This is a genomic window from Streptomyces sp. MJM8645 (genome assembly GCF_001625365.1).
In the GTDB taxonomy this organism is placed as follows: domain Bacteria; phylum Actinomycetota; class Actinomycetes; order Streptomycetales; family Streptomycetaceae; genus Kitasatospora.
In genome coordinates this window covers 1-54,539 of sequence record NZ_LJJF01000005.1, presented here as the reverse complement: position 1 = coordinate 54,539, position 54,539 = coordinate 1, and the positions used below count along the sequence as shown (strand labels likewise).

Annotated in this window: 62 protein-coding genes (1 of these 62 running past the window's edge); 40 read left to right on the top strand and 22 right to left on the bottom strand. The window is 72.0% G+C overall.

Features of this window, described 5'->3' with window-relative positions; translation table 11 throughout:
- From A6F73_RS38900 to A6F73_RS38760, 30 genes are all read left to right on the top strand, one after another.
- A protein-coding gene (locus tag A6F73_RS38900) for a DUF2637 domain-containing protein (RefSeq protein WP_063353197.1) crosses the window boundary here: on the top strand, positions 1–1,105 show its 3' portion. It extends 308 nt beyond the left edge of the window; the window shows 1,105 of its 1,413 coding nt (coding positions 309–1,413); its start codon lies off the left edge, out of view; its stop codon occupies positions 1,103–1,105.
- The gene (locus A6F73_RS38895) at positions 1,102–1,485 is read left to right on the top strand and encodes an RRQRL motif-containing zinc-binding protein (RefSeq protein WP_063353196.1); all 384 of its coding nucleotides are present in this window, start codon (positions 1,102–1,104) and stop codon (positions 1,483–1,485) included. Before A6F73_RS38900 ends, A6F73_RS38895 begins: the two co-directional genes overlap by 4 nt.
- Before the next feature lie 102 nt (positions 1,486–1,587).
- Complete coding sequence (locus A6F73_RS42720; protein ID WP_063353195.1) at positions 1,588–4,200, top strand: DNA translocase FtsK; 2,613 nt, start codon at positions 1,588–1,590, stop codon at positions 4,198–4,200.
- Positions 4,201–4,405: 205 nt separating this feature from the next.
- Positions 4,406–4,690 carry a hypothetical protein gene (locus A6F73_RS38885; RefSeq protein WP_063353194.1) on the top strand — a complete coding sequence of 95 codons (285 nt, stop codon included), beginning with the start codon at positions 4,406–4,408 and terminating at the stop codon, positions 4,688–4,690.
- A gap of 2 nt (positions 4,691–4,692) precedes the next feature.
- A complete protein-coding gene (locus tag A6F73_RS38880; RefSeq protein WP_063353193.1) occupies positions 4,693–4,911 on the top strand; it encodes a hypothetical protein in 219 nt (72 codons plus the stop codon).
- A gap of 38 nt (positions 4,912–4,949) precedes the next feature.
- Positions 4,950–5,252: a hypothetical protein gene (locus A6F73_RS38875; RefSeq protein ID WP_063353192.1), complete on the top strand. Its 303-nt coding sequence runs from the start codon at positions 4,950–4,952 to the stop codon at positions 5,250–5,252.
- A 324-nt stretch (positions 5,253–5,576) separates the two neighbouring features.
- Positions 5,577–6,506, top strand: coding sequence for a DUF4097 family beta strand repeat-containing protein (locus tag A6F73_RS38870; protein ID WP_063353191.1), 930 nt, complete (start codon positions 5,577–5,579; stop codon positions 6,504–6,506).
- Between the two features lie 120 nt (positions 6,507–6,626).
- Complete coding sequence (locus tag A6F73_RS38865; RefSeq protein ID WP_063353190.1) at positions 6,627–6,866, top strand: hypothetical protein; 240 nt, start codon at positions 6,627–6,629, stop codon at positions 6,864–6,866.
- Positions 6,867–6,878: 12 nt separating this feature from the next.
- Positions 6,879–7,100, top strand: a complete 222-nt coding sequence (locus tag A6F73_RS38860; protein ID WP_063353189.1) for a hypothetical protein — start codon at positions 6,879–6,881, stop codon at positions 7,098–7,100.
- Between the two features lie 94 nt (positions 7,101–7,194).
- On the top strand, positions 7,195–7,785 hold the full coding sequence (locus A6F73_RS42715) for a hypothetical protein (protein WP_063353188.1): 591 nt from the start codon (positions 7,195–7,197) through the stop codon (positions 7,783–7,785).
- Positions 7,786–7,885: 100 nt separating this feature from the next.
- The gene (locus tag A6F73_RS38850; protein ID WP_063353187.1) at positions 7,886–8,326 is read left to right on the top strand and encodes a DUF6251 family protein; all 441 of its coding nucleotides are present in this window, start codon (positions 7,886–7,888) and stop codon (positions 8,324–8,326) included.
- Positions 8,327–8,467: 141 nt separating this feature from the next.
- Positions 8,468–8,911, top strand: coding sequence for a hypothetical protein (locus A6F73_RS38845; protein WP_063353186.1), 444 nt, complete (start codon positions 8,468–8,470; stop codon positions 8,909–8,911).
- A 103-nt stretch (positions 8,912–9,014) separates the two neighbouring features.
- Positions 9,015–9,701: a hypothetical protein gene (locus tag A6F73_RS42095; RefSeq protein ID WP_159398782.1), complete on the top strand. Its 687-nt coding sequence runs from the start codon at positions 9,015–9,017 to the stop codon at positions 9,699–9,701.
- A gap of 88 nt (positions 9,702–9,789) precedes the next feature.
- Complete coding sequence (locus A6F73_RS38835) at positions 9,790–10,329, top strand: hypothetical protein (RefSeq protein ID WP_063353184.1); 540 nt, start codon at positions 9,790–9,792, stop codon at positions 10,327–10,329.
- Between the two features lie 175 nt (positions 10,330–10,504).
- A complete protein-coding gene (locus A6F73_RS38830; protein ID WP_063353183.1) occupies positions 10,505–11,089 on the top strand; it encodes a hypothetical protein in 585 nt (194 codons plus the stop codon).
- A gap of 110 nt (positions 11,090–11,199) precedes the next feature.
- Positions 11,200–11,328 (top strand): hypothetical protein, encoded by a 129-nt coding sequence (locus tag A6F73_RS44320; RefSeq protein ID WP_279634991.1) that lies wholly within the window; start codon positions 11,200–11,202, stop codon positions 11,326–11,328.
- A 56-nt stretch (positions 11,329–11,384) separates the two neighbouring features.
- Positions 11,385–12,356 (top strand): hypothetical protein, encoded by a 972-nt coding sequence (locus tag A6F73_RS38825; RefSeq protein ID WP_063353182.1) that lies wholly within the window; start codon positions 11,385–11,387, stop codon positions 12,354–12,356.
- A 102-nt stretch (positions 12,357–12,458) separates the two neighbouring features.
- Positions 12,459–13,163 (top strand): GGDEF domain-containing protein, encoded by a 705-nt coding sequence (locus tag A6F73_RS38820; protein WP_079136690.1) that lies wholly within the window; start codon positions 12,459–12,461, stop codon positions 13,161–13,163.
- Complete coding sequence (locus A6F73_RS38815) at positions 13,163–14,026, top strand: histone-like nucleoid-structuring protein Lsr2 (RefSeq protein WP_063353181.1); 864 nt, start codon at positions 13,163–13,165, stop codon at positions 14,024–14,026. The genes A6F73_RS38820 and A6F73_RS38815 overlap by 1 nt, the downstream gene beginning before the upstream one ends.
- A gap of 17 nt (positions 14,027–14,043) precedes the next feature.
- On the top strand, positions 14,044–14,400 hold the full coding sequence (locus tag A6F73_RS38810) for a hypothetical protein (RefSeq protein ID WP_063353180.1): 357 nt from the start codon (positions 14,044–14,046) through the stop codon (positions 14,398–14,400).
- A gap of 97 nt (positions 14,401–14,497) precedes the next feature.
- Complete coding sequence (locus A6F73_RS38805) at positions 14,498–15,067, top strand: hypothetical protein (RefSeq protein WP_063353179.1); 570 nt, start codon at positions 14,498–14,500, stop codon at positions 15,065–15,067.
- The gene (locus tag A6F73_RS38800) at positions 15,064–15,618 is read left to right on the top strand and encodes a hypothetical protein (RefSeq protein ID WP_063353178.1); all 555 of its coding nucleotides are present in this window, start codon (positions 15,064–15,066) and stop codon (positions 15,616–15,618) included. Before A6F73_RS38805 ends, A6F73_RS38800 begins: the two co-directional genes overlap by 4 nt.
- A gap of 72 nt (positions 15,619–15,690) precedes the next feature.
- Entirely contained in the window at positions 15,691–16,335 is a 645-nt protein-coding gene (locus A6F73_RS42710) for a hypothetical protein (RefSeq protein ID WP_063353177.1), read from the top strand.
- Between the two features lie 125 nt (positions 16,336–16,460).
- Entirely contained in the window at positions 16,461–17,138 is a 678-nt protein-coding gene (locus tag A6F73_RS38790; protein ID WP_063353176.1) for a hypothetical protein, read from the top strand.
- A gap of 12 nt (positions 17,139–17,150) precedes the next feature.
- Positions 17,151–17,633: a hypothetical protein gene (locus A6F73_RS38785; protein WP_079136689.1), complete on the top strand. Its 483-nt coding sequence runs from the start codon at positions 17,151–17,153 to the stop codon at positions 17,631–17,633.
- Entirely contained in the window at positions 17,633–18,295 is a 663-nt protein-coding gene (locus tag A6F73_RS38780; RefSeq protein WP_063353175.1) for a hypothetical protein, read from the top strand. The genes A6F73_RS38785 and A6F73_RS38780 overlap by 1 nt, the downstream gene beginning before the upstream one ends.
- A 44-nt stretch (positions 18,296–18,339) precedes the next feature.
- Positions 18,340–18,639, top strand: a complete 300-nt coding sequence (locus A6F73_RS38775; protein ID WP_079136696.1) for a hypothetical protein — start codon at positions 18,340–18,342, stop codon at positions 18,637–18,639.
- Complete coding sequence (locus tag A6F73_RS38770; RefSeq protein WP_063353173.1) at positions 18,632–18,901, top strand: hypothetical protein; 270 nt, start codon at positions 18,632–18,634, stop codon at positions 18,899–18,901. The genes A6F73_RS38775 and A6F73_RS38770 overlap by 8 nt, the downstream gene beginning before the upstream one ends.
- Positions 18,902–20,169: 1,268 nt before the next feature.
- On the top strand, positions 20,170–21,105 hold the full coding sequence (locus tag A6F73_RS38765) for an AAA family ATPase (protein WP_107453233.1): 936 nt from the start codon (positions 20,170–20,172) through the stop codon (positions 21,103–21,105).
- Positions 21,102–21,422 carry a hypothetical protein gene (locus A6F73_RS38760; protein ID WP_063353172.1) on the top strand — a complete coding sequence of 107 codons (321 nt, stop codon included), beginning with the start codon at positions 21,102–21,104 and terminating at the stop codon, positions 21,420–21,422. Before A6F73_RS38765 ends, A6F73_RS38760 begins: the two co-directional genes overlap by 4 nt.
- A 62-nt stretch (positions 21,423–21,484) precedes the next feature.
- Here A6F73_RS38760 and A6F73_RS38755 read toward each other — a convergent pair whose 3' ends face one another.
- Positions 21,485–22,219 carry a hypothetical protein gene (locus tag A6F73_RS38755; RefSeq protein ID WP_063353171.1) on the bottom strand — a complete coding sequence of 245 codons (735 nt, stop codon included), beginning with the start codon at positions 22,217–22,219 and terminating at the stop codon, positions 21,485–21,487.
- 169 nt (positions 22,220–22,388) lie between these two features.
- On the opposite strand from A6F73_RS38755, the gene A6F73_RS42090 reads away from it, so the two are divergent.
- The 3 genes from A6F73_RS42090 to A6F73_RS38745 all read left to right on the top strand — a co-directional run bounded on the left by A6F73_RS42090 (position 22,389) and on the right by A6F73_RS38745 (position 24,268).
- Positions 22,389–22,562 (top strand): hypothetical protein, encoded by a 174-nt coding sequence (locus A6F73_RS42090; protein WP_159398781.1) that lies wholly within the window; start codon positions 22,389–22,391, stop codon positions 22,560–22,562.
- A gap of 364 nt (positions 22,563–22,926) precedes the next feature.
- On the top strand, positions 22,927–23,664 hold the full coding sequence (locus A6F73_RS38750) for a hypothetical protein (protein ID WP_159398780.1): 738 nt from the start codon (positions 22,927–22,929) through the stop codon (positions 23,662–23,664).
- A gap of 265 nt (positions 23,665–23,929) precedes the next feature.
- A complete protein-coding gene (locus tag A6F73_RS38745; protein WP_063353169.1) occupies positions 23,930–24,268 on the top strand; it encodes a hypothetical protein in 339 nt (112 codons plus the stop codon).
- A gap of 234 nt (positions 24,269–24,502) precedes the next feature.
- On the opposite strand, the gene A6F73_RS38740 is transcribed toward A6F73_RS38745, so the two are convergent.
- Both A6F73_RS38740 and A6F73_RS38735 read right to left on the bottom strand, forming a co-directional pair.
- Positions 24,503–25,186, bottom strand: a complete 684-nt coding sequence (locus A6F73_RS38740; RefSeq protein WP_079136688.1) for a SpoIIE family protein phosphatase — start codon at positions 25,184–25,186, stop codon at positions 24,503–24,505.
- A 125-nt stretch (positions 25,187–25,311) separates the two neighbouring features.
- A complete protein-coding gene (locus A6F73_RS38735) occupies positions 25,312–25,764 on the bottom strand; it encodes a hypothetical protein (protein ID WP_063353168.1) in 453 nt (150 codons plus the stop codon).
- 221 nt (positions 25,765–25,985) lie between these two features.
- Here A6F73_RS38735 and A6F73_RS38730 point away from each other — a divergent pair, with 221 nt between their 5' ends.
- Positions 25,986–27,080 (top strand): tyrosine-type recombinase/integrase, encoded by a 1,095-nt coding sequence (locus A6F73_RS38730; RefSeq protein ID WP_063353167.1) that lies wholly within the window; start codon positions 25,986–25,988, stop codon positions 27,078–27,080.
- Positions 27,081–27,188: 108 nt separating this feature from the next.
- Here A6F73_RS38730 and A6F73_RS38725 read toward each other — a convergent pair whose 3' ends face one another.
- The 4 genes from A6F73_RS38725 to A6F73_RS38710 form a co-directional block, all read right to left on the bottom strand.
- The gene (locus A6F73_RS38725; protein ID WP_159398779.1) at positions 27,189–28,046 is read right to left on the bottom strand and encodes a hypothetical protein; all 858 of its coding nucleotides are present in this window, start codon (positions 28,044–28,046) and stop codon (positions 27,189–27,191) included.
- Positions 28,047–28,146: 100 nt separating this feature from the next.
- On the bottom strand, positions 28,147–28,725 hold the full coding sequence (locus A6F73_RS42085; protein ID WP_063353165.1) for a hypothetical protein: 579 nt from the start codon (positions 28,723–28,725) through the stop codon (positions 28,147–28,149).
- A gap of 290 nt (positions 28,726–29,015) precedes the next feature.
- On the bottom strand, positions 29,016–29,789 hold the full coding sequence (locus tag A6F73_RS38715) for a hypothetical protein (RefSeq protein WP_063353164.1): 774 nt from the start codon (positions 29,787–29,789) through the stop codon (positions 29,016–29,018).
- Entirely contained in the window at positions 29,786–30,226 is a 441-nt protein-coding gene (locus tag A6F73_RS38710; RefSeq protein WP_063353163.1) for a hypothetical protein, read from the bottom strand. Before A6F73_RS38710 ends, A6F73_RS38715 begins: the two co-directional genes overlap by 4 nt.
- Positions 30,227–30,752: 526 nt before the next feature.
- On the opposite strand from A6F73_RS38710, the gene A6F73_RS38705 reads away from it, so the two are divergent.
- On the top strand, positions 30,753–31,229 hold the full coding sequence (locus A6F73_RS38705) for a hypothetical protein (protein ID WP_063353162.1): 477 nt from the start codon (positions 30,753–30,755) through the stop codon (positions 31,227–31,229).
- Positions 31,230–31,297: 68 nt separating this feature from the next.
- Here A6F73_RS38705 and A6F73_RS38700 read toward each other — a convergent pair whose 3' ends face one another.
- From A6F73_RS38700 to A6F73_RS38690, 3 genes are all read right to left on the bottom strand, one after another.
- A complete protein-coding gene (locus A6F73_RS38700) occupies positions 31,298–31,975 on the bottom strand; it encodes a Crp/Fnr family transcriptional regulator (protein ID WP_063353161.1) in 678 nt (225 codons plus the stop codon).
- Positions 31,976–32,233: 258 nt separating this feature from the next.
- The gene (locus A6F73_RS38695) at positions 32,234–32,710 is read right to left on the bottom strand and encodes a hypothetical protein (protein ID WP_063353160.1); all 477 of its coding nucleotides are present in this window, start codon (positions 32,708–32,710) and stop codon (positions 32,234–32,236) included.
- 226 nt (positions 32,711–32,936) lie between these two features.
- Entirely contained in the window at positions 32,937–33,353 is a 417-nt protein-coding gene (locus A6F73_RS38690; protein WP_063353159.1) for an RNase adapter RapZ, read from the bottom strand.
- 227 nt (positions 33,354–33,580) lie between these two features.
- On the opposite strand from A6F73_RS38690, the gene A6F73_RS38685 reads away from it, so the two are divergent.
- Positions 33,581–34,084 (top strand): nucleoside 2-deoxyribosyltransferase domain-containing protein, encoded by a 504-nt coding sequence (locus A6F73_RS38685; protein ID WP_063353158.1) that lies wholly within the window; start codon positions 33,581–33,583, stop codon positions 34,082–34,084.
- Positions 34,085–34,226: 142 nt separating this feature from the next.
- Here the strand turns inward: A6F73_RS38685 and mobF are convergent, their stop codons facing one another.
- Positions 34,227–39,050 (bottom strand): MobF family relaxase, encoded by a 4,824-nt coding sequence (gene mobF, locus A6F73_RS38680; protein ID WP_063353157.1) that lies wholly within the window; start codon positions 39,048–39,050, stop codon positions 34,227–34,229.
- A 458-nt stretch (positions 39,051–39,508) separates the two neighbouring features.
- Between mobF and A6F73_RS38675 the strand changes: the two genes are divergently transcribed.
- Positions 39,509–41,524 (top strand): UvrD-helicase domain-containing protein, encoded by a 2,016-nt coding sequence (locus A6F73_RS38675; protein ID WP_208869277.1) that lies wholly within the window; start codon positions 39,509–39,511, stop codon positions 41,522–41,524.
- Between the two features lie 122 nt (positions 41,525–41,646).
- A complete protein-coding gene (locus A6F73_RS38670; RefSeq protein WP_063353156.1) occupies positions 41,647–42,039 on the top strand; it encodes a hypothetical protein in 393 nt (130 codons plus the stop codon).
- A 236-nt stretch (positions 42,040–42,275) separates the two neighbouring features.
- Here the strand turns inward: A6F73_RS38670 and A6F73_RS38665 are convergent, their stop codons facing one another.
- From A6F73_RS38665 to A6F73_RS38655, 3 genes are all read right to left on the bottom strand, one after another.
- Positions 42,276–42,665 carry a hypothetical protein gene (locus tag A6F73_RS38665; RefSeq protein WP_063353155.1) on the bottom strand — a complete coding sequence of 130 codons (390 nt, stop codon included), beginning with the start codon at positions 42,663–42,665 and terminating at the stop codon, positions 42,276–42,278.
- Between the two features lie 383 nt (positions 42,666–43,048).
- On the bottom strand, positions 43,049–43,822 hold the full coding sequence (locus A6F73_RS38660) for a hypothetical protein (protein WP_063353154.1): 774 nt from the start codon (positions 43,820–43,822) through the stop codon (positions 43,049–43,051).
- A complete protein-coding gene (locus tag A6F73_RS38655; RefSeq protein WP_063353153.1) occupies positions 43,819–44,415 on the bottom strand; it encodes a sigma-70 family RNA polymerase sigma factor in 597 nt (198 codons plus the stop codon). Before A6F73_RS38655 ends, A6F73_RS38660 begins: the two co-directional genes overlap by 4 nt.
- A gap of 705 nt (positions 44,416–45,120) precedes the next feature.
- On the opposite strand from A6F73_RS38655, the gene A6F73_RS42080 reads away from it, so the two are divergent.
- A complete protein-coding gene (locus A6F73_RS42080; protein ID WP_159398778.1) occupies positions 45,121–45,324 on the top strand; it encodes a hypothetical protein in 204 nt (67 codons plus the stop codon).
- 196 nt (positions 45,325–45,520) lie between these two features.
- On the opposite strand, the gene A6F73_RS38650 is transcribed toward A6F73_RS42080, so the two are convergent.
- From A6F73_RS38650 to A6F73_RS38615, 8 genes are all read right to left on the bottom strand, one after another.
- Positions 45,521–45,703, bottom strand: a complete 183-nt coding sequence (locus A6F73_RS38650; protein ID WP_063353152.1) for a hypothetical protein — start codon at positions 45,701–45,703, stop codon at positions 45,521–45,523.
- 135 nt (positions 45,704–45,838) lie between these two features.
- Positions 45,839–46,141, bottom strand: coding sequence for a hypothetical protein (locus A6F73_RS38645; protein ID WP_063353151.1), 303 nt, complete (start codon positions 46,139–46,141; stop codon positions 45,839–45,841).
- 198 nt (positions 46,142–46,339) lie between these two features.
- Complete coding sequence (locus tag A6F73_RS41190; protein ID WP_159398777.1) at positions 46,340–46,963, bottom strand: hypothetical protein; 624 nt, start codon at positions 46,961–46,963, stop codon at positions 46,340–46,342.
- A gap of 1,355 nt (positions 46,964–48,318) precedes the next feature.
- Positions 48,319–49,749: a replicative DNA helicase gene (gene dnaB, locus A6F73_RS38635; RefSeq protein WP_063353149.1), complete on the bottom strand. Its 1,431-nt coding sequence runs from the start codon at positions 49,747–49,749 to the stop codon at positions 48,319–48,321.
- 91 nt (positions 49,750–49,840) lie between these two features.
- On the bottom strand, positions 49,841–51,184 hold the full coding sequence (locus A6F73_RS38630) for a hypothetical protein (protein WP_063353148.1): 1,344 nt from the start codon (positions 51,182–51,184) through the stop codon (positions 49,841–49,843).
- Between the two features lie 400 nt (positions 51,185–51,584).
- On the bottom strand, positions 51,585–51,773 hold the full coding sequence (locus tag A6F73_RS42075; protein ID WP_063353147.1) for a helix-turn-helix domain-containing protein: 189 nt from the start codon (positions 51,771–51,773) through the stop codon (positions 51,585–51,587).
- A 98-nt stretch (positions 51,774–51,871) separates the two neighbouring features.
- On the bottom strand, positions 51,872–52,735 hold the full coding sequence (locus A6F73_RS41185; RefSeq protein WP_063353146.1) for a GNAT family N-acetyltransferase: 864 nt from the start codon (positions 52,733–52,735) through the stop codon (positions 51,872–51,874).
- The gene (locus A6F73_RS38615; protein WP_063353145.1) at positions 52,736–53,497 is read right to left on the bottom strand and encodes a GntR family transcriptional regulator; all 762 of its coding nucleotides are present in this window, start codon (positions 53,495–53,497) and stop codon (positions 52,736–52,738) included. It abuts the gene before it with no gap.
- Positions 53,498–53,898: 401 nt separating this feature from the next.
- Between A6F73_RS38615 and A6F73_RS38610 the strand changes: the two genes are divergently transcribed.
- Positions 53,899–54,381, top strand: a complete 483-nt coding sequence (locus A6F73_RS38610) for a hypothetical protein (protein WP_063353144.1) — start codon at positions 53,899–53,901, stop codon at positions 54,379–54,381.
- Positions 54,382–54,539 lie beyond the last annotated feature (158 nt).

Below are 54,539 nucleotides of genomic sequence, written 5' to 3'. Positions count from 1 at the left end.
GGCCGGTCAGTCCCCGCTGATCGTCGCCTCGGTCCTGGTCGCCGCCCTGGTGGTCATCTCGGTGTACTTCGCGTGGGACGGCCAGGCGGCCGGCTTCCGCGAGAAGATGGGCGGCGCGGCGAACCTGGTGCCGATGGTCACCGAGGGCGTCACCTGGACCATGGCCGCGCTCGCCTTCTACGCCCACGTCAAGGGGCGGGCCACCGGCAAGTACCGCCTCGTCACCGCGGTGGCCGCGATCGTCGCGGCGGCGCTGAACTACCGGCACCACGCGGCGGAGGGCAGCGGCGAGGTCTACGCCATCGCCTCGCTGTCCGGCGTGTTCGTCTGGGAGCTGTTCCTCAGCCTGCTGATGAAGGCGAAGGAAGGCCGGCCGATGGCGGAGGTCCGCGCGGACCTCGCCCGCACCCTCGCCCACCCCGTCATCGCGCTCGCCGCCTGGCGGATCCGGGCGATCGCCCACGGCGCCATGTCGGCCGACGCCGCGTGGGCCGAGGCCTGGGACCAGTACCACGCCCCGGACCTCGGCGTGACGGCACGACGGGAACGGCGCCGGCGCAAGAACCGGGCCCGGCTCCAGGACGCGATGCTCGCCGACGTCGGCCTGGCCGAGCCTGCCGACACGACCCCCGAAAACGTCACCGACGACGAGGACGTGACGGAACCCGGCGTCTACACCGACGAGAGCGCCGCCGCCGCCCGTCCGTCGGCGCTGTGGCTGCCCGGTCTGGACGGCTGGGTGGAGCCGATGGCGAAGCCGACGGGCAACCCCGACGTGCACGCACCGAAACTGCAGGTCAGCAAGCCGATCCCCCCTGCTGGAAACAGCCCCGAGAAGGGCCCTGAGAAGGCCCCTGTCCGTCGGCAGTCGGCCATCGCCCGCGCGGCGGCCCGACACACCGCGAAGAAGGCCCAGAAGGACGCCGACGCCCTCGCCGCCAAGCGGGACAAGGCGCGGGCCCAGATCGCGGAGCTGCTGAACAAGGGTGAGAAGCCCTCGCCCGCCGCCTTCGGCAAGGCCTACGGCCTGAGCTCCGACTGGGGCAGCAAGCAGATCAAGGCCGTCGAATCGAACCCGACGGCGTACGGGGTGAAGGCGGCATGAGCGCCCAACACCTCGACCCGACGGGCGAGCGGTACGGCCTGCCGACCTGGCCGTACCGCATGGCCCCCGCCGGCTACGCCACCCGCCGCCAGCTCCGCAAGGACGGGCTGCGGCCGGGCGGCCAGCCGGTGGCCGGCCAGCTCCTGTGGAAGTCGCGTAAGGCCCGCCGCTCCGGCGGCACTCGCGCGGCCTGGCTCTACCGCGTCGACCTCGCCCTGCCGGTGCGCCCGATGACGCCGGGCAAGGCCGCCGGCCTGGAGGCCGCGATGCGCAAGCGTCGCACCTGTCCGGACTGCGGCCAGGTCAAGGACTACTGCATCCCGCGCTCGCTCGGCGCCTGCGTCGACTGCGCAGACGGACCCGCCGCCTACGCGGCCTGACGTTCAGCGCCACCCCGTTCTCTCCCCTCGCACCGGCGGGGCCGGTCCCGCCTGCCAGCAAAACCCGGCCCCGCCGCACTCCCCAGAAGGAGCACACCAAGCATGACCGAGATCCTGGAAGGCCGTGTCCTCCCCTCCACCGACCCCGACCTCCTCCGGCACGCCGTCGAGCTCGTCGTCTCCACCCAGTTCGGCTCCGTGTCGATGGTCCAGCGCAAGCTGCGCGTCGGCTGGGTCCAGGCCAACCACCTGTTCGAGCAGATGGAGGAGGCCGGCATCGTCGGCCCCGCCGAGGGCAGCCGCGCCCGCGACATCCTGTTCACCACCGACCAGATCGACCAGGCCGTCGAGGCGGCCGCGGCGCTCGGCGCCCCGGCCGGTCCCGACGCCGACGTGCTGCCCTTCCCCGGCCCGCGCATCGACATGACCAAGCCCGTCGCCGCCCCGGCCGGAGACGACGAGGACCAGGACGACGACGCCGAAGACGGCGACGAGGAGTTCGACGAGGACGACGAGGTCCTGGAGGGCGAGGTCTACCTCGCCGACGAGCTGGTCCTGGAGGACGACCCCGAGGGCGACGCCCCGTGGATCAACCCCATGCTCCTCACCAAGGAGGGCCGTCGCGCCCGCGCCCGCTACCTGCAGCGCCGCAGCCGCCGCAAGCTGCGCCGCTGGGTGAAGCGCCAGACCACGGTGCGCGGCGTCGTCCCCTCGTCGTGGCGCGGTGGCCGACGTCTCCACGGCTGGGTGATCGGCACCGAGGGCGCCACCACCCGCGCTGCTCAGCAGCACGCCAAGATGCTCGCCGGCGCCGCGTCGACGGCGACCCGGCAGGCGCAGTACGGGCTCCTGAAGCGGGACGAGAAGCGCAAGGCGGCAGCCACGGCCGGCCAGGACGCGCGGCTCGCCCTCGTCCAGGCCACCGCGATGAGGACGGCCGCCCACAAGAAGATCGGCATGCGGGCCGTGCTCGCGGTCGGCCCGTTCGCCGTCGCCGACCTGGCCGCCTACGGCTACGAGGGCGGGCTCGGTCTGGCCGCCGCACTGCTGGTCAACATGGGCGTACTCGCCTACAGCGGCCGCACCCCGAACCTGGACGCCGAGGGCCTGGAGGCACTGGAGCGCGAGGAACTCGGCATGCCCGAGAAGTTCGAGCTCGGCATGACCGTGCGCCACTTCGAGCAGATGCTCCACCAGGCGCTGACCGAGGACCTCGGCATCGCCATCCAGAGTCTGAGGATCAAGCCGCAGGCCTGGGGCTTCGAGGTCGACGTCACCTTCCACCGCCAGACCCCGGCCAAGCTCTCCGAGGGCCTGGACAAGCTGGAGGCCTGCCTGCCCGGCGTGCGCACCAACTCGATCCTGCTGCAGCAGTCGGCGCGGGCCCGCAACGAGGCGGTGCTGCGGATCCCCGGCGAGAACCCGTGGCAGGCCGTGCCGGAACTGCCGTACCGGGCGCCGAAGTCGGTGAGCACGAAGACCCTGCACACCGCGCAGATCGGCGCCGACATGTCCGGCCGGCCGCTGGCCCTGCCCGGCAAGCGCACCTCGGTGGGCATCGTCGGCAAGCCGCGCTCGGGCAAGTCCACGTTGCTGCGCGCCTCGGTCGACGCGCTGACCGCGTGCGACGACCGGATCGTCGTCGGGATCGACCTCGGAAGTTATGGCGCCGGCTTCGGGCCCTACACCAAGAACCTGCACGCCCTCGCGCGTACCCCGGCCGAAGCCCGCCGGGTCCTGGAATGGGCGTTGGCCATTGGCCAGAACCGTCCGAGGCTGTTCAACAAGCTCGGAATGGGGCTGAACTGGGAATCCAGCCGTGAATTCCCCGGAATCACCGTGGTCATCGACGAGTTTCCCGCGCTGGTGCAGGCGGCCTCCGTCGAGGCGCAGCAGGTCCAGGCCGCGCGCAAAGGCATGCCGTCGGCGGAGCTGGAGCTGCTGCCGCCGTTCATCCGCCTGGATGACCTGGCCCAGCTCATTCACCTCACCAGCGCCAAGTCGGATGTGGTGGAAATGGTGGGCTCGCAGGGCTACACGAAGGACCGGATCAAGAACAACACCTGGCTCAGCGAGCTGCCCGCGCAGTTGATGTGCGCGTGCGACCGGGACGACATCCTGCTGATCGCGGGCGGCGGGGCGATGGCGGAGGGCTGGCGGCCGGACCGGCTGCTGCCGGCCATGGGCGACCACGTCAACGACGCGGGCGTGGCCTACGCGATGGCCGGCGCCGCCTACTGCGAGCCGATCCCCTACCGGGCCTGCGTCCTGTCAGACGAAGAGGCCGACCGGCGCGCGACCGAGCGCCTGGAGGCCGGGCTGCCGCGGCTGGACGAGCTGTCCGCGGCGTTCGTCGACGACGACCTGGCCGACCTGCGCGGCTACCTGGCCGACCAGTACGACGACGACGAGGACGACGACTCGCTGCCGGGGCTGGTCGTCCTCGCCCGCGAGGCCTTCGAGATGGCGGGCGACCCGACCGGCCTGCGCGCCGAGGACCTGGCCGAGTACCTGGGCAAGCTCGACGCGGACTGGGAGCTGGAGACCTTCGCGGACGCCGACGCCCGGGTGGCCGCGCTGCGCGCCGCGATCAAGGCCGTGCTCGACCCCCGCGGGGAGGAGTGGAAGACGGACTCCTTCCGGCCGGGGCGGGGCGCCACGTCGGTCAAGGGTTACAAGCTCGGCGACCTCAAGAAGATCACCGGCGAGGCCTGAGCGGCCCGGATCCGGGCCGGAACAGGGGAGGAACACGCAGGTCAGCGGGGTGCGGGCCGCCCGGAACAGGGCGGAACGCCCCCGCTGGGCCCGGAACGCGTTCCGCCTCCGAGGGGGCTGTTCCGCCCTGTTCCGTCGCTCTGACCTGCGTGTTTGCGGCTGTTCCCGCCCTGTTCCCGCCCGAAAGATCACGAAAGGTTCGATTGTGGACCGCGAGTGGTCCCACGCCCCCGACCCGCTCAACGCGCTTCACCGGGTGATCACCGAGCGCCGCTTCCGCTACCTGGAGCAGGACCCGGAGTACGTCCCCTGGGCCTTCACTGGCGCCGCCCGCGCCGCCGGGCAGAAAGTCCGCGACCGGATCGCCGGGCCGGGCGACGTCCTCGAGGACGAGCTCCCGGATGCCGGGCCCGCCGGGCCCGGCGACGACCAGGAGCACGTCGACATCCCGTCCACCGGAAACGTTCAGATCACCGCCACCGAGGAGTGAGCGTGCATCAGCTCGCCGCCGCCGACACCCAGCTCCACCTGTCCGTGCCGCTCGTCCTGGGCGGCGCCGTCGTCGCCATGGTCTGGAAGGGCGGCCTGCGCTGGTGGCAGGCCGCCGTCTGCGTCGTCGCCGGCCTGGCCATGGCCGACTCCTCGATGGGCGGACCCGGCCGCCACCTGATGTCCGCCGTCTTCGGCTGGGTCAACGGCCTGCCCTTCTGACCCGACGTGCCCTTACTCCCCAGGAAGGACCCCCCGCCATGATCCGCGCGACCCGCGCCGTCCACTGCCCCGAGCGCCGCCGCTACGTCGACACCGCCCGCGCGACCAGTGTCGACGGGCTGATCGACAACATTGCCGTCGAACGCGTCCTGAACGGGGAGCCGGTCGACGGCCTGACCGAGGCGGAGCAGCGGCTCGCCGCCCGCCTCCTGCACGCCAATCACATCGCGGTCGCGGTCATCGCCCGCCGGATCGGCGCCGGTGAGACCCGGGTGAAGACCTGGCTGGGCCTCAGGAAGCCCGCCGGAACCCAGCGCGCGTCCGACCGCTCCCGCGCCTGACCTCGAAGGGAGCCGCCGCCCTTGGGCGTGCGCTACCTGATATCCGAGCCCGACGAGCCGACCTGGTGGCAGAAGCGCGAGCCCACCGTCTACGCCGTCGTCGGCCTCGCCGCCGGCGCCTGGCTGGCCTCCTGTCGGCACCCCGGCAGGCCCCGGACACCTCGCCCACGCCGAGCGTCACCGCCTCGCCGTCCGGCCGGTGACCAGCCAGAACGCAAAAAGGTCAATGAAATGTTGGCCAAGACTAGACAGGCCAACGAAAAGTTGGCATTCTAAATGTGTGAGGCCGGACCGGCCCCGCCGCCCAGACCGGGAGACCAGAACATGACCACTCGCAAGCTCACCGCCGAGCAGCCCGGCCCGATCACCATCGACGTCGACCTGCCGGTGGGCAGCATCACCGTCCGCACCGAGGCCGGCCGCGAGCGCGCCGAGCTGACCATCCGCACCGCCGACGAGACCGGCCCCTCCGCCGACGCGGTCAAGGACGCCACCCTCCGCTTCGACGAGCGCGGCGCTCTGGTCGCCCGGGTGAAGAACGCCGGCGGCACCAGCGTCACCTCGATCGTCCAGGGCAACCGCAGCACCACCGTCGTCCAGTCCTTCGGCAGCATCCCGGCCGGCGCCCACGTCGTCGGCCTCCAGATCGACGGCGACCTCAACTTCGTCGGCGGCCGGACGATCGTGAACGGCCAGGTCGTCGACGCGGGCTCGGGCAGCACGGTCCGCATCGGCGGCTCGCCGATCGAGATCATCGCGACCGTCCCCGAGGGCAGCTCCGTCACCGCCCGCACCCGCTTGGCCGGCGTCACCGCGGAGGGCTTCTTCGCCGCCGTCACCGGTACCACCCAGTCCGGCGACATCCGCGTCGAGACCTGTGGCCGGCTCTCTGCGGCGACCCAGTCCGGCGACGTCACCGCCGACCGGGCCGACGACATCCGTATCACGACCCAGTCCGGCGACATCCGCCTCGGCCGTACCGACGTCGCCCAGCTCAAGACCATGTCCGGCGACATCCGCATCACCGACTTCGGTGGTGCCGCCCAGCTGAACACCATGTCGGGCGACATCACCGTCCATGCCACCGCCGGAGGCGACCTGACCGCCCGCACGATGTCCGGTGACGTCAACGTCACCGCCACCGATGCCGCGCTCGGCGACGACCTCGACGTCCAGGCGAACAGCATGTCCGGCCGCGTCCGCACCCCCCAGCGCCGGGCCGCCGGCAGCACCCCGCGCCGCCGCCGCGACTGACTCCGCCCCGGGACGGCCGCCCAGCCGGCAAGCATCGTCGGCCGTCCCGGGCCACCCGACCCGCTCCAAGAGGAGCAGGGGGGAGAACCCATCGTCCCTGATCCGAACAGGAGCCTGCACATGAGCACCGACAACACCGACAAGGCCGCGAAGGAAGCGGCCCGCGCCGCCGCCAAGAAGCGTCTGGCCGACGCCCTCGCCGAGCGCGAGGAGGGCCACGCCGCGGTCGACACCGCGTTCTGGAGCAAGGTCCGCGACGAGATCGACTCCGGCGCCCTGCGCCAGGTCGACGCGGTCGACGCGCTCGGCTACTCCCGCGAGTACATCCGCAAGCAGATCAAGAACCTGCCCGCCGCATAGAGAGGACAGCAGGTGGACCTCACCCCGTACGAAGGCGAGTCCTGGCTCCACAAGCCCGGCAAGGACATGACCGAGGACGAGCTGATCCGGGCCGCCGTAGCCCACGACGAGGCCGGCGAATACCGGCACGCCGAGATCTACATGAACATCCGGATCCGCCGCTTCCTGGACCCGACCTGGGACCCGGACGGCATCTACGGCATCTACGGCACCGAGGAACCGCTCGCCTGCTGACGGCCCGCCGTGCCGCACCGACCCCGCCACCAGCGGGAGCCGGTGCGGCGCGGGGGACCGGACAGCCCGGCCCCGCCTGCCACCAGGGGGTTCCGTGAGCACCACCACCCCGCCGGCCCCGGCGGCCGCCAAGAAGACGGCGGCCAAGAAGGCCATCGCGAAGAAGGCCCCGGCGAAGAAGACCACTGCCCCGGCCAAGCACCCCGCCAAGAAGGCCGCCGCACCCGCGCGGCCCGCGAAGAAGACCGCGGCCCCGGCACAACGCACCGCCGCCGCACCCGCGACCAAGAAGAAGGCGGCGGCCCCCGCGCAGACCAGCGCCGGACCCGCCACCACGAAGAAGACCCCGGCGAAGAAGAAGGCCCCGGCCAAGTCCATCGGTGCCCAAGCGATGCGCGCGGCCAAGTTCACCTGGGAGCATCCGGTCCTCGCACTGGTCGGCACCACGGCCGTCGCCGGAACCGTGCTCTACCGGGGCGCCCTGCGCCCCGTCGGCCGGGCCGCCCGCGCCGTCGGCTCCTGGGCCTGGGACACCGGCCGGGCGTACGTCATCCGACGCCGCCGCTCGGCCCGCCCGCTCACCACCGGCACGCACGCCAACTGCCACCGGTGCAAGGGCACCGGAACCTTGGCCCGGCACGACGCCCACGGCCGCTTCCTCGGCTCCATCAGCTGCACGGGCTGACGTGCCGCCGTGCCGCACCGCCCCCGGAGTCCCCGGGGCCGGTGCGGTGCGGGGGACCGGACAGACCGGATCACCCGCCCACCAGATCGGAGGCCACCGCATGGTCGACCACTACGTCCCGGTGCCGATGACCGGCCACCAGGTCCAGCCGGCCGCCTACTACCCCGCACCCAGCCCGTACGGCACCCAGCTGCAGGGCGTCGTCCAGCAGCCCGGCCAGATGCCGTACTACGCGGCCCCGCCGCAGGTCATCGTCATGCAGCAGCCGCAGCAGGCCAGCGAGCTCGGCCCGATCACCCTGCGCCTGATCCTCGCGGGCGGCGCCGGCGCCGGGGCGGTCGCCGCCCTGGTCCTCCTCGGCCCGATGCTCATCAGCATGCTGCAGACCCTGGCCATCACCGGCCTCGTCATCGCGGTCGTCGCCGTGATGGTGCTGCGCAGCTTCAACGAGTACCGCAGCGGCCGTGAGGCCGGGCAGGCGACCAAGGCTCAGGCCGGGGCCGCGCTCGCCCAAGGCAGGGCCCGCACCCCGCGAGCCTGAGTCTGACGGATCGCCGTGCCGCACCGAAGACCTCCGCAGCCAGCGGGGCCGCCGGTGCGGTGCGGGGGACCGGACAGGCGTCCGCCACCCCAACACCCCCAACAGGTCCAACAGGTCCAAAGGGACCGGAGCGGAGTTCGCATGCCCACGCTCACCTGGAACGCGGCCACCACCGGGAGCACCTCCAACGCCCTGCGGGCCCTGGAGCTCACCCTGAACGCGCACGCCGGCGATGCCCACTCCCAGGGCTCCTACTTCGACCCCAGGCTCAACGGCCTGGCCCTGCAGCTGGTCGTGGAGCTGGTGTTGCCCGCCGGCGCGGTCGGCCAAGGCGAGGAGGTACGCCACCACTGGGCCCTCGCCACCCTCGGAGAGGCCCGCCGCATCGCCGGGGCCGCGCGCGGCATCGCCCAGGGCTACCGGGGCATGGCGGCGGCCGCCGGAGCCGAGCACCCCGACCGCACCCGGCTGGCGACCCGCATCGTCCTGTCGCTGCCGGAGGCCGTCGAGCCGGCGTTCACCGTCCGGCAGCTGCCCGCCGGTGAACGCCGCACCCGCCGCGCCCTGCTGGGCCGCCGAGCCTGACGGACCGCCGTGCCGCACCAGCTCCCCGCAGCCAGCCGGGGGACTGGGTGCGGTGCGGCGGACCGGACAGTCCGGCCCGCTCCTCCCGAGAGCCGAGGACATCGTGACCGAGCACCTCAACCGCGCCTACCGCGCCCGCGCCGCCGCTGCGTTCCTGCTCGACTCCTTCGGTGACGGCGTCTACATCGCCACCGCCCTGGCCGCCGCCGCCCTGACCACCGCGCACTTCGCCCCGATCGGCGGCCACAGCGCCGTCGCCGACCTGACCCTCCCCGCCCTGACGGTCCTCGTGACGGCCCTGGCCGGCTGCGGCTACATCCTGCGGGACGTCCTGGCCACGCTGGCCGACCTGGTCGGCCCGGCCGCCGAGGACCTCTATGAGATCCCCGCCGCGGCCTTCACCGACGACGACGCCCCCGGCGTCTACGAGACCGGGCGCGACGTCGCCTGGCCGGAGGCCATCGACTGGGCGCTCGAAGCCGCCGTCGCCGTCGGCCAAGCGCGCCTCGACTTCACCCAGCCCGACGCCGACCTGGACGACCTGCTCATCAGCCTCCAGGCCTCGCACCTGGTCCGCGACCTCCACGACCTGCTCGCCCGTGCCGCCGAGCAGTACAGCGCCCGCGGTGAGCGGTGCGACCAGGAGGAGGCCGCCGCGCTGCGCGAAGCCGCCGCCTACGTCGACATGGCGGCCCTGGCCCTCGGCGACAAGCCCGAGCCGCCCGTCCGGCCGACGGTCGCCCCGCCGGCGTACCTCGGCGCGAACACCGACGACGAGCTGACGTTCTGAATTCGCCCCGGGGCGGCCGCCACGCTGGCCGGCACACCGGCCGCCCCGGGCCCTCCATCCCGCACGAAGCGACAGGAAGGCCACCATCATGACCGACACCGCCACCGACCAGAAGGCCACCCCGGTCTGGTACGCGGCCGCCGAGGCCGAGTACCGCCACACCGGAGGCGTCACCTGGGCCGACCAGGTCCGGCGCGGCGCCGACGAGATCAACCAGGTGCTCGCCGACCTCGGCATCACCCCCCTCACCCCGGCCCGCGCCACCAGCAGCATGCTGCTGGACGCCGAACTCCTGAAAGCCGACGCCAATCAGGAACTGTGGGCCGTCGACGCCACCCACGACGGCAAGCGGGTCGTACTGCTCGTCCAGGACTGGCGGTACCAGGACAGCCCGATTCTGCGCGGCCCCGCCCTCACCAGCCGCGCCCAGGTCGTCCACGCCCACAACTACGGTGCTCCCGTCCAGCCCCCGGTGCGCGACCTGCGGGCCGAGGCGCTGCGCATCGCGGACAGCCTCAGCGGCAATCTCGACGCCACGACGTACGCCCTCGCCGACCAGATCCGCGCCCTGACCCTCGCACTGCTCCACACCGCCGGCACGGGCGCCGACCGGGCCGACCGGACCTGACTGCCCGCTGACCAGGTACATCGGACCAGCTCAGGCCATGTAAGACCCAACACCCCCGACAGGCCCAACGCCACTAATGACAACTTGATGTTGGCCAATACTAGACAAGCCAACTTTGAGTTGGCATATTGGGGGTGTGGGCGACAGCCCACACCGACCCGGAGGGGGACGCACCGTGCCGCACGCCGAGACCGCGTCGAACGAGATCGCCATCACCACCGCCGCGACCCCCTCCTGGCGCACCGACTTGGCCGCTGACCCGGTCCGCCGCCTGGCCGGCCCCATCGCCGAGGCCGTCGAGCGGCTCGCCGGGGCGCTGCCGCCGGTGCGGATCGTCATCACCGGCCGCGCGGCCGGCGCCTGGATCGCCACCCAGGCCGAGGCCTCCGCCGTGGGCGGCGCCTCGCTGCGCACCCGCCTGGGCAAGGCGCTGGCCACCTGGCGCAGCGCCCGTGCCCACGACGCCCAGGCGATGACCCTCCTCGGCGACCGCAGTGAGGTCCTGGTTGTGCTCTGCGCCCCGGACCTGCTCGCCGCCGGCGAGACCAACCTGATCGAGACGCTGGGCCACGAGCTCGTCCACGCCGCCCAGCTCAACCGGCCCGGCCGCCGCCAGAGTCGGCTGGCCGACCTGCAGGGCAACTACGGCCTGGTCGAGCGGCCGATCGCCGAGTCCTACCGCGCCGAGGCGCAGATCTGCCTCGAGGAGGCCGAGGCCCACGAGCTGGAGCCCGCGATCCTCGCCGCCGTCCGCGCCTGACCAGCCCTCATCGACCGGCCGGAGACCAGCGTCCCGGCCCGGTCGAGAACACCCCGCCACCCCATCAGACCTGTTGCCCCCAACGGGCCCAACCCTTTCTGGAGCACACCATGACGTTCAACGCCGACGACGAGGTCCTGATCGTCAGCTGCGAAGACGACCCGCGAGCGGCCGGCCGGACCGGCCGGATCGCCCCGGTCCTGTGCCACGCCCACGAGCTCACCCGAACCGGCCGCTGACCAGCCCTCCCGCACCCCGCTGCCACCCCGCACCACGAGACTGCCTGGAGGCACCCGTGCTCCGCTCCCTCCGCGACCGCTGGCGCTGGCGCGCCGCCCGCACCGCCGCCGACCTCGGCGAACTCACCGCCCAGTGGCTGGAAGGCCGCATCAAGTCCCACCCGGCCCTCATCCCCGCGGCCGGCCCCGACGAGGAGACCACCGGCACCCCGGAACTCTTCGCCACCCTGCTGCTGGCCAACCGCTGCGGCTACGTCACCGACTTCTCCCAGCCCGGCTGCCGCGACGTCGGGGCCGACGGCCAGTGGTGGTCCCAGATCGCCGCCGTCTCCGGCTTCGTCACCGACCCGGACGTCCTGAACCGGCTGCGCGTCACGGCCCAGACGTGGGGCCTGAATATCCGCGAGTACCGCTGCACCTACCTCGGCCCGCTGCCGGAGCCGATCGTCGTCACCGAACGCGCCTACCAGGCGCACACCTGGGCTGGCCGGGCCCGCGCCGCCCGCGAGGTCCGATGGCTCTGGCGCGGCGTCGGGCGCCCTGCCGTCCGCGCGATGGAGCTGGCCTGGCAGGTCACCCTCGCCGAAGCCAGCCCCAGCTCCGGCGGCATCCTGTGGCGGGCCCTCGGCGAGGCCTTCGGCGATCCGGCCGCATGCCAGCGGTGTGCCTGCACGCCCTACAAGCCCTGCCGCGAACGCGGCTGCTGGCTGACCACCCAAGGCGGCGAGACCCTGTGCTGGTCCTGCGCCTGGGGCCACCCCGGAGACACCGCCCCGGACGACTTCGGCGACGGCGACCAGGACGACGACTTCGAGGACTTCTGGGGCGAACCCGAAGAGTCCGAGTGCGACCTGTGCGGCGCCCCGTTCTGCGACTTCGGCCGGTACTGCACCCAGACCTGCGAGGAGGCCGACGCTCCCGATCCCGAGCACTCCGCCGTGGCCGAGACCGTGGCCGAGACCGTGGCCGATCCCGAGCACTTCACGGTCCTCGGTGAGGACCCCTGGAGCACCGCGCCCCGCACCTGACCACCGCCATCGACCGGCACCGGGGCGGCCGCATACCCGACCAAAGGCCGGCCGCCCCGGCATCCCTCGTCCCGCAATCCAGCACGGAGAGGAACCACCACCATGGCACCCGCACCCGCCGACCTGATAGACCGCGCCCGCCGACACCTGGAGGCCCACGCCCGCACCTGGGCCTCCGAGCTGGACGAGGACGCCGGCCCCCGTGCCGCCTGGTACGTCCACCACGACCTGGCCGCGTTGCTGCCGCTCCTGCAGGAGGCCCTCGCCGACCGCGACCGCCTCGCCGCCCGACTGCAGATCGCCCGCCGCGACCCGCTCACCGGCCTCGTCACCCGCGAGGCCTGGACCGAGCGTGCCGAGCAGCTCGCCGCCGCCGGACCCACCGCGGTGCTCCTGGTCGACCTCGACCACTTCAAGCCGGTCAACGACCGGCACGGCCACGCCGCCGGAGACGCCGTGCTCGCCGCCACCGCCCACCGCCTCGCCGACTGGTGCGGCCCGGCCGGGTGCGCTGGCCGCCTCGGCGGAGACGAGTTCGTCGCCGCCGTTCCCGACCACGGCGACCTCGCCGAGCGCGTGACGAAACTGCGTGACGCACTCGCCCGACCGGTCGACCACCGGGGCCGCCTCCTGCAGGTCGGCGCCTCCATCGGCGCGGCCCAGCTCGCCGACCTCGCGGTGCCGACCGTCTCCGCCGCCCTGGAGGCCGCCGACGCCGCGATGTACCGCAGCAAGAAGCGCGGCCGCCGGGGACGGCGCTGGCCCACCCCGCTGACCCTCGCCCACACCCTGCGCCGGGCCGCCTGATGCCCGCCCCCGTCGAACGCGGCTCCTCGATCCCGACCCGCACCGTCACTGACGCCGACCAGCGCGCCGCCGCCCTCGTCTGCGCCGCGAACGCCGACGGGCCGCAAGACCTGAGCCTGCTCCTGGACGCCCTCGGCCTTGCCGCGACAGTGGCTCGCCCCACCACCAGCCCCATTGTCCCCAACAGGACCGACACCCCCAACACCGTCGCCGCCCGGCGGCCGAACCCCGAGGGAACGCCCATGGCCACCAGCCCGAACGCCTACACCGCCGTCGCGCTGTCGATGCGCAACGACGGCCGCACCGCCGAGGAGATCGCCGCCGGGATCCGCATCCCGCTGGACGAGGTCCACCAGATGCTCACGGCGAACCCGCCCGCCGGCGACCTCGTCGCCACTGTCACCCCGCCCACCCCGGCGGTCGACCTCACCGACCTGGACCACGTCACCGTCCCGGTCGAGCTCATCGAGGACGTCACCGCGGACCGGGTCCTCAACGAGCTCATCGCCTGGGGCCAGGCCCACGCCGACACGGCGGTGCGCCAGCACGCGGGCGCCATCCGCGTCGGCATCACCGCCCTGCGCGAGCGGCGCGCCACCGACGACGAGCTCCACGCCGCGCAGAGCCAGATCCAGCACCTGGAGGAACAGCTGCAGGCGCTGCGCGGCCGCGTGGCCGAGCTCCAGCCCGAGCAGAGCGCCCCGCAGCGCAAGCCCAAGCCCAAGCGCGAACGCGACTACGACCCCAAGACCGTCCGCGCCTGGGCCACCGCCAACGGCCACGACGTCGCCCCGGCCGGCATCGTGCCCGGCCACGTCGTCGACGCCTGGCGCAAGGCCACCGGCCACGGCCTGGCGGCCTAACCTCTCGGGCACCCGCTATGCCGATCCGCCCGGAGAACCGCCACCGCTACCCGACGAACTGGCCGGACATCTCCCTCACGATCAAGCAGCGCGGCGGCTGGCAGTGCGAATGCCTGGGCGAATGCGGCCGGGGAACCCACCCCGGCCGCTGCCCCAACCGCCACGGAGCACCCGCCTACGGCACCGGCTCCACCGTCGTGCTCACCACCGCGCACCTCGACCACCAGCCCGAGCACTGCGACCCGGCCAACCTGCGCGCGATGTGCCAGGGCTGCCACCTGCACTACGACCGCGACCACCACCGCGAGACCGCCGCCGCCACCCGCCGGGCCGCCCGAGAAGAGGCCGGCCAACTGACCTTCTTCGACACCTGACCACCAACCAGGGCCCGTCAGGCCCAACACCCCCATTGGGCCTGACGGACCCGACACCACCCCGCTCCGCCTCCCACACGTGGAAGGGCACCCACCCATGGACCTGTACGTCATCGCCTGGCCGTTCGAGGCCGGCGTCAACTCGCTCGGCGAACCCGTCGAAGAGCTCTGGCTCCCCGACCCCGCCAACCCGCAGGACCTCCTCGACCACGCCTTCGACATCCCCTACGGCCTGCCCATCGCCGCCCTCCTCAACGACCAGAACGAGGAGTACGCGTTCCTCGCGCTCGGCCACGGACTCCACTGGCGCCGCCTGGTCGCCACCGCCAACCGGCACATGCGCCGCGAGCACGACTGGGCCAACCTCCTCGACGACACCATCCCCGGCGCGATGCGCAGCCTGCGCCGCCCGACCGAGACCTGGGCCGCCTTCGCCGTCCCGCTCGAGCACAGCCAGAACACCGGCTGGGTGGACGAGGCCGCCTGGAACATCACCTGGACCCAGCCCGGCGACCCCAGCGCCGTACCGGTCACCCTGCTCGACCTCAACGGCCCTCTCGACGACCCGAACCGCCTGCGCAACCAGATCACCGACCTCCGCGCCCAGGTCGACGACCTCCACTCCCAGCTGCGCGCCCTGACCGAACCGACGGAGAGCACTCGGTGAACCCGGCGAAGGCCGACCCGGCCCGCGACCTCCTCACCGCCGGGCTGAGCGACAGCGCGATCGCCCGCCAGCTCCACGTCGACAAGCACGACGTCGCCAAGCTGCGCGCCGAGATGGGCCTGGCCAACGTCCCCGCCCAGCCCCTGACCGTCGAACAGAAATGGCGCCAGCGCGTCCGCGAGCTGCCCGGCGGCCACCTGGAATGGACCGGCGAGCGGGCCACCGGCAGCGGCACCCCGGTGATGCGCCACTCCGGCAACGCCTACACCGCCGCCCGGATCGCCTTCCGCATCAAGCACGGCACCGACCCGCAGGGCTACGCCGCCCCCGGCTGCGGCACCCGGCACTGCGTCGCCCCCGACCACATCGACGACCTCCCCCGCCGCCAACGCGACCGCGCCGCCCTACGGCTCGTCCTCGGTGCCCCGCAACGGCCCACCCACTGCCGCCGCGGACACGACCAGGCCGGGCACGGCCAGCTCCTGCCCGACGGCACCGCGTACTGCGCCCGCTGCTCCGCCGACCGCAAGCAGAGCGCCACCGCCTCCTGACCAGCCCGTCTCTCCACTTCTGGACCCATAAGACCTGTTGGACCCAACAGGCCAAGCCGAGGAAGGCCAGCGATGCCCTACACCCCCGACACCGACTACCTCCTGCCGGCGATCATCACCATCTGCGGCAGCACCGGCTTCTGGCAGCACATGGTCGAGGCGGCGCTCCAGGAGACCGCTGCCGGCCGCATGGTCCTCGCCCCCGGCGTCGACGTGCGCCGACAGCACCCGCTCTGGGACACCCCGGCCGTCGCCGAGGAGCTCAAGACCAGGCTCGACGCCCTGCACCTCGCCAAGATCTACGCCGCTGACGAGGTCCTGGTCGTCACCGACGAGAACTTCTACCTCGGCGAGTCGACCCGCCGGGAGATCGCGTTCGCCGAGGCGCTGGAGACCCCGGTCAGCTACTGGGCGGCCGGCCGCGGCCGGATCGGCGAGAGCTGCATCCGCCCCAGCCGGGCCGGCGCGCAGTGGAAGGCCGCCTTCGACCAGCTCGCCCAGGCCACCCCGACCGGCCCGGCGCGCGAGGACCTGCTCGCCCTCGCCGCCGCCGACCTGGCCGTCGCGGAGTACGGCTCCGGCGCCTCGCTGGTCGATGTGCGCCGCATCGCCAGGGCGAGGTTCGGCGTCGAGGTCTCGTACGACCGGGCGGAGGCCGCGCTCGCCACCCGCACCGAAGGCGCCAGTGCCACCGTCTTCCTGCTCGGCGACGCGTAGCACCGCCTCAGCCTCCCAGCGGAATTTCCGCAGACCAGACCCACCTGTCCGACCGACCCGCAAAGATGAGAGTCGGGGGCCGCCTGCAGGCGGCCCCCGGCGACGTTCACGGAAGGCCCGTACTCATGAGCGACCGCACGGCCACCATCCTGCTCCCCGAGATCGAGAGTTGGCTCGACCCGTTCGCCGCCCTGGAGGAGCCGCTGCTCCTGCAGCTGCGCCCGCTGCCCGACGCCGCCCCGGACGAGCAGTGGGCGCTCCCGCCGACGCTGGACGGCGACGCGGTCTACGAGGCGTGGTCGCGGATCGTGGACGCGCTGCCGGCGGCGCTGCGCGAGCGGGCCTGGGCCAAGACGTACGACCCGCTGCCTGGCGAGCTCAAGCTCATTGCCCCCGACGGCAAGTACGAGCACGCCTCGCTCTACGCGGCCACGATCGCCCGGGCCGACGTCGACCAGCTCGCCGGGCTCCTCGGCCACCTGCGCCGCGCGGTGAAGGGCGACGCCGGCACCGGCGACCTGTACTCGATCCTGGAGGACACCGCCGGCTTCCGTTCCGAGCACCTGCGCAGCGTGAGCGTCGAGGACGTCGTCCAGTCCGTCTCCGCGGTCGTCGCCGTGCTGCAGCTGGAGGCAGACGCGGATACCGCCCTCCTGCTCAGCGTCGTGGAGCCCGCAGAGCCGGGCGCGCGGATCGTTCTCAACGACGCCCAGGAAGCCGCCTACCAGCGCGTCGTCGACCGCATGATCTCCGTCACCACCACATCCAGGCACGACGCCGCCCTGAACCGCTTCACCGTCTGAGAGGCACCACTAGTGACCGCCGCACCCGACCCCCGCTCGCTCACCGCGGACACCCTGCGCGAGGCCGTCATGGCCGGCACCCGGTTCTCCGGCGGCGACACCCGCCGCGCCGCGATGCACCTGCTCACGTTCACCGACCTGCTCGGCCGGGGCGACATCGCCCGGCACGTCCACCTGCGCTACGAGACCGGCTCCGACGGCCTGGAGGTGCTCACCGCCCACGTCGACCTCGACGCGCTCGCCGAGGACAAGGGCATCTGCCTGACCGGCGGCGACCAGCGTTTCCTCGCCCTCGCCCGCTCCTACGCCTCCGGCCAGCCCGTCGTCCTCGGCGAATTCCTCAACAGCCTGGGCCACGCCCACGCTCGACGCGCGATCGAGGCGTACATCATCAGCCTCGGCATGGAGGGCTGGTACACACTGCAGGACGGCCCCGAGCTCACTGTGCACCGCGCGTTCCAGGCGCAGTTCCTCGGCACCGGCGCGGACACCTGATGGACCTCGCGGCGCTCAAGGCGCACCTCGGGTTCACCGCCCCGCAGCACGCGGCCGGCTGCACCGCCACCGGCTGGGACGTCGACTACCGCATCCAGCCGGACGTCCTGCGCGGCGACGGCGACGAGGGACACAGCTGCCCCTCCTACGACTGCTGGCACGGCGACCGAGCCGAGCAGCTGGAGGTCCGCATCCTGTGCCGGACCTGCGGCGCCGTCCGGCTTCTGCAGGCCGAACAGCCTCTCGTGCGCGGCCACCGCACCACCAGCCAGCTCGGCTACGGCACCGCGCCGCGCAAGGTCGGCTCCCTGTGGGTCTACACCGGACCGCCGCCGCAGCTCGGCATGCTCTCGGACACCCCGGGAGACCCGCTCTGGTACCTGGTCGCCCGCCGCCGGGCCGACCGGCTCACCCCGGACGACGTCGTCGGCGCCATCTGGCCGGCCGACGGCAAGCGGCTCGCGCCCGGCTTCACGGCCTCCACCGACCTGGTGCCGTTCGGCGAGTTCGACTGGGACGGCACGCAGTCCTTCGCCTTCAAGCACCAGGCCCGCTCCGACGACCTGCACTTCCGGACGATCGCGGCCGCGGTGAAGTGGATCGAGCAGCAGCTGGCCGACACCGCCTCGGCGAAGGTCGGGGCCGAAGGGAGCACCGGATGAGGGCCGCGACTACCGTGGCGGTGACGACCAGGAGGGAGCCGGCCATGAGTATCCAGCCCGTACACCATGATCCCGATCCGCGAGTGCCGCGCACCATCGACGGCATCGCCGCCGCGCTGAGCGGCGCTCGCCGGATGGCGTTCTACCGGGAGGTCGGCCAGGCCCAGGCCGGCGAGGAACTGCAGCACGTGGTGGCGACCTGGTGGGGCGAGGCGATGCTCGGCACCGACCCGGACGGCGAGCGCGTCATCGCGGCCGCGAACGCCGGGACGCTGCCGACGGTCTCCTGGGACCAGATTCACCGGCGCCGCCGCGAGCGAGGCGGCGAGATGCCTGGTGAGTGACGAAGACGAGCTCTGGCCGGTCATCCCGTCCGAGGCGGTCGAGGAGGCGCTCGCCGATCCGGCCCTGCCGGTGGCACTGTTCTCCAGGATCGTCGCCCTGACCGTGGCCATCGCCGAGAACCCGTGGCTGGAGAACAGCCGGCCCGCCGTACAAAGCGAACCGTGGCGGACCCTGCCGATCCCGGGCGGCGGCGGCATCGTTGAGTACCGCATCGACGTCGAACGCCACCAGGTCCTCCTGACCCGGATCTTCCCGTTCTGACCGCACACACGAGACCCCCTGGCAGAGCAAGTGCCAGGGGGTCTCGTCACGTCAGCGTACGGCTGGCGAGCGGCACCGCCCACCAGTACGGCTCCGCAAAATGCCTGCCGGTTCCGGGATGATGATCCGATGACAGAACATCAGCAGCACAGGCGACCGCTGGGGAGCGGACAGCGGACGGGCCCGGAGCCGGAGAGCAGCAGACGACGAGAGGCCTGGGCCACTTCCCTCCTGGGCGCGCCGTCGGATGCTACCGCGGACCGCACACAGCCGGCCCCGGCACAGCCGGCCGCCGTGCCCGGCCGAAGGCCGCTGGGACCGGGCATCAGCCTCCGGGCGTCCGAGTAGCCATCCGGCCGAGCGGCGCAGCGAGCTATCGCGCCGGACCGTCCGATCGGACGGTCCGGCGCTTCCCCGGCCAGGGGGCACGGGGACGGTCCCGGGGCGAGGGCTCCCCGAGCCCACCGCAAGGACCCGCGCGTCCTGCCCGCGAATGTTGTCCCGGCAGGGACAAGCGGTCCTCGCTGACGTTGTCCCGCCGCCGTACCTCGGTTGTCCCGCCCGCACCGACCGGTTGCCCCCCGTGATCTACGACACGGGCAAACCCTGCCAGTCCAGGGGCTGAGCAGGGCAAACCGGACACCGGTCCGGCTCCGGACAAGGAGTCGGGTCAGACGCCGGACAAAGGGGCGTGCTGATCGTGGTGTGTCGCCAGGCCCGCATCCGGGTCAGGTCGGACCGCACCGGCTCCCGCCGGCGGTCCGCCGAACGGCCCGCTGCTCCTGGCGGGCCTCGGGGCCGAGGAGGCCGCCACGATGACGACGACCAACAGCAGTCCGGAGCCGAGCGCCGAACCCGGACAAGGGGTCGCCGGGCCCCATTCCGGTTGTGACACCGCCAGGGCCGCCACCAGGGACAGCACCGTTGACACGCCGAGGTGCTGCGCGTCTGGGCCGCCCCACTGGCCTGGCTCCAGCAGCACGGCCCGGCCTCACGGATCTGGCACAGCCCGCACGAGCGCAGCAGGCGAACCCTCGCCGATCTGACCCCGGGCGTGCGGCCCGCACCTCGCCGCGGCGGGCCGCACACCGGTCAGCGCGGGGTGAACTCGCATTCCTCGTGGGCGGTCGGCGGCTGGGCCGCCTTGCGTGACATACCACGCGGTGGTGACGAAACGCCGGGAAACGGGTGCCTGCCCCTGTTGGCCCCGTTAGGTCCAATACCGTCATGGGCGTCCGCAACACCCGCCGAGACGAGGAGACCCGCCCGTGCCACCTGACCTGAGCGTTCTGACAGCACTCCCCGCGCAGCGCCGAGAGCCGCTGGAGGTCGTGAGCGCCTGGGACCTGACGATCCCCTACCAGCAGTTCCGAGCACAGCACCTGGTACCGCCCACCCTGGTCACGCTGCTGCCCGAGCGGCCTGCCACCCGCCGGATCTACGTCGTCGTCAACCAGAAAGGAGGCGCTGGCAAAACCACGACCGCGATGGAGCTCGCCGCAGTCTGGGTGGCGATGGGCTACACCGTCCGCGTCATCGACTCCGACCACCAGGCCTCGCTCTCCGGCTGGCTGCAGCCGCTCTACCCCAAGGACGTCGCCCCGAAGGACCGGCGCGAACTCACCGACGTCTTCTACGGCCGGTGCTCCCTGGACGAGGCGACCTACTACACCCGGTACAGGAACCTCTACGTGGTGCCGTCCACGGAAGAGCTCGCCCTGGTCGACCTCGACCCCCGCGTAGGCAAGGACACCGCGCTGCGCCGGGCCATCGCCGCGAGCCAGGCACCGATCGACATCGACATCATCGACGCGCCGCCGGCGCTCGGAAAGCTGTCGATCAACGGACTGACAGCGGCGAACCAGGCGCTGGTGCCCCTCAAGGTCGGCGCCCTCGACGTGCGGGGCCTGGCCAAGCTGCACACGACGATCCGGGCGGTGCAGGAGGAGACGAACCCGGACCTCACCGTTGCGGCGACCTTCCTGACCGCCTGGAAGCGCAGCGAGTACGCGCGCGCCGTGGCCGAGCAGGTGCGCACCGACTACCCCGAGGCCGCGGTGTTCACGATCCGGGAGTCCATCAAGGCCTCCGAGGCCCCCAAGCACTTCGAGCCGGTGCGGCTGTTCGACCCGACCGGGACCACCGCCGCCGACTACGACCAGGCCGGCCGCATCCTGCTGCAGCCCAAGGAGATCGCCGCATGAGTGGAATGCCGTTCGGAAACAACGGCGGAGGCGTCCTGGGCAAGCTGATCGGAGGCCCAGGCGTCCCCGAGCAGAGCGGGAAGAAGGAGAAGATCCCGGCCTACATCTCCTCCGAGGACCTGGACCGGCTGCGCAACACCGTGGTTGCCCTGCAGCGCAACTCCGAGGTCGCCGAGCCGCCGGTGTCGCTGAGCGCGTTCGTCGCCGCCGCCGTGATGCTCGCCGTCGAGGAGGCCGAGGAGACCTACAACAACGGCCGACCGTTCCCGGCCCGGCCCAACGCGAAGCTCAAGACCGGCCCGCCGATCCAGAGCTGAGCACGTCGGCGCCTGTTGCCCCCGTTGGTCCTAACCGGGGGCAACAGGCTTGTTGGACCCGCTCAGAACAACGGCGTCGGGCCTGGATCCGGCACGGCCTTCGGTGCCTCGACGTCCGCGCCGTGGCCGGCCCGGTCCACGGCAGCGCGCACCAGGTCGCCGGTCGTCAGGATCAGTGCCCGCAGCCGCTCCCGCTCCTCCAAGGCCTCGGCCGGCGCCGCACGACGCCCCGCCGCGGAGAGCAGTGCCAGCGGCCCCGGCACCCCGTTGCGCTCGGCCTCGCGCAGAGCGACCTCCGGACCGTCGCCCCACCGCAGCTCCCACGCGCGCAGCTGCTCGTACACCTCGGCGCTTGTCCAGTACGCCGCCCGGCGCACCGTCGTCGCCAGCTCCAGATCGACGGTGACGGCCAGGCGCTGGGGGAAGCCGCCTTCGCCGATCTGGCGGCCGTGCCGGCGCGGGCTGACGCCGAGCCGCCGCCCGGGCGCGTCGACCTCGCCCCTGGGCGGCTCCGGCCACTCCTGGTCCAGCCCGCGCGCCTCCAGCTCCGCCCGCAGCGCCCGGGCCATCACCAGGTCGCGGGTGCCGGCCAGCTTCCCGGCCGCCCGAAGCGTTGCGTGCCGCCGACGGATCTCGCGCCGCTCCGAAGCGGCCTGCCGCTTGCTCAGCCCGGCCAGGACCTCGCGGGCCTTGGCCAGCCAGGCCTCGTCCTTGGCCCGCTCCGCCTCGACCCGCGCGTTAAGCAAGGCGAGCGGATCGGTGTCCACGCCCACGACGAACTGCGCCCCATCAGCCATGGGCCTGATCTAACTAGATATCCCGTCCGATGGGGTGGACCGGGTGACACTGGGCCGTTGGTCCGGGTGAGTCGCCCGCCAAATACCGCGCGGACCGGCGGTCGGCGGCAGACTGGACGTAGGCCCGGCACGACCAGGTCGGGCCGCTCCCGAGAGACGGAGTCCAGGCATGACGACGACGGCGCACACCAGCGGGCCCGAGCTCGCCGACCGCCTGCTGCAGGACGTCGGCAACGAGTCGGTCATTGCCGCGGTGAAGCTGCTCGGCGGGCACCGGAACGGTTTCTGGCTCCGTGAGTTCCTGGATCCGGCCTGTCAGCGCACGCCGCCGTCAACGCCGTAGACATCCTCGAGGGCGGCCAGCCGTGGATCGACTGGTACATCGTCGACGAGCTCCTGGAGAACAGGAAGCTGAAGCAGTCCTCCAGCGAGCTGGCGGTGCTCGCCGTCGCGGCCTCCATCGCCGGACCGCACCGCGTGAACCTGGCGCGAGCCCTTCGGGCTGTCGACGAAGACGAGCTCAACCTGGTGGTCACCGCCCTCACCGAGGCGTAGCCAAACCGGTCCGGACCCGTTAGACCCAACAGGGGCAACAGGTCCAGAACCAGTTCCGTGATAGCCGCAGAGGCAGTGACGGAACCTCGGCGGGGGGAGCGGATCGACGATCTTCGCCCGCCGGTCAGCCGCAGGCTGGGATGCTGTGCGGCATGGCGAAGTCCCAGACGAGGTGCCCGGAGTGCAAGGGCACCCTAGTTCGGCTCTACACCACCGGCGACGTCAAGACGAGCCTGCTCGTGGACGTCGCGGACCCTGACGCCGGCGTCCTGGCCGTGGTCGTCGACGAGGACGCGGACAACACCCGCAAGATCAGCATGATGATCTGCGCCTCCTGCGAGCATTGGCCCGGCGAGCACCCGCGCATGCACGGTTACCCCCTGTTCAAAGCCGCCACCGCGATCTGGGGGGCCGGCCGGTGGCCAGCGGCGGCGCTGTGGGAGTGCACCGACTACAACACCCGGTACTTCTCCACTCGCCTCGAGCACCTGGTGTGCGCCAGGGACATCGAACGCGGCTACGCCAGCGAACTGGACTGCTGGTGCCGGCCGCGCTGGCCGCACTACACGAAGAACGGCGACGAGCCGGGCCGAGGCCCCGACCCGATTCCGCCCGGTCAAGAGCTTGACCACGTCGCACCACGCCCGGCGGCCACCGCTGGGGTGGTCAACGGGCTGACCACCCCAGCACCGCCTACCGTCGACGAAGCGGCCCAGGCCGTCCGTGACGCCCTGGCAGCCGTCGACACCGCCCGGGCCGTGCTGGCCAAGGCCCTGCGCCGGGAGCAGACCGCCACCGGGGCCTCCGCCAATGAGCTCGCCAAGCGCGTGGAGGGCACGATGTCCCGCCCCCTGGTCCTTAAGGCGCTCAACCCAGTACCGACACCGTGACCTCGCCTCGGCCCCGTGCGGCGCCCCCCCCAGGGAGAAATATCTACCTAGATAAACAGGGCCTTCTCTTTCGAGAGTTGCGTCATCGATGGCGAGGCCGTGACGCAAGCGCCAGCCCGCGTCCTTCCGCATGTCGAGCCACCAGGGCAGGGGTGCGGGGGCGAGCAGCGGCGGTACAGCCGTTGGCGTTCGGTTCAGGGGTTGACCTTGTTCGGCGATCCGGAACGCCTGCAGACGATGTAGGTCGGGCGTCAGAATCGGCGTCATGCCGAGTGACGACAACGAAGAGCCGGTCATGGTGAAGCGCGTGGTGCCGGGCATCGACGAGCCGGTGATCTTCCATCACGGTCCGGTCGAACGAAAGAGCGGAACGCAGCCCTTCGAGGTTGTGTCGTTCACCGGCGTCGAGGAGAGCGACATCCTGCACGCCGCCGGCTGGTGGATGGCGGACCAGCCGTATGCGCAGATCGTGGCGCTGAACTGGCGCGTCGAGGACACCGAGGCCGACACTCGACGGTGGATTCTTGACCTGGTGGTCGACCACGATTCGGGGGCCGGTATCAGCGATGGGTGGCGGCGGGCGACTCGCACCGGGTCTGACTGACGGGGTCCGCGGCCAGGCCGTGGCCGCTACGGAGGCGACGACCGGCCCTTGCCGGGCCAGCCCGGCCGCCGGGGATGACCCCCCGCAGGACCGGGCCGGCGGGAGCGAACTCGCCGAGGTCAAGGGCGGGCCATGGGTCCACGGTGCGCCGTGGCGGCCGGTGGCCGGGCCGGACCGTAACTGCCCCAAACCGGCGATTGGGACAGTTACCTATGGGGACAGTTATCGATTGGTTCAGCGGTGCTGCATCACCACGGCCGTGGCGTCGTCGCGCTCGCCGTCCCGGCCTGCACGGGCGGCGGCGACCAGGGCCTCGGCGAGGTCCTGCGGGGAGTCCTGGTGCGCGTGGACCAGGACCTCCAGTTCCTCCTGGCCGACGCTGTCGTGGATGCCGTCGGTGGTCAGGATCAGTGTGACGCCGGCGGGCACGGAGACGAAGGGGACCGTGGCCGGGACCGCCAGACCGAGTGTGACGCCGACGAAGTCGGCCAGGGCGGCCACGGGCACGTCGCCCGCATCCTTCGCCACCCTGGTCAGGTAGGCCGCGAGGTTGTGGTCGGTGGTCAACGGCTGGAGCCCGGAGCCGTCCCAGCGGTAGCCACGACAGTCACCTGCCCACACCAGTTCCGCACTGCCGTCCGCTCGCGTCACCGCGAGGACGCCGACCGCGTCCGGGCCCGGATCGTTCACCAGCAGTCCCGCCGACAGCAGCCCGGCGAGAGCACCGCGCACCGCTCCGACGCGGGCGGCCGTCTCCGCGAGCATCGGCGCCAGGCGCACGATGTCCGCACCATGCCCCATGCCGTCGACCAGGGCGACGGCGGTTCGGTCAGTGCTGGTGGACGTGTAGGTGGCGGCGGCGTCGGCGATGGGTCCGCTGGTGCCCTCGCGCTGGGCGATACCGATGGTGATGGTCATGGGCAGCAGCCTACGGAGGGTCCGGATGGGGCGGTTAACGTTCGATTAACGCCCGCGGCTTGACAGTTCGGCTTGTCCGAGCACTGGGGTCGGGGTGGTCAAGGCGTTGACCACCCCGGCTGGCGTCAGCAGCGGGCACAGGGGGCGAACAGGCCGCAGGTCCGGGCGAGGCTGTGCAGGCCATTGGGGGCTTGGCAGGCGGTGCCGAGGTCGCACTCCTGGGTCCCGTCGTTGTGGTCGGTCTGCAGACCGGGGCAGATGACGAGCTGTTCGTGCAGCGGGTTGGTGAGGTGGTCGCACCAGCTGCAGGACTGCTCGGGCAGTGAGTCGTGGAAGCGGTCGGCGAAGGTGCAGAACTGGAGCGCCTCGGGGACGTGCAGGACGGCCAGTTCGCCGGGGCAGCCGGCCCGGCACTCGGTGGAGCCGTTCTCGTGGATCAGCAGCGGGCCGCCGCAGGCCGGGCCGGTGGGGTCGGTACGGTTGAGCCCGATGTAGTGCGTCATCAGGTCGCCGATGGTGGCGCGGACCGGCTCGGGGAGTTCGGCGAACAGCGCGGGCTGCTTCACGACGTCGCCCACACTGCTGAACCGGTCGCGTTCGGCGAGCCGCGGTGTGGTCCGTGGCTTCTCTCCACGCAGCCTTCTGAGCCTGGCCTGTCCCATGGCGCTGTCCTCGCGGTCTCGACGTCGTCGGTCGGCCAGTGAACGAGCTGGTGGGGCGGAAGTGGCTGGGGCTCGCTCATGTGGGTGAACGCCCCTCTACCAGCGCATAACGTGAATTATGCGTTAGCGTTGCTGGCATGATCCGGCCTCAGCAGCTGCCTGCCCTCCGCCCCTCCCAGACCCTCTCGCGACCGACCGCGACGGTCGGCGAGGAGATCCTGAACTTCCTGCGCGCCGAGCTCGGCACCGTGCGGCTCGGCCGCAAGCGCACGGACCCGGTCCGCTGGCGGATCGAGCTCATGGCGGAGCTGTGCGACCGCGAGACCTTCCAGGCCGTCATGTCCTGGCTCTCCTCCGGCAAGCGCCAGTCCCAGAACACCCGCCAGGCGTACTGCGACGACATCCGGTTCTGGGCCGCCTTCGCCGCCGAGCTCGGCATCGTCCCCTTCTCCCTGGGCTGCCTGGCTTACGAGGACGTCACCGCCTGGCGGCTGCTGCAGGAGGCCCGCGGCGGCTCCGACCGCTCGGTGGCCCGCCGGCTCTCCTCCCTGTCCTCACTGCACGCCTACGCCGCCCGGCGCGGCATCGCCTGCGTCAACCCGGTCGACTCCGAGGACCATCGGCCCACCATCGACCGGCACGACACCTCCACCGCCACGCCCGTGCTGGAGGTCGACGAGCTCCAGGCCGTGGTGGAGGCCTCCGATGACGAGCGCGACGCCCTGGTCGTCACTCAGCTCTACACCCTGGCCGGCCGGGTCACCGAGATGTGTGCTCTGGACATCGACAAGCGCCTCGTGCGCGGCCGCCGCGCCTTCCTCGACCTCAACCGCAAAGGCTCCAAGGACCGGCTGCTGCCGCTGTCCCCGACCGTCGACGAGCTCCTGGAGCTCCACATCGGCGAGCGCACCAGCGGCCCGCTGCTGCTCGACGCATCCGGTCAACGCCTTGACCGGCACGACGTCGACCGGATGCTCACCCGGCTCGGCAAGCGCGCCGGCGTCCTGCCCGGCCGCGACGTCACCCCGCACGTCCTGCGGGCAAGCCGGATCACGCACATGATCGACGCGAAGGAGCCGCTCGCCGAGATCCAGGCCTTCGCCGACCACTCCGACCCGGCCACCACGATCGGCTACTTCACCCGCCGCAAGGCCGGCGAGCGCAACGCCCGCCTCGTCGACGACACCGAGGCCCTGTTCACACAGATCACCGCCCGCTGGGTCCAGCACTGATGCCCGAGGTCCCCAACAGCGCGGAGGAATGACCGCGAGCGCGATGTGTGGGACGGCGTTCAGGCAGAGCTCCGCCGCCGTGCTCGGATCGGACGCGGTGCGCGTGTCCTAGCGGACGGGGATTCGCCCGCCGCGCAGCCTGTCCTGCTCGCACGCACGCCGGTAGCCCCGCTGCGCGGTCAGCGGCAACCTCGTCTCGTCCTGCTTGGACTCGTGCGCCGAGGAGTTGTAGACGTCGGCGAAGAGCGCCGCGGTGGGGTCGAGGACGGAATCGATGCGCCGGGGCGCCCAGAACGTGCCGGGCCTGGACACCAGCAGGGTCACGTAGCCGGCCTGGGCGTCGATCAGGTCCAACGCCCGCTTCCCGAGCGGAACCCCCGAGGAGCCGCCGGCCTTGAAGAACACGCCGGACTCGTCAGCGACCGCGAGGAAGTGGTGCTGTTCGGTCAGCTGCAGCTCCCAGCCTTCGATGTTCGGCAGAGCGTCCAGCCGTATCCCGCCAGGGTTCACGAAGCCTGCGGCGTTGAGCGCCTCGAAGGCCAGGACCTGCACCCGCACCCCATCGGCCTCGGAGCACCACAGCGCCAGGCCGTCGTTGGCGAGTTCGCCCAGCACGACCAGGTGCTCACCGTCCAGCTCGGGCGTCGTGTGCGTCATCAGGTAGCCGGGACTGGCCTCCAGGTCGGACCGCGACCGGCGGATCTCACGGTCGGCGAGCTGGCGCTCCCACTCGTCCGCCTCGACGTACCGGGCGGGCGCGCACCGTTGGTGGCACAGACGCAGGTCGCTGCCGATCACGGGGTCGGTGTGGCCGTGCGGCAGCCAGAGCTGGAGGGTGCCGTGCTCGATCCGCAGGTCCACGTGTCCGAAGCACTCCTGGCACTCGTGGATGACGGTGTCCGCCAGCACGTCCTTGACGAGCGACACCATGCGCGGGCTGAGCCGCATTCCCAGGCCGTCCGGCATGACCACCATGCTGGTCCTGTTGTCCCGCTCCAAGGCCGTCCCCTGCTGTCGATGCCCGCTCAGGGCACCACGATGGTATGGCTGTCCCCGCCTGCCCGCGCTAGACCTCGGCGACCGACCGCCAGGCACCCGGGTCCTCGCCATCCCGCAGGTACCGGCCGATCGCCGGGATGTAGACGACCGGCTGCCCCGGCCGCGCCTTCACCGAGTAGGTGACCGGCCTCACCGTGTCGAACCAGGCGGGTCGACCGCCGAGCAGCAGCATCCCGGCCTCGACAAGTCGCTCGTCATCCGGGTGGAACACAGTCACCAGGCGGTGGTGCACGGTGAAGCCTGGAAATTCCTCCTTCGTCAGTCCGGCGGCGTGTTCACCCACCCTTAGCGCGGCCCGTGCCAGCTCCGCATATGCCGCGTACAGCTCCCAGCCGCCCGGGGTCCAGTCGACCGCCCGGACGTCGGCGGACGCGTAGTCCGTCAAGCATGCCCACGGGCACAGCTGGAAGTTGCCGACGTAGTCGCGGACGAAGCCGAGCCGAGCCAGCACCGCGTCCCGCTGGACATCGGTCAGTGGGATCTCGGGGTGTTCACGGATGCCGAAGCCCCGGGCGGCCAGTTCCCCGCCCGGGGCCCGGATCTCGATGGTCTCGGATCGCTCGTAGTCCCCATCGGTGGGAAACACCCACGCTTCGCTCGGCTGTACACGGGATGCATGAGTGTTCAATTCTCTTTCCTTTCCAGGTAGTTGATGGAGTCTACTGAGGCATTCGTCTTGAGATCCGGCCCTGCGCTCCGCCGCCTCCCTCGGCAGGCCATAGTCCAGTCCCTTACCCCGGCTGGAGAACCTCAGCCAGCGCCTTGAGCAAGGAAGATACGTCACGCCCGCCATCGCGTTACGGAACTGCGAGATCAGAGAACTCCGGTTTATCTAGGTAGATGTGACCGACGCCAGCCGGCCCGGAGGGGATGCCGCTACCAGGCCACGTCGCCGGTACCACCCGCGACCAGGACCTGACGCAGGCCGCCGAGCGCGAGTTCAGCATCGTGCAGGGCAGGAGGGTTGTACGGGTCGGAGCCGGGCTCCAGGTTGTCCGGGCTGAGCCGGGCCGCCGGGGTCAGGGCGGTGTCGCAGGCGACGAGCAGCTCCCCGAGGCGGCCGGTGGTCAGACGGCTGTACTCGTGCAACGCGACCAGGCCGTCGTCCAGCCAGCCGAGTCGGGCCGCGTCGGTCGCCTCGTCCTGCCCGGTGAGGGTGTCCGGCCAGCGCGAGCGGCGGACCAGGTCGAGGGCGACCCGGGTCTCGTAGTCGTCGAAGGTCCACTCGCCCTGGTTGAGTGCGCGCGCTGCCTCGGTCAGCACGGTGCGGACGGCGTCCCGGAGCGGGGTCGGCGGCGTGGTTTCGGGGTCGGTGCGCGCCTCGCGGTAGTGCAGTCCGCCGCCGCCCAGTGCCTGGCGGACGACCTCACGCAGCAGCCGCTGCGGGGGGAGGTCGGGCAGGTACGGGGTCCACGTGTGGCCGTCCGGGCAGGACGCCCGCGCCGGATCGCCCCAGGTGCCGGCGACGGTGAGCCCGCGGTCGGCCGCGCAGACCGGGCAGTACACCGCATGCTCAGTGCTGGTGCCGGGCAGCGCGAGGCCGGTGAGGTAGAAGACGCCACGGCCGCGGGGTCGGTGGTGGCAGATCGTCACGGACAGGTGGCCGGCGCCGTCGTGGGTGATCCGGCTGGCCAGGATGCGCCAACTCACTGCGGTCCTTCCTCCTCGCCGACGCTGCTCGCCCGCAGTTGTTCGAGCAGCGTCGGCAGGTCGTCCTCGGCCAGGCCTGGGTCGCTGCCGAGCAGGCAGGCCATCACGATGCGTGCCAGGTCCTCGGCGCCCTGGCCGTCGGCCGTGCGCGCCCACACGGCGAGTGCCTCGGTCAGCACCGCCGAGTATCGGGCGCCGGGGTCGGCCTTCATCCGGTCCGAGGCGGCCAGTAGTTGCTCGGGGCCCAGGCCGTCGTGGATGCCGAAGGAGGTGGTGACCACGGTCTGGACGATGGCCTCGGCGAACTCGGCGAGCAGCTCTGGAAGCGGGCGCTCGCCGGGCGCGGTCCGTGTCAGCACCATCTTGAAGTGGGCGTTGTCGAACCAGACCGCCTCCATGTAGGCGATGCAGCGCAGCCGTTCGTCCCGGGTCATCATGTGCGCAGGCTAGCGCCAGGACCCGGCCTGCCCACGCGCGGGCCCGCCAGACCTGTTGGGTCTAACGGGCCTACCTTGTTCGGGCGTCGGGTCTGGGCTCAGGTCCATTCGCGGGGCCGGCCGTGGTCGGCTCGGCTCAACTCCAGGGTGCAGACGATGCCGTGGTGGTCGCTGTGGGTCTCGGCCACCGTGTAGTCCTCGATGGCGGGTGCCAGGGCGGGGGTGACGTGTCCGGGTCGCCCAGCGGCATGTGGTTGATGTCGCCGCCCACCACGGCGATGCCGCCGCACCGGTAGACCCGGGCGCACAGCAGCTGCACCTCCTGGGCGGCGACCTGGGCGGAGCAGGCGCTCAGGTGGCTGCTGATCGCCACCAACGGGGGCGGGCAGGCCAGCGACCTGGGCGTCCGTGAGGCCCTTCTCCCGGCACTGCCGCACCATGTCCAGGCCGATCCCGTACGCGACCATGCGGGCCTTCTCGGGAGGCCTGACGCATCCAGCTGGCCTGTCCGGACGTTGGGCAGGCCATGAGCCCCACCACCCGCCGAGGCCTCGCGCCCGGTACCTCCAGGGTCCTGTCCGCCAGTGTCCGGCCGCCGCGCACGCCGCCGGCCTGGACCGGCGGGGGCGATCTGCGAGCCCTGGTCGCCAGGTACGAAGCAGCGGCCGCCGAGTGGACGGAGCGGTTCGAGGACTTGGACGAGGATGCTCTCACCGAAGCGGCGGTGGAGGCGCGGGCGGAGGGGGCGGACCCGGTGGCCGCTGTCGACCGCCTGGTGCGCGCCGAGCTCCGTGCACTGGAAGCCTGGAACCAGGCGCTCACGAAGTTCGGCGAGGACTTGGTCGCCGCGGCTGCCGGGCGGCCGTTGCCGCTGTGGGCGTTGGACGCCGGGCGGACCGGGGACGCGCGGCTGTGCCAGGCCCGGCAGATTCTGCTCGTGGCAGCGACCTGCTACCACCACGGCGCGGCCGGTCCTGCACCGGATCCGGGCCGCCCCTGGTGACCGCTTCGGTCGTCCGCTCTGGCCTGGCCCGAGCGTTCTCGCTGGTTGCCGATGGCACGAGCACGCTGTCAGCTGGCCGCCGCGACGCGCAGGGCGTCCAGGTCGTGAACGATGATCGTCTTGCGCTCGGTGGTCACGACGCCTTCGTCTCGCAGCCGCCGCAGGGTTCTCACGACCGCCTCGCGGGATGCGCCCGCCCATCCGGCCAGGTCCTGCTGGGTAAGAGGCAGTCGCACGGCGCCCGTCGCCTCGTCGGCCGCGCCGATCCGGGGTGCGAGGGCCACGAGCCGCGCGGCGACCCGGCAGGCGACGGTGCGGGTGGCCAGCTCCAGCCGCCCTTGGTCGGCCTCACGGATCCGCTCGCCGAGGATCCCGAGCACGGCGGAAGCGGCCGCGGGGTGTGTCCCGATCAGGGCGCGGAAGGCGTCGCCCGAGACAGCGACGGCCGTCACGTCGGTCAGCGCGACCACCGAAGCGGACCTCGGCAGGCCGTCGAGAGCGGCCTGCTCGCCGATGACCTGGGACGGTTCGAACAGGCCGAGGACGATCTCAGCGTCGTCCGCGCACCGGATCACCCTCTTGGCGAATCCGGTGCGCAGCATCATGACGTGGTCTGAGAGATCGCCCTGGTGCATGATCGTCTGTCCTGCGCGGAACCGGACGGCGGAACCCGCGCCCTGCTCGGAGAACAGGTCGTTCAGGACGTTGGCCTTGTCGGGCACGGGGCCGAGTGCGGTGTCGCTCACGGAGGGGTCTCCCTGGGAAGCCGGCCGGGGCGGCGCGGCGGCGGGCCCCGGTTCATCGTGTCGTACGTGCTGAACAACGTGGCCGCCGACCGGTTGCCGAAGCGGCGGAGCAGCGGAGGATCAGGTTCGCAACGGGCCTCTTCCGGCACGGTGTCAGGACACGTAGAGCCGGACTCTCCGACTTATCTAGCTAGATATAACAGCAGCAGGACGGCCCGGCTCCCGGGGAGGGGCGCCGGGCCGTGTCGCCCTCGCGGGTCAGACCGCCGCGATGATGAGCGAGGCCACGAAGAGCCAGGCCACGTGCCAGCTCTGGTCGAGGCTGTAGGCGCCCGTGCCCAGGGTCGGGGCGTAGCCGCCTTCGGCGTCGACGGGGTGGTGCGGGTGCGCCGGGGTGCCGAGGGCGTAGAAGTCGCCCTTGCCGGTGGCCCGGGCGAGGGCGGCGAGGGTGGACCTGCGGTCCGCCCACCAGTGGCTGGCTGCGTCGGCGCCGAGGCCGAGGGCCAGGCCGAGCGCGCTGACCTTGAGGTCGAGGACCAGGACGGCGGCGAGGAGCGCCAGGCCCTTGGTGGCGGTCAGGCCGATCAGGTGCTTGGTGCAGGCCCACCGGCCGGTCCAGCCCGGCAGGCCCTTGTGGGCGGCCTGGCAGCTGCTCTGGACCCAGTGGTCACCGACGGCGTGGGCGGCGTAGAGGGCGATGAAGACGGCGGCGAAGATGGCGGCGGTCGCGGGCATGGCGGTGCCTTCCTTGTGGAGGGTGCGGGCTGGGAGGCCCGGGGCGGCCGGTGTGCCGGCCAGCGTGGCGGCCGTCCCGGGTGGTGCTGGTTTGAGAGTGCCGACGGCTTGTCAGGGCTGCTGCCCAGTGGTGAGCGCAGCGGCCGTGACGTCCGTCTCCTCAGAGGCTGCCGTCCGGTGGCTGGGCGGTGTGCACGCTGGGTGCGGACGGCGGGTGATGTCGGTCTCAGCGGTCGACGACCGCGTGGTCGATGTCGCGGTGGACGACGTTGACGGTGAGGCCGAGGGCGGTGAGTGCGGCGGCGAGTTCCAGTGCCACCGAGCCGGCCCGGTGGCGGCCGCCGGCGCAGCCCGAGGCGACCTTCACCTGGTGCCGGTCGGCGCTGGGGCCGCTGCGGAAGGCCTGGACGGCGGCGACGGTCGCGGTGACCAGCTCGGGGATGCCGGCCGTGTTGCGGACGGCCTCGCGGACCTCCTCGTCGCGGGCGGTCATGTAGCGCAGGGCCGGGTTGACATGCGGGTCGCGGAAGTGGCGGCGAAGGTCGAGGACCAGGTCCTGGTCGGCGGGCGGGGCGTCGTGCAGGTAGCCGAACGAGGTGATCACGATGTCCGGGGTGACCGTGGTCTCGGGGGTCTTCGGCATGGCGGTTCCTTCCGTTGCTTCGTCCGGTCCGGTTGGCCCGACACATTCAGAATGCCAACTTTTAGTTGGCATGTCTAGTGGTTGCCAACTTTTTGTTTGCGCCGCGCGTCCGGAGCCCGATCTGTTGCCCCTGTTGGGCCTGACGCCTCCAACACCCTGCGGAGGGATGAAACGTGAAACCTCGTGATGGCCTGACAGCGGAGCTGGCCGGCAGCGACGGTGAGGACATGACGAACCACTACTTCGAAGCGCCCGACGACTACGAGCCCGCGCCCGGTGACCCGCTCAGCGTCTTCCTGGGCGGCGGGATCACCGGCTGCCCCGACTGGCAGGCCCCGGCCGCCGAGGAGCTCCTGGACATGGGCCTGATCGTTTTCAACCCGCGCCGCAGCTCGTTCCCGATCGGTGACCCGGACGAGGCTCCGCGCCAGATCGCCTGGGAGCACCGGCACCTGCACCTGGCGAACATGACCTTGTTCTGGTTCCCGGCCGACCAGGTGCAGCCCATCGCGCTCTTCGAGCTGGGGGCCGCGCTCGGCGAGGGCCGGCACATCGTGGTCGGCGCGGCGCCCGGCTACCCGAGGCGCCTGGACGTCGAGCACCAGGTCGCCCTCGCCGGGAGCACGAGGACGGTGCACTTCTCGCTCTCGGATGTGTTGGACGAGGTGATCGCGCACGCCGCCCGGGCCGCCATGGTCCCGCTGGCGCCTCCGCCGGCCGAGCGGGACTGAATGCCCGGTGTTGTCCGGCGCGTACGGCGGCCGGCAGGGGGGCGTCCTGTCCGCGCCGGATGACGCCGGGCCGGGCCTGGGTCCGGGCGCGGCAAGCGGCCCGGCACCACAGGGATCAGCCGACTGTCTTTCCGCCGGGCCGTCAGCGACCGAGGCTCGGCCCGCGGTGGCTCGGCGGCTCCGGCCCCCGGTAGTACCGCTCCTGGCGGTACTGCTCCTGCAGGCGCTGCTGCTCCTGGCGGCGCTGCTCCTGGATCCGGGCGCGGTGCTCCTGACGGCGGGTGTCCTCGGCCGCTGTGCGCTCCGGCGACATCTGCTTGCGCAGCCGGGCCTCCTCGATCAGGCCCTCGGCGCGCTGCCGGTGGCCTGCGGCGCTCGTGCGGTGCCGCTCGGCCTCGGAGACGGCGCGCTGGTAGGTGTTGGTGTCCGTGCGGTTCGCGTGGCGGGTGATCCGGGCGCGGTGGTCCTCGGGGGTCTCGTCGCGCTGGACCTGGGAGCGGCCGCGTAGCTTCCAGGCTTCGCGCTCGGCTTCCCGGGCGGCGTTCTGCAGTTCGTTGCGCTGCCGGTCGAGCTGGTCGATCAGCGTGCGGCGTTCGGTGAGCCGGTCGCCGATGGCGTCGGCCGCCTCGCGCATGCCGGGCGCGCGGAGGGTGAGCTTGGTGAACCGCTTGGCGGCCTTCTCCTCAACCAGTTCCTTGATCCGGTACTCGCGGCGCTGTTCCTCCCACAGGGCGAGGATCTTCTTGTTGGTCTCGTCGGCCTGCCGGGTGAGCTCGTCGACGCGCCGCAGCTGCCGCTCGGACTGGTCCAGGCAGCCGACCAGTTCGGCGACGATCGCGGCGGCCGGGGCCCGGTCGGTGCCGAGCACCGGGCCGAGTGCGTCCACGGCGCGCTGGGCGGCGGAGGCGAGCTTCTCCGCCTCCCCTGCCTTCTCCAGGGCGGATTCGTGGGCGCGCTTGACGGCGATGACGTGCCCGAACTCGCGTTGGCGCCACGAGGGGATCGCGGCGTCGGCGGCCAGTCGGGCCACGCGCTGCTCGGCCTCGGCCTTGCGGGCGGCGTCCTGCTCCGCGGCCAGGACGCGGGCCTGCTCGGCGACGGCCGCCAGGTAGGCCGGGTCGACGGTCGGCGCGGCCGGTACCGGGGCCGCCTGCTGCCGGTCCTGCACCACGGTGGCGGCCTGGAGCGGTTCGGCCGCCGGAGCCGGCCGCTCGGCGTGCTGCTCCTGGGCGTGGTTCCGGGAGCGGTGGCGCTCGGCGGCGCGGGCGAGCTGCGCGGCCCGGCCGCTGCGCTGCGTCTGGTCCTGGTCGCGGTGCTCGACCGGGGCCGGGCGCTCGGCGAGGGCCGCCGTCGTCGCCTGCCGCCGGGCGGTGCGGATCCGGTCGGCGACCGGGTCGGCCTGGTGGTGGGCGGCTCGCTGCTCGGCGGCGCGGGCGAGCCGGCCAAGGCGCCCGCTGCGGTGCGGCTGCCGGTCGTCGCGCTCGGCCTGGTCGACGGCGGTCCGGGTGGTGGCGCGGTGGGTGCCGGTGGTCGCGGTGGTCCGCCGGGTCCGGGCCTGGCGGCCTCGCTGGGCGGCGAGGTCCTCGGTGCGGGGCCGGTCGGCACTGGTCCGGTCGCGGGCCGCCTCGACCAGGGCGTCGATGTCCTGGCGCCCGGCCGGTTCCCCGGTCTGGGGCCCGGCGGTGCGGGTACGCCAGAGGTCCAGCACCGCGGCCGCCTCCGGCTGCCGGAGCGAGGCCTGCGGCCGCTCCGGGAATTGCTGGAGCCGGCGGACTTCCGGGCCCGGGAGTGTTGCGGCCGGCTCCACGGTGGCGAGCAGCACGGCGGGGTCGGCGGTGCGAAGGGCGAGGCCGCCGCCACCGCCGGGACCGTCCGGCTGGGGGCCGCTGGGAGTGCGCGGCGGGCGACCCGGGCCCGCGCTACCGGGTCCGTCACCGCTGTTGGGGGTGTTGGGTCCAACAGGCCCGTGCCCGGCCACCCGGCCGGAGATCAGGCCTTCGGCGCGGTCGGCGTCCAGCGACTTGCCGTAGGCGGAGACGGCGCGCAGCAGCAACTGGCCGGGGGTGGCCGGGTCGCCGAGCCTCGCCCGGGTGCCCTCGTCCTCGACGGTGTGCAGGGGCAGCCACAGGTCGCTGCGCTCCTTGGCGCGGGTGATCGCCGGGTACAGGGTGAAGGCGTCGGCGCCGGTTCCGTTGACCAGGGCGCGGGTGGCGGTCAGGCCCTGGGCGGCGGTGACGGTCATCGCGTAAGCGTGGGTGAGCGCGCCGTCGGCGATCTGGTCGGCCGCCAGCCAGGCCTGCTCGGTGACGACCTGGTCGGGGCCGGCGGTTCGCCGCCACTGAACGAGGACGCCGTTGTCGTCGGCGGCCAGGACCACGCCCCGGTAGCCGTTGAGGACGTCCGGCTGGGCGCCGCTGGTGCGCCGGGAACGGCGGTCGTTGGCCTTCGTGCGGACCAGGTCTCCGACGGCGAAGTCGAGCACGCGGCCGTCGGTGAGCGTGAAGGCGTGGTCTTCGCCGAGTTCGCCGGCCGCGCGGCGGATCGCGCGCGCTCCGCTGTTCAGGGCGTCGACGTCCGCGTTGCGTCCGGCGAGCAGCAGCAGGTGCTTGAGGTTGTCGTGCGGATCGGACCAGCGGCGGCGCTCGGTGCTCCAGGCGGTGAGCATCTCGGCGGTGGTCTGCTCGCCGGTCTCGGTGGCGTGGACGTGCCCGGCGTCGGCGAGCCGGGCGAGCGCGGTGGAGCGCCCGCCGGTGCGCCAGACGGTCAGCGCCTCGCGCTCGACGGCGGCGCGCTGGCGGCGGTTCTCCTTCAGCGCCAGGCCCTGGACGGCGCGGTGGATCTCGGCGAAGCCGCCGCCGATGCCGATCGGCTGCAGCTGCTGCTCGTCGCCGACCAGCACAAGCTTGGTGCCGGTTTCGGCGGTGTGGGCGAGGAGCTTGGCGAGGGTTCGGTCGTCGGCCATCGCCGCCTCGTCGACGACCAGGACGTCGATTCCGGCGAGGCCTTCGCCGTCGGCGATCCGCAGCAGCCAGGACGCCACGGTGGCGGAGGCGATGCCGGATTCGGCCTGCAGGTTCTGTGCGGCGACCGCCATCATCGCGGCGCCGGCGACCGTCATCCCGGCTTGCTCCCAGCCGTGCCGGGCGGCGGCGAGCATCGTGGTCTTGCCGGCCCCGGCCAGGCCCTCGACGGTGTCGACGCCGTGGCCGGCGCTCAGCAGCCGCAGCACCGAGGCGCGCTGCTCGGCGCTCAGCCGCAGCCGCTTCCCGGCCTCGAACCGGTCCACGTGGCGGGTGGCCGCGGCCGGGTCCACGATGGCGGCATGGCTGGCGATCCGCTCCGCCGGAACGGTGGTGATGACCTGCTCGGCGGCCAGCACGTCCACCGTGGTGTACCGGTCCGCGTTGGTGTGGTGGGAGGCGTGCAGGTCCGCCAGCGCGACCGCGTACCCGGCCTCGGTGAGGACCTGGTCGGTGAGCGTCTCCAGCTCCAGGTGCCCGTACAGGCCGGGCGGCAGCGCGCGGGCGACCTCGGCCAGGGCCTGCGCCTTGGAGAAGTCCTTGTGCTTGCTGGTGACGCCGCTCTCGGGGTCGAAGATCTGCGCGGCGAGCTCGGTGACGGACGGCAGATCGAGGCCTTCACCGGGGCCGGCCGACCCCGGGAACGCGGCGGCCAGGACCTGCCGAAGGCGATCCTCGCCGCCGCGGCCGTGCCGGTCGGCGAGCACCTTGACGGCGTTGGCGTGCCATTTGGCGAGGACGTCCACCTCGGCGAGGTCCTGCTTGGCCTCGCGCTGCCTGGCGGCCAGGACGCGGCGCTGCGCGGTGCTCAGCTCGGCCCCGCCGGCCTTGAGAATCTCCCGGTTGCGGCGGGAGAACGTGCCGCGCAGCTCGGTGGGGACGGCCCCGATCTCCCACTCGCGGTTCGCCGGGTTGTACTCCCATTCGACGCCCAGGCGCTCGGTCAGGGCGGTGCGGAACAGGGCCTTCTGGAGCTCGTTCGCGGCGTGGGAGTGGCGGCGGATGTCCCGGCCGCCGGATGCCGGGGAGCGCCACTTCCCGTCCTCGCACTTCACCATCCGGGCCAGGACGACGTGCGCGTGCAGGTGCGGATCGCCCACCGATCCCTTGACCGGTCGGGCGCTCTTGTGGGTCATGATCCAGCCGAGGAACCCGGAGGAGGCGACGCGTTCGGCGATCTCTCCGTCGCCCTGGTGGCCGCTGACGCCATACGAGCACCAGGTCTCCAACGAGCCCACCGCGGCGCGAACCGAGGCCAGGAACTCCTCCTCGACGATGTCCCGCACCTCTGCCGAGGCGAGTCCCCACGCGGTCGAGACGGACTTCGGGAGCGTGAAGCCGATGTCGTCTCCGGCGACGTCCACGCGCTCGCGGTCGCCGCAGTGCCGCCACGCCGAGGCCAGCGCGGCGCCGCGGTAGACGCTCTCCAGCTCGATGCCGGCGGCGGTGGCCAGCTGCGCGAGAGCGGTCACCGGGGCGCGGTGCTCGCCGCGGTCACGGCGGTCCATCCGCTCAAGGCGGGCCAGGCGCTCGCGCAGATCCCGGGTCGGCAGCAGGGCGGCCGGCGACGCCGCGCCGGCCCGCTCGGCGGCCTCCCGAAGGGCGGCGAGCAGCGGCGCCGCGCCGAGCTTCCCGGCATCGGCAACCCGCCACACCGGGTTCGTCAGCTGCTCCATGGTGGCCGGGTGCTGGCCCGACATCAGGGCGCGGGCGGCCTTCGGATCGACCCGCTCGCCAGCCACCAGGCCGACCTCGGCCAGACCGGCGCCGATCCACTCCAGCGGTCGCGCCGTGCCGTCCAGGCGGTATTCGACGGCTGCGGCCGCGCCGTGATCAGGGTGCTGCCCGCCGGGCCCGGGGGCTTTCTGGTGTTCGCGGTCGCAACCGTCGCCTTCGATCAGGCGGTATTCGATCTGCGCCTCGGAGCGGATCGCCGTGACAGCCACGCGACGAATCCCCTCCTCTATGCCCCCAGGCCGCCCCCGTGACGGCCCGACAAACGCCTGCGCCTCACCTCGCCCAGTGCCCTCGCGCTGACGCCGTCAGCGGCCGTGTATCGGAGATACCCAGGCATATGTTCATGGTCTATGGCTTGATCGTTTTGTGTGGTCAGTATCGGCTTGATGGTTGTCGCGGTTCAAGTTGCTTGGTCGGTGTGCTGGTTTCTGTGGCGCTCGTTTGGTCGTTGTGTCTGGTTTTGTCGTGATGTCGGGTCTGTTTTTGCCGATGGGCTTGGCGTTGGCCGGTGAGGTGATTCGCCCTGGCGACGGAATCGTTCGAGGGAAAGGCCAGACGCGCGCTTGTGACCATGCCCCGGGTTTCGTCACAATTACTTCTTGTGACGGAATCTGAGGGGACCACAGGACTGTGCACCGCTCCCGCTCGCGGGGGCGGTGACGGCGGGATGTGCGGCAAGCCGCTGCCCGCTCGCAAGAAGACCGGACGGACGGCGCTCTACTGCAGCCAGGCCTGCCGCCAGGCCGCGCTGCGCCAGCGCCAGAGAGCCACCACCGGCCCCGCGCTGCTCGACCAGGCCCGAGCCCTGCTGCGCGACGTCGCCCCTCTCGCCGCCGCCGAGCAGCTGCACCTGATGCCGCTCGACGACGAGCAACTCGCCGCGTTCATCCGGCACGCCCGCGCGGTGCGCAACGGGCTGAAAGGGATGTACGCCGTGCTCGGTGTCGAGCTGCGCCCGCTCGACCTCCAGGAGACTCGCGAGCGGCTGCGCGAGCCGCGGGCCGTGAAGGCCCCGGCGCCGGCCGCCCCCGGGCAGGAGGAGCTGCCCGCCGCGCTGGTCGCCGCGATCGAGGGACCGGCCGCCGCGGCTAGGGCCACCGCGCTGGCGAAGCCGCGCCGCGCGGCGCCGGACCGGGCGCCGATCGCAGGCCTGGTCCCGACGGACGAGCAGCACGCCATCGTCGACGCCTGCCTCGGCGGCGGCGACCTGGTCGTGGAGGCCGGCGCCGGCACCGGCAAGACGTCGACACTGCGCATGGTCGCCACCGCCCTCGGCTCCCGGCGCGGCCTGTACATCGCGTTCAACAAGGTCACCGCCGACGAGGCCAAGAGGTCGTTCCCGGCGAGCATCGACTGCCGCACCGCCCACTCCCTGGCCTACCGGGCCACCAGCGACGGCATGAAGGCCCGCCTGAACGGGCCGCGGGTGCCGGCCAGCCGCTCGGCGGAGATCCTGCGCATCCTGGAGCCGCTGCGCGTCAACGCCGACCTGGTGCTGACCCCGGAGACGCAGGCCCGCCTCGCCCTGGAGGCGCTGCAGCAGTTCTGCTACTCCGACGACCGCCTCGTCGCCACCCACCACGTGCGGCCGCCGAAGGGGCTGACCGACCGGGAGGAGCGGCTGCTGCGCGAGGCGGTGCTGCCGTACGCGAGGGCGGCCTGGGAAGACGTCACCTCGCCGCGCGGGCAGCTGCACTACGCCCACGACCACTACCTCAAGGCGTGGGCGCTGAGCAGCCCGAAGCTTCGAGCCGACTACGTGCTGCTGGACGAGGCGCAGGACTCCAACCCGGTCGTCGCCGACCTGGTCCAGGCGCAGGAGCACGCCCAGCGGATCGCCGTCGGCGACTCGAACCAGGCGATCTACGGCTGGCGCGGAGCCGTCGACGCCCTGGCCATGTGGCCCGCCCGCCGGCGCCTGCAGCTGTCCGAGTCGTGGCGCTTCGGCCCTGAGGTCGCCGACGAGGCCAACAAGTGGCTCACCCTGCTCGGCAGCCGCATGCGGCTGACCGGCTCCGGCTCCGCCACCCGGGTGACCATCGGCGGCCTGGACCGGCCCGAGGCCCTGCTGTGCCGCACCAACGCCGAGGCGATGCGCCGGGCCATCCTCGCGCTCGCCGCGAACAAGCGCCCGGCCCTGGCCGGCGGCGCCGGGGCCATCAAGGCCCTGGCCGAGGCCGCCATCACCCTGCAGAACGGCAAGGGCACCAGCCACCCGGAGCTGACGGCCTTCACCACCTGGGACCAGGTCCGCCAGTACGTGGCCCAGGACAAGTCCGCCGGGGACCTGCGCACCTTCGTGCGCCTGATCGACTCGCACGGCGCCGAAGGCATCCTCAAGGCCTGCGGCCGGCTGGTACACGAGCACAGCGCGGACGTGACGATCTCGACCGCGCACAAGGCCAAGGGCCGCGAGTGGGGGACCGTCGCGGTCTGCGACGACTTCACCGAACCGAAGCCGGACGAGAAGACGGGGGTGGTTCCGCCGCCGCGGCGCGAGGACATGATGCTCGCGTACGTCACCGTCACCCGGGCGAAGAAGGTGCTCGACCGCTCCGGTCTCGCCTGGATCGACAACTACGGCGCAGGCGGCGGTCGGCCCACCCAGGCCCGCAGCTCGCACGCCGCCCGCAGTCTGGCCGCGATGAACGACTGGTCGCCGGACCTGGACTTGGACGGCTGACCGGCCCTCGCTGCGCCGCCCGCGCCCCCGTTGGACCCAACAGGTCCGGCGGGGGCGCGGTGCGTCCGCGCGGTCCGACCGTTGCCGGCGTAGGGGCCGCGGGCGTGGGCAGGGATGTGGGCATGACTTTCACCTGGAAGACCCCGCCGTGGCAGCGGTTCGAGGACTGCACCCACATGGCGGTGACGCTCACGCACGTCGGCGGCGGGGAGATCGCTCTCAACAGCACGAGCGTGCGCGGCGACGACGCCACCGAGGCCCTGGCCGATCTGCTCATGGGGCCCGGCGGCGCGAACGGCGCGGCAGTGATGGCGCCCGGCCTGGTGGCCGTGGTGGTCCGGCGCGGCATCGACGTGATGTGGATGTCCCAGCCGCCCATCCAGCTCACGAAGAACGCCGCCGGCGAGATGGAGATCGGTGTCGCGGACGACGACCCCGACGCCGTGACCGCCTTCTCCGCCGACGATGCGCGCGACCTGCTCACCCGTCTGCAGGCCGCGTACGGCACCAAGTAGCGGCCGGGCCCCGGCTCGTGTCTGTGTGACCGGCTTCGACGCGACTGGTCGCCCGACCTCGACCCGGACGGCTGACCGAACCGGCCGGACGACCCCGCGCCCCCGTTGGACCCAACAGGTCCGACGGGGGCGCCGCCGTACCACGGACCCCCTTGTCCGACGTCTGGCCGACCCCTTGTCCCGGGGCCGACGGAGCCCCTTGACCAGCAGGTCGGAGCCGGTGTCACGTCCAGGCGTCACCGGTTGTCACGTCCAGCCGTCACCAGGGCCGGATCCGCGCCGACCGGGCGGGTGCCGTGACGGCTGGACGTCACGACGGCCGCCTCCTTGCGGAGCCGCCAGGCCCGGGTCCGGCACCGCCCGGAGCAGAAGTAGGCGTCCCGGCGCAGCTTGGAGCCGAGGAACAGGATCGTGCCGCAGACCGGGCAGAACAGCCGGGGCCAGCCGATCGCTTCGTCCTCGCGGGAGAAGAAGGCGAGCGCGCCGACGGCGGTCATCCGGCGGGTGCGGCGGCGTTCTCGGTACGCCTGGGCGCGGCAGGCCTGGGAGCAGTAGCGGCGCTGCGCCGAGCAGCCGTCGGGCAGCGTCGCCGAGCACAGCGCGCAGCGCCGGGGCCGGCTGGTCATACCTCCAGCGTCGCGCGCCGGGCCGGGACGGGCGAGCCGGTCACGGCCGGCGCCGTTCTCGGGGTCGTCCGGGCGCCGGTTCACCGGATGGCCGCTGGCAGCCGCCGGTCACGAACAAGTGCCCGGCCACGGCCCCTCACGCGCACGCGTGTAAGCGGGTGCCATGAATGCCAGAAGCCCCGGTCCGGCTTCGTTGCTGCCGGACCGGGGCTTCGGTTGTTCAGCGACCTCCTACGAGCAGGTGGATCACCTCGGCCGCGGCGGCAACGAACTGGCCCACGACGGCTCCGGCCAGGGCTGCCCCCGCCGCCTGTGCCGCGCCGGCGACCAAGTTCCGGCGCGCGCGCCGCAGCAGCGGCCACCGCCGCGAGGGCGGCCTCCTGTCACCAGCTGAGCGCCTCGACGAGCCGGCGGCGAGGCGGCCTGCCGCGAGCGACCCGGCGTGTGCCCACGGCCGCGGGCTGCGGCTGCGTGACGGTCGGCGGGGTCGCCGGCCACCGTTCGACGATGTCGAGCAGCGCCTGCTCACCCGCTCCTTCGACATGCACGGTGAGCACTTTGGCCGCCTCAGCCGGGCCGTCCGGGCACACCGCGCCCCGTACAGGCAGGGCGTCCTCGGCGACCTCCGTCGCCCGCCGCTGCCAGATGCCGGCCTTCTCCCGGTGCCCGGTCCCGGCGAAGTGAACCGCGAGAAGGTGGGCGGCGAGCTCGTCGTCCGCGCCCGCCGCCACCCCCCACCAGAACTCCGCCCACGGCGACTGCCCCAGCAGGTACATCAGGCAGCCGACCACCCGCGCGGCGGCCTCGTCGCAGTCAAGGCCGGCGAGCGTGTCGGCGATCGACTCGGGAGGCGCCTCGCTCACCACGGCCGCACAGAGGTGCTCCAGGTCACGGCGCAGATCGGCCCGACCGGAGGCGGCCACCACGTCCAGGTGCTCGCGCTTCTGCGGGGCGCGTGCGGCCGAGACGGGCGGTGCCGTGGCCGTCCGGGGGGCCGCCGGGGTTCGCCCGGACCGCCCGACGGTGCGGGTGGGGGCCGGTCGCTCCCCCTCTGCAATGCGTACGGCGAGACGCCGCAAGCTCGCCAGCGGGTCATGCCCTTCAAGCTCCCGTCCCAGTTCCTCGGCGTCGTCCCGCAGCAATTTGTGGATGTTCACGTCAGGTCCCCTCGTCCTTGGTGATCACTCCGGGGGTCGAGCAGGTACTCCATGTGACGCGTGCCCAGGGAGTAGTACGTCCGCGCCGTGCTCGGAGCGATGTCACAGACCAGGGCGATGGTCGGGTAGTCCACCGCGAGCTGGCGCAACCGCACCACCTCGGCCTGCACCGGGTACGCCGTCGCCAACTCCTCCAGCGCCCAGCGCAGCGCGTCGCGGTCCACCAGCTGGTCCATCGGCTCGTGGCCGGTGCCCTCCGGGCCGGTGTGCCGGATCAGCTTCGCCGTCTTCGCGTCCGCCCGCCCACGGCGGCGGAACGTGTCGGCCACCGCATCCCGCACCAGCTTCCAGGCGAAGGCCTGCACAGCGCGAACGTCCGGACCGCCCAGGGCGCGGTCCCACTTCTCGTACAACCGGATCCCCGCGTCCTGCATGGCGTCCTCGGCGTCGGCCCGGTTCCGGAGCTTGCCGAGGGCGTAGCGCAGCCACCTGACCTCCTCCTCCACGTAGAAGACCGTGAAGTCGAGGGCGAGCGACCGCACCGAGTCCTGCTCCAGGACCTCCTGGTCATCGCCCGAGAACGGCGTCGTCACCGTGCCTCCTGCACGACGGTCGCCCGCTGCCGCGCAGCCGGCGAGGGTGATCCGGTAGAGGTCGCCGTGGCGGCGACGGGCACCGGAGACGGCCCCCGGCACCTGGGAAGCGAGGCGGACACACCGGCCCACCGCGTCGCGCTTCTCCCGGATCCTCCTGACGACACCGGCACTCACCGGTATCCGACAGGGCCCCAGAGACTGCCCCACGCTGCTCCCCCCTCTCTGCTCTTTCCGGTGTCCGGCGCACCGGACGGTGCGCCGACGCCCCGTGGGGCGCACAGGGAGAACCGTTGCGAGAGGGGCCCGCGTTGATCCGATTCAGCGATCATTTGATGACCGTAAGTGAGAGAAAATGCACGCAGCGTGCTGACCTGCGGATTCGAGCGCATGCACATCCCTGCAAACGTGAGCGAGTGACATGGATCACAGGTTTAACGCCTCGTCGGATCACCTGCACACGCGCAGAACAAGGCGGGGAGCACTCCCGATCGGCAGAGATCCATCCGACCGGCCGGTTCATCGAGCCGCCAACCGACCCATTGGGTCCATCCCCCCCGACAACGGGCACCCCCCGACGGGCCGGGGGTTCGTCATCTCGCGCCCCCGAAAACGCCGAAGGCGCGGGCCGGACGGCCCGCGCCATGATGGAGCGATCAAGGGGGGAGCCTGCGCTACGTCAGGCCCCGGACGGCGGAGCGGATCATGCTGCCCGCACCGCCGACCATGTCGGCGTGGTCGACATACGGCCAGTGGTCGCCGTCGTCGTTCGGCTCCGGGGCGGCATCGAGGCGCGGCAAGGAGCTCGACCGCTTGGAGGGCGGCAGCACCGTCGCCTACGCCGTGGTCTCGAACGAGTTCGACCCGGCGGAGAACGGGGCGCTGGAGATCGTCTGGGCGTACCAGTAGCGCCAGAGGTCGCCGAAGGACACCAGCCCCCGGAGCTGATGGCCTTCACCACCTGGAACCCAGGTCCGCCAGTTCGTAAACACCGACAAGTTCGCCGGGGAACTGCGCATCTCAATCCGAAAGCGTCGGCGCCCCCGTTGGACCTGTTGGGTCCAACGGGGGCGCCGACGCTTCGAGCTGTGGCACTGGTGGTGGGTCAGCGACCGACTTGGGTACCGGGGTGGTCGCTGACGAGGCGGCCGAGGGCGGGGGCCATGCCCGCGACGTAGTCCTCACTCCGGCAGCCGGAGCAGGTCACGAACAAGTGCCCGGCGGAGTCCTGCTCGATGCGGGCGATCCCGCCGTTGTGACGGAACTGGTTGCTGACGATGTCGCGCATGTCGATCTCCTTCGTCGGTGTTCTCAGCTGCGGTTGGTGACGGTCTAGTTGCGGTTCAGCGCGTCGGTCGGTCAGCTCGCGGTGCAGGCCTTGGCATGGACCTGGGCGGACGCCAGGGCCTGCCACCTCAGGAGATCAACGCCGCCAGCCGCGCTTCTTCGGGGACCTGGTGCCGCTCTGGTCGCCGTGGACGACGTCGGCCTGGTGCCCGGCCACGTAGTCGCCGGCGAAGTGGGCGCCGGCCACGCGGTCGCCGCCGACGTAGTCGCCCTCGATGTTGACGACGGTGCGCTCGCCCTTGACGTTGACGACGGTGCGCTCGCCGTTGGTGACGTGCTGGCCGCCGTGCACCGTGCCGGTGTTGACGTTCTCGCCGCGGCCCAGGTGGCCGACGCCCAGCTTGCGGAACGTGGCCTCAATGTCCTCGTACGCGCCCATGTCGATCTCCTCTGGTTTGTCCGGGCCTCCCTGGCCCGACAACCTCAATAATGCCAACTCATTGCAGGCCTGTCCAGTGTTGGCCAATAATTAATTGGCATTCAAGCCGCGAGAATCCCACCCGCGACAGAGGATCACTGTCCCGACCTGCGAGGGAACGGCCAACGCTCACCTGGCACTTGGCGCATTTAGACCGGGTCAGCCGACTCCGGGCGGCCGCGTCCGCGACAGGTCAGCGGGTGCCGGGTCGGTCTGCGCCCGGTGGTCGGCGAGCGTTCGGGCCAGTCGCTCGGCGAGGGCCTGCGCGTCGACGTCGGCCGGGCCGGTGGACGTGCTGGCCGGCTCGGGGTCCGGGGTCGGGTAGGGAGGTCGCGGGCCCCAGTGCTCCGGGGCCACCCGCTCCAGGAACCAGATGGCGGCGCGCACGTTCGGCGCGCTCCACCGGCGTTCGGTCACCACGGTCTCCACCCCGGTCCTCGGGTTGGTCCGGTGCCGGATGACGTCCTTGAGGAGCTGCCCTCCTTCGGCGGCCTGGCGCACGATGCGCAGCATCCGCAGCTGGGCCTCGGCCCGTGCCTGGCGGACCTTCTCGTAGAGGTCCGCGTACTCGAGGTCCGCGCGGTCGACGCAGCGGCCGGCTTCCCGGGCCTGGGCGGCGTCGCATCCTCGGGCGAGCCAGCGGTGAACGGTGCGCTCGCCGATCCCGGCACACCCGGCGGCGGCCGAGACCGGCATGCCGACGCGCACGGCGGCCACCAGGCGCTCGGCGACGTCCGGGGAGAGCAGGGAGGGCCGGCCTCGGCGGCGGCGCAGGTTCAACACGCCGGGCACGGTAGGCACCGGCCGCCCTTGTGTCGCGCCCGGCGTTGGACCTGTTGCCCCCAACAGGCCTGATCGGGCTGGTTTGGCGCATCGCCGCAGGTCGCAGGTGGCGCGTTGACCACTGGCGGCCGCCGCGGCGGTCCCGGTCTTGTCCTACTCCCGTGCAACTTCCGTATCACCGGCTTCCACGCGCGCACGCGTGAGGGCTGCCACAAATGCCAGAACGGGGACGCGACGCGCGGGGTGGGGCACCCGCCCCCACCTCCAAGACCCGAGACTTCCCCGGGGCACCCGCACCCACACAGTCCGGTCTGTTGGGTCCAACGGCTCCAACAGGCCTGTTGGCGATAAACCCATTGTGGCCGTTGGTGCCCGCCGGACGGCCTTCATCCTGCTGTTCGCAGTGGCCGAGACCCCGGTGAACCTGACCGAGAACGCCACCACCACCCGTCACGCCGAGCACAAGGTGGCGGAACACCGGAGTTTGGGCCGGGCTGGGGCCGGACGCTGATCGCCCGGGCGTACCGGCAGCCGCCGGGGACCACCGACGGGGCGTGAGCGGCCCTCTGGCGGCCCGCGGGCCCTCCCGACGTCGAATGGCTCGCCGGGAGGGCCCACAGGCGATCACGGGGCCGTTTCTGATCGTTTACGGGTGACGGACGGCCTGCGTGTCTGCGCCGGTGAGTTTTGGCCCCACTGGAACGGTTTCGTCTGGCCCCACTTTTGAGCCGTCCGGGTGACGGCCCGGGGCGGTGTTGAGAAGGAACGGATTGAAGTGGCCCCACCTCCGATCGGGTGACGTTTCCCCGGTGCCCTGGGGCGATGCGATCTGGTGGCGGGGCTGGGCTGCGGCGACCGGCAGCGTGGTTCTCACGGCGCCCGCCCGGTCGCGTCCCCTGACAGGAATGCGAACGGGCGGGCGCCTTTGTGGCGCCCGCCCGGTGGCGGGGGATGCTCCAGCGGTCGGTCAGGCCGCTGCGGCTGCTGCCTTGCGCTTGGCGGTGGTGCTGGCGAGGCGGAAGGACTGGGTGCCGGTCTCGATGATGTGGGCCTCGAAGGTGAGCCGGTCGACGATGGCCTGGCAGAGCCGCTTGTCGGATCGCGAGACCCTACACAGGTTGTAGGGTCTCGCCGCTCGTGTCGGACGCTGGTCCCGCGACCTGCGGCTTTGTCAGCAGTCTCACGACGTGTCGGACGCTGGAATCTCACGCCCGTGTCGTCCACTCGGCGGTTCACCTCGTTCGGCGGCGCCTGTCGAGCCTGTGACCTGGGCTGTCTCACGACCGGTGTCGTATCCGACTTCCGATCCGACATCGCGGTGAGATTCCGACACGGGGGCCGAGACCCTACACAGGTCAGGTCACATCCCTGGTCATGTCCACGAAGCGCGAGTAGTGGCCCTGGAAGGCCACCGTGATGGTGGCGGTGGGGCCGTTGCGGTGCTTGGCGACGATCAGGTCGGCTTCGCCGGCGCGGGGGGACTCCTTCTCGTACGCGTCCTCGCGGTGGACGAGGATCACGATGTCGGCGTCCTGCTCGATCGCGCCGGACTCGCGCAGATCGGACAGGCCCGGCTTCTTCTCGGTGCGGGCTTCGGGCCCGCGGTTGAGCTGGGAGAGCGCGATGACCGGGATCTCGAGTTCCTTCGCGAGGAGCTTGAGGTTGCGGGAGAGGTCGGAGACCTCCTGCTGACGGTTCTCGGCGGCACGGCCGCCGGTCTTGAGCAACTGCAGGTAGTCCACGACCATCAGGCCCAGGCCGGTGTCGGACATCGCCTGGCGGCGGGCCTTGGTGCGGATCTCCATCATCGTGAGGCCGGCGGCGTCGTCGATGAACGTCGGGGCCTCGGAGATGCGCCCGGTGACGCGGGCGATCCGGCCCCAGTCGTCGTCGGTGGTGTTGCCGGTGCGCAGGTGGTGCAGCGCGACCCTGCCCTCGGCCGAGAGCAGGCGCAGCTGGAGTTCGCGGCGGGACATCTCCAGGCTGAAGAACGCGCTGGGCACGCCGTGCTTGATCGCGGCGGTCCGGGCGATGTCCAGGGCTGCGGTGCTTTTGCCCATGCCGGGACGCCCGCCGATGATGATCAGCTGGCCGGGCTGGAGGCCGTCGGTCAGCTTGTCGAGGTCGGCGAAGCCGGTGGGGACGCCGCTGATCTGACCGGCCTTGCGGTTGCCGGTCGCCTCGACCCAGTCGAGCGCGTCCTGCAGGTCGGAGCCGGCGGACGCGTAGGTGTCGGTGGCGCGCTGCTCGGCGATGGCCAGGATCGCCTTCCCGGCCTCGTTGACGATCTCCTCGGGCTCGCCGGCCCGTGAGTCGACGTTCTGGACGATCCGCACGGCTTCCTCGCGCAGGCGGCGCAGCGCGGCGGCTTCCAGGACGGGGCCGGCGTAGTAGCCGGCGTTCGCGGCGGTGGGGACCGACTGGACCAGGGTGTGCAGGTAGCTGGCTCCGCCGGTCCGGGTGAGCTCGCCGCGCTTGAGGAGCTCGTCGGCGACGGTGATCGGGTCGGCGGGCTCGCCCTTCGCGTACAGGTGGAGGATCGCCTGGTGGATCAGCTCGTGGGCGGGCCGGTAGTAGTGCTCGCCCTTGAGCTTCGCCTCCAGGACGTCGGCGATGGCGTCCTTGGTCAGCAGCATGCCGCCGAGGACGGCTCGCTCGGCCTGGAGGTCCTGCGGCGGGACGATCTCGATCCCGGTGGGGTCGGAGCCGCGGCGGCCAGCCTGGTTGTCGATCTCGGTCCAGTCGAGGGCGTTGTCGTCGGCGTGGGACTGGGGCGGTACGGTCATCGGTGATCTCCAGGTGAGGTCATGCGGCGGCCGGACCCGGGCAAGGTCATCCGGCCGCCGTTCTCGTTGGCGGTGGTGGTGGGCGGCCTGGTCAGGCCATGGCGGGGACGGCGGCGGAGCACCGGAAGGTGGTCTCCTTGCCTGCCTCGTCCTCGGTGGTGTGCCAGCCGGGCGAGTACGGGTCGCAATCCGGGCAGCCCACCGGGGCGGTGCGCTGCTTGGGCAGCGTGCGGCGCTGGGCCGGGGCCCCCAGCGACTGCGCGGTGGTCGCGCCGACCAGGTTGGCCCAGGTCGGCTGCTCGGCAGCCATCCACTCGGCCAGCTCGATCAGCCACTCCGGCTGGAACCGCTCACTGGCCACCAGGCCGGCGGCCGACTCGCGGAACTGCTGCTCGGCGGCCGAGCCCTTGGAGTGTCGCCCGTTGCCGGACACCATTCGCGCGGTCATCCAGGCCATGAACAGCGCCTGCACCGCCTGGCCCTGCTCCCAGGTCAGCTCGACGCCGAGGTCCGGCACCTTCTCCGGCTTCGCCGGGGCAACCGGAGCGGGCGGGGTGGTGGGCTCGTCGTTGGGCGCAGCCTCGGTCTCTCTCTCGTCCGTCACGACCCCGGCCGGGGCCTCGGGTGCCGCTTCGGCACGAGGGGCGGAAGAGAGAGATGTTTCGTCTAGTTCTACTTCGTCTAGTTCAACCCCCATGGGCGGGGGTACGGGGCCCCCATTTTCGGGGGTACGTACCCCCGAAAATGGGGGTACGGGCTGAGCTGCGGATTTGCGCGTCTTCGCAGGTCGCGCCGTACCCCCATTTTCGGGGGTACGAGCGGGGGCGGGCTGAGGCTCCGTCGAGACGCGGAGCGACGCCAGCTCGGGGCCGATGAACGGGCGCAGCGCAGGCTCGGGCAGCTTGGCCTTCCGCGCCGCCGCGCGCTCGGCGGCGGCCGCCTTGACGGCAGCCTTCAGTGCAGTCCGGACGGCCTCCAGCCAGGCGTCGAACTGTGCCTCCCGGACCTTCGTCTGCTCCTTCGTCTCGTCCTTCGCCGCCCGGTTGGAGCCGTACCAGTCGGCCGTCGACTGCGGGCCGCAGTAGGTGGCCGGCGGGGTCTGGTGCACGACGTACTTGTTGCGCCGGACCAGGCCGCGCTTGGTGCGGCGGACGTCGACCGCACCGATGATCTCCAGCTCCAGCATGTAGAGGGCGACCTGCTCTACCTTCTTCAGCTGGAGGATGCGCGCCAGCGTCACCAGACCCGGCCAGACTTCGGTGTCGTCCCGCAGCGAGCTGATGTGGGCGCTAAGCGCCCAATAGAGGGCGAGCGCGGGTGCGCTGACGCCGGACAGGAGGACCCAGTCGCCAACCTGTGTGAAGGGAGCGCGACGCCCGAGCGCGATTTCGAGGCTCTCGTCGAGCGCCGCCGGGTCGTCCAGGAAGGCAGTCATCGGGTCACCGCCGGCAGGGCCTGGTGGTGCGGGGCGGAGATGGCGGCCTTGCTCGGCGTGCCGGTGATGTCGAACACACTGTGATCGGTGTTCGGGTCGTGCTGGACCACTGCGGGGGCTCCCAGAGGATAGGCGGGAGCAGCAGCGGAGCCATCGGGACCAAACACACATGATCACTTCGGATGAACCGATGGCCGGGTGCTGTAGAAGCACTAGGCCTAGGTCTGGCATCCTGGGTCTTGAGGCGCGGGGGTCTGCGCTCTGTTGTGTGTTCGGTCCTGATCGGCTCGTGCTGCTCCCTGAGGGCTTGAACCACCGCTCGCCGGGCTTCCCGGCCCACGAGCGGGCTACTGCAGTACCGCGAAGGTCGACCTGTTCCCGCAGGTCGGCCTTCGGTGTTTTACGGCCCCATCAGGTGCTGCTCCCATTCCGTCACGGCGGAGGCGGGGACGCGGATGCCACGGCCGGTCGGGCCCGTGCGTACGACACGCGGGCCGGTGCCCTCGCGGATCCAGCGGTAGACAGTCGCCGGTGTCACGGAGCAGCGAGCGGCCACCTCGGCCACCGTCAGCCATCCCACTCCGGTCACGTCACCCTCGTTCCTTGCTGATCTCTGCTTCATGAAGACAGTAGTGGCACACGCCTGTGGATAAGGTCTCGCGCTCACTGACCCAACGTCCGCCCGGGCTAGCGGGGACGGCCGTCTCCGTTCAGCAGCTGCACCGGAGGCCGTGGAGCCGAGGCCCAAGCCGGGTTGTCCGAGGCGGGGAAGCATCGGACCTCGGCCAGTGCGGTTTCGGCATGCTGCACGGCGTCGTGGAGCTGACTGTTTGAGATGAGCAGCTCCTTCAGCGCCCGGTCGTACGACCAGCGAAGTCTGCCCGTGGTCGGAGTCGATGTTCCTTTGAGTTGGGCAAGGAGGCTGCTTACCTGCCGTGATACGGCTTGGAGACCGGTCGCGGCCGCGACCAGTTGGTCGTGGAATCCAGCTGGGAGCGGCGAAGGGATGATCGGTAGGAGCCGCTCAGGGTGAAGGACGGTGCCAGCCTCTCGCTGAGCCATCCATCCGCTGAGCCGATGCTCTGGAGAAGCAGTTCGGACGTGGGCGAAGCCGGCCTTCTCGTAGTACCGCTGTAGGCGCTTGTTGTTGCGCCACACGTCCAGGCGCAGCCAGGCCTTGTCCTCGGCCGCAGCGATCAGTGACGCCCAGTCGAGGATGCGGCGTCCGAGGCCCTGACCGGCTTCGGACCTGCCAACGATCAGCTTGTAGACGTAGAAGCCGGACTCGAGGTCGTCGCCCTCTCGCCAGAAGTCCTGGTCGGCCTGGCCGCGGCTGATAGTGGCTACCGCGGCTCCAGCCTGGTCGAGGAAAACCCAGGTCTGGCCAGCACGGATCTTCGTCAGCCAGCTCTGCATGGCACGGTCCCCGAGGTCCTGGTCGGACCACTGGTCTACCCCCGCCTCGGCGAGCCACCGCTCGGCCTCCTTCCGGAGTTCCATGAGCGCGGGGACGTCGTCGGATGTGGCGAGGCGGACGGAGTAGGTACGCATTCAGACCTCCAGCTCGTAGACGAGGGTTGTACGGTCGCCAGGGGCAACGGTGACCATGGCTCGGACCGGGATGTCGTCGGATCCGAAGCCGATCCGGACGTGCTCCATGACCGGGGTGCCGACCGGGATCTCGAGGTGCTGTGCTTCGGTGGGCGAAGGCATTCGGACGCGGATTTCGTCGCGGGTGCGCACCTGCGGGTGCCCGAGGTGCGCCAAGGCGCCACCAGGTAGAACTAGGTCCTCAACATGGGTAAGGAGCACGGTCTCCTTCGCCCACTCGGGGAACCAGCTGTCGCTGAGCTGCCACGGTCGGCCATCGACGGTCCGGCGCCGGGATCGACGGACCACAGGGGTGCCGGCTTCGACCTGTAGCCACTTCCCCACCGACGGCTCCGCCATTTCCAGGCTCGGCTTGATCTCCTGATGCGGAGTTCGACCCTGGTCCGCCACGCCCCGTGCCCAGTCGTCCATGCCAGTGGCCGGGTCGTCCCTGCGGTTGGCTCGCTCGAAGGCGTGCAGGTTCCACATCAGTGGTTCGTCCTCTCGGACGGTCCGGCCCAACCTGCCCTTTCCGGCCGTGATCAGTCCCTCCTGCTCCAGACGGAGCAGCGCCGACCTGACCGTGGAACGGCTGACTCCATGTTGCTCGGAGAGGGCGATCTCGCCGGGGACCTGGGCGCCCTTCTGTAGGGACCCTTGGTCGATCCGGCTGCGGAGGTCGTCGTAAACGACCTGCCACAGCGCCCGTGTCTCGGTCGCCATCGTGAGCTCCCTTGGCTCTGTCTGATCTGTACGTACAGAAGATAGCGCGTCTCTGATGGCCCGTCGCTACTCGCGCGCCCTCTGAAGCGTGTCGAGGCACGCGCCACCCGGGGCCGATCGGGTGAGTTTTGACTGCGCGCACCGGCAGTGAGCTGCGGTTTCCGACGCTCCGTCAATTCTGTACGTACAGAAGGCTTGCGCGGTCCGAAGTTCTGTACCTACAGTACCGACATAAGCCGATCCGGCCGAGCCGGAGGAGGCGAAAGGCCTGATAAGGCCTAGTTTGCACTGCCCAGAAATGCCCTACTCACGGGCACGGCCCCGGGCTTTTCGCCGACGTCTTGCACACGCCGGCACCCGGGGCCGCTCACGGACCACCAACACTTCAGGAGCTGATCCGCGTGTCCATCCTGCCCTCTTCCACCCCGAAGCACCGCACCCCCGCCAGCCGCTCGTTCGGCGCGATCATCGCGGCCGAGACGCTTGCCGACGCCCAGGCCTGGATCGACGAGGTCGGCGGCGGCGCCCGCTCCCACCGCCTGGGGCTGCTCGCCGACATGCTGCTCGCCGCGAACCCGGAGCCGGCCGAGTCCGAGGGCGTCGACTGCGGCTTCGTGCGGATCTCCGCGCCGAACCTGGACGCCAACCCCGAGCTGGTCGAGTCCGAGGACGCCGACCCGGACGAGGCGGCCGACCTGGCGGTCGAGACCGTGATCCAGCGGCTGAACGACGAGAAGCACCGCGCCGAGCGCGAGGCCGAGCTGGCCGCGTGGACGCCCAAGGAGGCCGATGCCGTCGCCGCCGCGTCCCCGTGGCGCAACGGGCCCCGCTGGGTCACCCGCTCCGGCCTCACCGGCAAGTCGGCCCAGGCGGTGCGGTCGTGAAGACGCTCCTGGCCTCCCGCCCGGGCCCGCTCGCGGCCCGCCGCCTTCACCTCCTCCTCGGCCTGGCCGGGATGCTCTGGATGCTCGGCATCACCCTCCCGCTGCCCGCCCGCCTGGTCCTGGTCCCCGCCGTCGCCGCCCTGCTCTACCTCCAGGCC

What these genes read in the sequence shown, in the direction of transcription:
- A6F73_RS38895 (WP_063353196.1), top strand. Translation starts at nt 1,102, where the DNA reads ATGAGCGCCCAACACCTCGACCCGACGGGCGAGCGGTACGGCCTGCCG.
- A6F73_RS42720 (WP_063353195.1), top strand. Translation starts at nt 1,588, where the DNA reads ATGACCGAGATCCTGGAAGGCCGTGTCCTCCCCTCCACCGACCCCGAC.
- A6F73_RS38875 (WP_063353192.1), top strand. Translation starts at nt 4,950, where the DNA reads ATGATCCGCGCGACCCGCGCCGTCCACTGCCCCGAGCGCCGCCGCTAC.
- A6F73_RS38870 (WP_063353191.1), top strand. Translation starts at nt 5,577, where the DNA reads ATGACCACTCGCAAGCTCACCGCCGAGCAGCCCGGCCCGATCACCATC.
- A6F73_RS38865 (WP_063353190.1), top strand. Translation starts at nt 6,627, where the DNA reads ATGAGCACCGACAACACCGACAAGGCCGCGAAGGAAGCGGCCCGCGCC.
- A6F73_RS38850 (WP_063353187.1), top strand. Translation starts at nt 7,886, where the DNA reads ATGGTCGACCACTACGTCCCGGTGCCGATGACCGGCCACCAGGTCCAG.
- A6F73_RS38845 (WP_063353186.1), top strand. Translation starts at nt 8,468, where the DNA reads ATGCCCACGCTCACCTGGAACGCGGCCACCACCGGGAGCACCTCCAAC.
- A6F73_RS38835 (WP_063353184.1), top strand. Translation starts at nt 9,790, where the DNA reads ATGACCGACACCGCCACCGACCAGAAGGCCACCCCGGTCTGGTACGCG.
- A6F73_RS44320 (WP_279634991.1), top strand. Translation starts at nt 11,200, where the DNA reads ATGACGTTCAACGCCGACGACGAGGTCCTGATCGTCAGCTGCGAAGAC.
- A6F73_RS38820 (WP_079136690.1), top strand. Translation starts at nt 12,459, where the DNA reads ATGGCACCCGCACCCGCCGACCTGATAGACCGCGCCCGCCGACACCTG.
- A6F73_RS38815 (WP_063353181.1), top strand. Translation starts at nt 13,163, where the DNA reads ATGCCCGCCCCCGTCGAACGCGGCTCCTCGATCCCGACCCGCACCGTC.
- A6F73_RS38810 (WP_063353180.1), top strand. Translation starts at nt 14,044, where the DNA reads ATGCCGATCCGCCCGGAGAACCGCCACCGCTACCCGACGAACTGGCCG.
- A6F73_RS38805 (WP_063353179.1), top strand. Translation starts at nt 14,498, where the DNA reads ATGGACCTGTACGTCATCGCCTGGCCGTTCGAGGCCGGCGTCAACTCG.
- A6F73_RS42710 (WP_063353177.1), top strand. Translation starts at nt 15,691, where the DNA reads ATGCCCTACACCCCCGACACCGACTACCTCCTGCCGGCGATCATCACC.
- A6F73_RS38790 (WP_063353176.1), top strand. Translation starts at nt 16,461, where the DNA reads ATGAGCGACCGCACGGCCACCATCCTGCTCCCCGAGATCGAGAGTTGG.
- A6F73_RS38780 (WP_063353175.1), top strand. Translation starts at nt 17,633, where the DNA reads ATGGACCTCGCGGCGCTCAAGGCGCACCTCGGGTTCACCGCCCCGCAG.
- A6F73_RS38775 (WP_079136696.1), top strand. Translation starts at nt 18,340, where the DNA reads ATGAGTATCCAGCCCGTACACCATGATCCCGATCCGCGAGTGCCGCGC.
- A6F73_RS38760 (WP_063353172.1), top strand. Translation starts at nt 21,102, where the DNA reads ATGAGTGGAATGCCGTTCGGAAACAACGGCGGAGGCGTCCTGGGCAAG.
- A6F73_RS38755 (WP_063353171.1), bottom strand. Translation starts at nt 22,219, where the DNA reads ATGGCTGATGGGGCGCAGTTCGTCGTGGGCGTGGACACCGATCCGCTC.
- A6F73_RS42090 (WP_159398781.1), top strand. Translation starts at nt 22,389, where the DNA reads ATGACGACGACGGCGCACACCAGCGGGCCCGAGCTCGCCGACCGCCTG.
- A6F73_RS38750 (WP_159398780.1), top strand. Translation starts at nt 22,927, where the DNA reads ATGGCGAAGTCCCAGACGAGGTGCCCGGAGTGCAAGGGCACCCTAGTT.
- A6F73_RS38745 (WP_063353169.1), top strand. Translation starts at nt 23,930, where the DNA reads ATGCCGAGTGACGACAACGAAGAGCCGGTCATGGTGAAGCGCGTGGTG.
- A6F73_RS38740 (WP_079136688.1), bottom strand. Translation starts at nt 25,186, where the DNA reads ATGACCATCACCATCGGTATCGCCCAGCGCGAGGGCACCAGCGGACCC.
- A6F73_RS38730 (WP_063353167.1), top strand. Translation starts at nt 25,986, where the DNA reads ATGATCCGGCCTCAGCAGCTGCCTGCCCTCCGCCCCTCCCAGACCCTC.
- A6F73_RS38725 (WP_159398779.1), bottom strand. Translation starts at nt 28,046, where the DNA reads ATGCCGGACGGCCTGGGAATGCGGCTCAGCCCGCGCATGGTGTCGCTC.
- A6F73_RS38710 (WP_063353163.1), bottom strand. Translation starts at nt 30,226, where the DNA reads ATGATGACCCGGGACGAACGGCTGCGCTGCATCGCCTACATGGAGGCG.
- A6F73_RS38705 (WP_063353162.1), top strand. Translation starts at nt 30,753, where the DNA reads ATGAGCCCCACCACCCGCCGAGGCCTCGCGCCCGGTACCTCCAGGGTC.
- A6F73_RS38695 (WP_063353160.1), bottom strand. Translation starts at nt 32,710, where the DNA reads ATGCCCGCGACCGCCGCCATCTTCGCCGCCGTCTTCATCGCCCTCTAC.
- A6F73_RS38690 (WP_063353159.1), bottom strand. Translation starts at nt 33,353, where the DNA reads ATGCCGAAGACCCCCGAGACCACGGTCACCCCGGACATCGTGATCACC.
- A6F73_RS38685 (WP_063353158.1), top strand. Translation starts at nt 33,581, where the DNA reads ATGACGAACCACTACTTCGAAGCGCCCGACGACTACGAGCCCGCGCCC.
- A6F73_RS38675 (WP_208869277.1), top strand. Translation starts at nt 39,509, where the DNA reads ATGTGCGGCAAGCCGCTGCCCGCTCGCAAGAAGACCGGACGGACGGCG.
- A6F73_RS38670 (WP_063353156.1), top strand. Translation starts at nt 41,647, where the DNA reads ATGACTTTCACCTGGAAGACCCCGCCGTGGCAGCGGTTCGAGGACTGC.
- A6F73_RS38665 (WP_063353155.1), bottom strand. Translation starts at nt 42,665, where the DNA reads ATGACCAGCCGGCCCCGGCGCTGCGCGCTGTGCTCGGCGACGCTGCCC.
- A6F73_RS42080 (WP_159398778.1), top strand. Translation starts at nt 45,121, where the DNA reads ATGCTGCCCGCACCGCCGACCATGTCGGCGTGGTCGACATACGGCCAG.
- A6F73_RS38650 (WP_063353152.1), bottom strand. Translation starts at nt 45,703, where the DNA reads ATGCGCGACATCGTCAGCAACCAGTTCCGTCACAACGGCGGGATCGCC.
- A6F73_RS38645 (WP_063353151.1), bottom strand. Translation starts at nt 46,141, where the DNA reads ATGGGCGCGTACGAGGACATTGAGGCCACGTTCCGCAAGCTGGGCGTC.
- dnaB (WP_063353149.1), bottom strand. Translation starts at nt 49,749, where the DNA reads ATGACCGTACCGCCCCAGTCCCACGCCGACGACAACGCCCTCGACTGG.
- A6F73_RS38630 (WP_063353148.1), bottom strand. Translation starts at nt 51,184, where the DNA reads ATGACTGCCTTCCTGGACGACCCGGCGGCGCTCGACGAGAGCCTCGAA.
- A6F73_RS41185 (WP_063353146.1), bottom strand. Translation starts at nt 52,735, where the DNA reads ATGCGTACCTACTCCGTCCGCCTCGCCACATCCGACGACGTCCCCGCG.
- A6F73_RS38615 (WP_063353145.1), bottom strand. Translation starts at nt 53,497, where the DNA reads ATGGCGACCGAGACACGGGCGCTGTGGCAGGTCGTTTACGACGACCTC.